The 57,671-nt window shown below is 67.1% G+C and carries 43 protein-coding genes, 3 rRNA genes and 2 pseudogenes (1 of these 48 running past the window's edge); 35 read left to right on the plus strand and 13 right to left on the minus strand.

The features are described from left to right. Positions 1-78: 78 nt before the first annotated feature. From BN1186_RS10500 to xerD, 14 genes are all read left to right on the plus strand, one after another. Positions 79-1,597 (plus strand): 16S ribosomal RNA (locus tag BN1186_RS10500). A 340-nt stretch (positions 1,598-1,937) separates the two neighbouring features. After that, a 23S ribosomal RNA gene (locus tag BN1186_RS10505) occupies positions 1,938-5,037 on the plus strand. A 105-nt stretch (positions 5,038-5,142) separates the two neighbouring features. Continuing rightward, a 5S ribosomal RNA gene (gene rrf, locus BN1186_RS10510) occupies positions 5,143-5,259 on the plus strand. The 16S, 23S and 5S rRNA genes sit together here, the layout of an rRNA operon. A gap of 488 nt (positions 5,260-5,747) precedes the next feature. Next, positions 5,748-6,383 (plus strand): hypothetical protein, encoded by a 636-nt coding sequence (locus BN1186_RS10515; RefSeq protein WP_139651051.1) that lies wholly within the window; start codon positions 5,748-5,750, stop codon positions 6,381-6,383. 29 nt (positions 6,384-6,412) lie between these two features. Further along, positions 6,413-7,204 carry a tetratricopeptide repeat protein gene (locus tag BN1186_RS10520; RefSeq protein ID WP_074437019.1) on the plus strand — a complete coding sequence of 264 codons (792 nt, stop codon included), beginning with the start codon at positions 6,413-6,415 and terminating at the stop codon, positions 7,202-7,204. Next, positions 7,201-8,190, plus strand: a complete 990-nt coding sequence (locus BN1186_RS10525; RefSeq protein ID WP_040284078.1) for an HAD-IIA family hydrolase — start codon at positions 7,201-7,203, stop codon at positions 8,188-8,190. Before BN1186_RS10520 ends, BN1186_RS10525 begins: the two co-directional genes overlap by 4 nt. A gap of 38 nt (positions 8,191-8,228) precedes the next feature. Next, positions 8,229-8,399 (plus strand): hypothetical protein, encoded by a 171-nt coding sequence (locus BN1186_RS15575; RefSeq protein WP_180349066.1) that lies wholly within the window; start codon positions 8,229-8,231, stop codon positions 8,397-8,399. Between the two features lie 17 nt (positions 8,400-8,416). Continuing rightward, entirely contained in the window at positions 8,417-9,112 is a 696-nt protein-coding gene (locus tag BN1186_RS10530) for a TlyA family RNA methyltransferase (RefSeq protein WP_246043300.1), read from the plus strand. A 1-nt stretch (position 9,113) separates the two neighbouring features. Continuing rightward, a complete protein-coding gene (locus BN1186_RS10535) occupies positions 9,114-10,022 on the plus strand; it encodes an NAD kinase (RefSeq protein ID WP_040284081.1) in 909 nt (302 codons plus the stop codon). Beyond that, the gene (gene recN, locus BN1186_RS10540) at positions 10,022-11,692 is read left to right on the plus strand and encodes a DNA repair protein RecN (RefSeq protein ID WP_040284082.1); all 1,671 of its coding nucleotides are present in this window, start codon (positions 10,022-10,024) and stop codon (positions 11,690-11,692) included. The genes BN1186_RS10535 and recN overlap by 1 nt, the downstream gene beginning before the upstream one ends. Before the next feature lie 34 nt (positions 11,693-11,726). Next, a complete protein-coding gene (locus BN1186_RS10545; protein ID WP_139651053.1) occupies positions 11,727-12,167 on the plus strand; it encodes a hypothetical protein in 441 nt (146 codons plus the stop codon). A gap of 36 nt (positions 12,168-12,203) precedes the next feature. Further along, the gene (locus BN1186_RS10550) at positions 12,204-13,841 is read left to right on the plus strand and encodes a CTP synthase (protein ID WP_040284084.1); all 1,638 of its coding nucleotides are present in this window, start codon (positions 12,204-12,206) and stop codon (positions 13,839-13,841) included. Positions 13,842-13,843: 2 nt separating this feature from the next. After that, positions 13,844-14,467 (plus strand): NUDIX domain-containing protein, encoded by a 624-nt coding sequence (locus tag BN1186_RS10555; protein ID WP_052460055.1) that lies wholly within the window; start codon positions 13,844-13,846, stop codon positions 14,465-14,467. After that, entirely contained in the window at positions 14,464-15,378 is a 915-nt protein-coding gene (gene xerD, locus BN1186_RS10560; RefSeq protein WP_040284761.1) for a site-specific tyrosine recombinase XerD, read from the plus strand. Before BN1186_RS10555 ends, xerD begins: the two co-directional genes overlap by 4 nt. 9 nt (positions 15,379-15,387) lie before the next feature. On the opposite strand, the gene BN1186_RS10565 is transcribed toward xerD, so the two are convergent. Further along, entirely contained in the window at positions 15,388-16,656 is a 1,269-nt protein-coding gene (locus BN1186_RS10565; protein WP_052460056.1) for a GNAT family N-acetyltransferase, read from the minus strand. 460 nt (positions 16,657-17,116) lie between these two features. Between BN1186_RS10565 and BN1186_RS10570 the strand changes: the two genes are divergently transcribed. The 10 genes from BN1186_RS10570 to BN1186_RS10615 are packed head-to-tail and all read left to right on the plus strand — an operon-like array spanning position 17,117 to position 27,495. Beyond that, on the plus strand, positions 17,117-18,037 hold the full coding sequence (locus BN1186_RS10570; RefSeq protein ID WP_425471493.1) for a ParA family protein: 921 nt from the start codon (positions 17,117-17,119) through the stop codon (positions 18,035-18,037). Further along, positions 18,034-18,402, plus strand: coding sequence for a hypothetical protein (locus BN1186_RS10575; protein WP_040284086.1), 369 nt, complete (start codon positions 18,034-18,036; stop codon positions 18,400-18,402). The genes BN1186_RS10570 and BN1186_RS10575 overlap by 4 nt, the downstream gene beginning before the upstream one ends. Beyond that, on the plus strand, positions 18,399-19,229 hold the full coding sequence (locus tag BN1186_RS10580) for a segregation and condensation protein A (protein WP_052460057.1): 831 nt from the start codon (positions 18,399-18,401) through the stop codon (positions 19,227-19,229). The genes BN1186_RS10575 and BN1186_RS10580 overlap by 4 nt, the downstream gene beginning before the upstream one ends. Beyond that, entirely contained in the window at positions 19,226-19,828 is a 603-nt protein-coding gene (scpB, locus tag BN1186_RS10585) for an SMC-Scp complex subunit ScpB (protein ID WP_040284087.1), read from the plus strand. Before BN1186_RS10580 ends, scpB begins: the two co-directional genes overlap by 4 nt. After that, positions 19,812-20,573 (plus strand): pseudouridine synthase, encoded by a 762-nt coding sequence (locus tag BN1186_RS10590; protein WP_052460058.1) that lies wholly within the window; start codon positions 19,812-19,814, stop codon positions 20,571-20,573. The genes scpB and BN1186_RS10590 overlap by 17 nt, the downstream gene beginning before the upstream one ends. Before the next feature lie 36 nt (positions 20,574-20,609). Then, entirely contained in the window at positions 20,610-21,527 is a 918-nt protein-coding gene (locus tag BN1186_RS10595) for a T3SS (YopN, CesT) and YbjN peptide-binding chaperone 1 (protein WP_040284090.1), read from the plus strand. Between the two features lie 19 nt (positions 21,528-21,546). Further along, positions 21,547-21,948, plus strand: coding sequence for a pyridoxamine 5'-phosphate oxidase family protein (locus tag BN1186_RS10600; RefSeq protein WP_052460059.1), 402 nt, complete (start codon positions 21,547-21,549; stop codon positions 21,946-21,948). 3 nt (positions 21,949-21,951) lie between these two features. Continuing rightward, a complete protein-coding gene (locus BN1186_RS10605) occupies positions 21,952-22,827 on the plus strand; it encodes a universal stress protein (protein ID WP_040284091.1) in 876 nt (291 codons plus the stop codon). Further along, positions 22,824-26,630 carry an ATP-dependent RNA helicase HrpA gene (gene hrpA / locus BN1186_RS10610; protein ID WP_040284092.1) on the plus strand — a complete coding sequence of 1,269 codons (3,807 nt, stop codon included), beginning with the start codon at positions 22,824-22,826 and terminating at the stop codon, positions 26,628-26,630. Before BN1186_RS10605 ends, hrpA begins: the two co-directional genes overlap by 4 nt. A gap of 16 nt (positions 26,631-26,646) precedes the next feature. Next, positions 26,647-27,495, plus strand: coding sequence for an acyl-CoA thioesterase (locus tag BN1186_RS10615; protein ID WP_040284093.1), 849 nt, complete (start codon positions 26,647-26,649; stop codon positions 27,493-27,495). Here BN1186_RS10615 and BN1186_RS10620 read toward each other — a convergent pair. Further along, positions 27,492-28,424, minus strand: coding sequence for a sigma-70 family RNA polymerase sigma factor (locus BN1186_RS10620; RefSeq protein WP_040284094.1), 933 nt, complete (start codon positions 28,422-28,424; stop codon positions 27,492-27,494). The two genes, BN1186_RS10615 and BN1186_RS10620, sit on opposite strands and share 4 nt — an antisense overlap. Positions 28,425-28,641: 217 nt before the next feature. Here BN1186_RS10620 and BN1186_RS10625 point away from each other — a divergent pair, with 217 nt between their 5' ends. Further along, on the plus strand, positions 28,642-30,168 hold the full coding sequence (locus tag BN1186_RS10625; protein ID WP_082031316.1) for an RNA polymerase sigma factor: 1,527 nt from the start codon (positions 28,642-28,644) through the stop codon (positions 30,166-30,168). Between the two features lie 61 nt (positions 30,169-30,229). On the opposite strand, the gene BN1186_RS10630 is transcribed toward BN1186_RS10625, so the two are convergent. The 3 genes from BN1186_RS10630 to BN1186_RS10640 all read right to left on the minus strand — a co-directional run bounded on the left by BN1186_RS10630 (position 30,230) and on the right by BN1186_RS10640 (position 33,256). Beyond that, a complete protein-coding gene (locus BN1186_RS10630) occupies positions 30,230-31,270 on the minus strand; it encodes a hypothetical protein (protein WP_052460060.1) in 1,041 nt (346 codons plus the stop codon). Positions 31,271-31,376: 106 nt separating this feature from the next. Continuing rightward, positions 31,377-32,117, minus strand: coding sequence for a glutamine amidotransferase (locus tag BN1186_RS10635; protein ID WP_040284096.1), 741 nt, complete (start codon positions 32,115-32,117; stop codon positions 31,377-31,379). After that, a complete protein-coding gene (locus BN1186_RS10640) occupies positions 32,114-33,256 on the minus strand; it encodes a carboxylate-amine ligase (protein ID WP_040284097.1) in 1,143 nt (380 codons plus the stop codon). The genes BN1186_RS10635 and BN1186_RS10640 overlap by 4 nt, the downstream gene beginning before the upstream one ends. A gap of 107 nt (positions 33,257-33,363) precedes the next feature. On the opposite strand from BN1186_RS10640, the gene BN1186_RS10645 reads away from it, so the two are divergent. Continuing rightward, positions 33,364-34,563 (plus strand): amino acid aminotransferase, encoded by a 1,200-nt coding sequence (locus BN1186_RS10645; RefSeq protein ID WP_040284098.1) that lies wholly within the window; start codon positions 33,364-33,366, stop codon positions 34,561-34,563. A gap of 2 nt (positions 34,564-34,565) precedes the next feature. On the opposite strand, the gene recD is transcribed toward BN1186_RS10645, so the two are convergent. Genes recD through BN1186_RS10660 form a run of 3 tightly spaced genes read right to left on the minus strand, consistent with a single transcriptional unit; the run spans position 34,566 to position 42,431 of the window. Continuing rightward, positions 34,566-36,302 carry an exodeoxyribonuclease V subunit alpha gene (gene recD, locus BN1186_RS10650; protein ID WP_052460061.1) on the minus strand — a complete coding sequence of 579 codons (1,737 nt, stop codon included), beginning with the start codon at positions 36,300-36,302 and terminating at the stop codon, positions 34,566-34,568. After that, on the minus strand, positions 36,295-39,429 hold the full coding sequence (locus BN1186_RS10655; protein WP_040284767.1) for a UvrD-helicase domain-containing protein: 3,135 nt from the start codon (positions 39,427-39,429) through the stop codon (positions 36,295-36,297). The genes recD and BN1186_RS10655 overlap by 8 nt, the downstream gene beginning before the upstream one ends. Further along, positions 39,426-42,431 carry an exodeoxyribonuclease V subunit gamma gene (locus BN1186_RS10660; RefSeq protein WP_040284099.1) on the minus strand — a complete coding sequence of 1,002 codons (3,006 nt, stop codon included), beginning with the start codon at positions 42,429-42,431 and terminating at the stop codon, positions 39,426-39,428. Before BN1186_RS10660 ends, BN1186_RS10655 begins: the two co-directional genes overlap by 4 nt. 67 nt (positions 42,432-42,498) lie before the next feature. Here BN1186_RS10660 and BN1186_RS10665 point away from each other — a divergent pair, with 67 nt between their 5' ends. Then, a complete protein-coding gene (locus BN1186_RS10665; protein ID WP_246043302.1) occupies positions 42,499-44,520 on the plus strand; it encodes an ATP-dependent DNA helicase UvrD2 in 2,022 nt (673 codons plus the stop codon). On the opposite strand, the gene BN1186_RS10670 is transcribed toward BN1186_RS10665, so the two are convergent. Both BN1186_RS10670 and BN1186_RS10675 read right to left on the minus strand, forming a co-directional pair. After that, complete coding sequence (locus BN1186_RS10670; RefSeq protein ID WP_139651057.1) at positions 44,498-45,046, minus strand: hypothetical protein; 549 nt, start codon at positions 45,044-45,046, stop codon at positions 44,498-44,500. The genes BN1186_RS10665 and BN1186_RS10670 overlap by 23 nt on opposite strands. 257 nt (positions 45,047-45,303) lie before the next feature. After that, positions 45,304-46,635 carry a zinc-dependent metalloprotease gene (locus BN1186_RS10675; protein ID WP_040284101.1) on the minus strand — a complete coding sequence of 444 codons (1,332 nt, stop codon included), beginning with the start codon at positions 46,633-46,635 and terminating at the stop codon, positions 45,304-45,306. 112 nt (positions 46,636-46,747) lie between these two features. Here BN1186_RS10675 and BN1186_RS10680 point away from each other — a divergent pair, with 112 nt between their 5' ends. Genes BN1186_RS10680 through BN1186_RS10690 form a run of 3 tightly spaced genes read left to right on the plus strand, consistent with a single transcriptional unit; the run spans position 46,748 to position 51,247 of the window. Further along, the gene (locus BN1186_RS10680; RefSeq protein ID WP_040284102.1) at positions 46,748-47,797 is read left to right on the plus strand and encodes a YlbL family protein; all 1,050 of its coding nucleotides are present in this window, start codon (positions 46,748-46,750) and stop codon (positions 47,795-47,797) included. Further along, positions 47,790-48,302 carry a PPA1309 family protein gene (locus BN1186_RS10685; protein ID WP_040284103.1) on the plus strand — a complete coding sequence of 171 codons (513 nt, stop codon included), beginning with the start codon at positions 47,790-47,792 and terminating at the stop codon, positions 48,300-48,302. Before BN1186_RS10680 ends, BN1186_RS10685 begins: the two co-directional genes overlap by 8 nt. After that, positions 48,299-51,247, plus strand: coding sequence for a UPF0182 family membrane protein (locus tag BN1186_RS10690; protein ID WP_040284104.1), 2,949 nt, complete (start codon positions 48,299-48,301; stop codon positions 51,245-51,247). The genes BN1186_RS10685 and BN1186_RS10690 overlap by 4 nt, the downstream gene beginning before the upstream one ends. Here BN1186_RS10690 and BN1186_RS10695 read toward each other — a convergent pair. Then, positions 51,225-52,547, minus strand: coding sequence for a M16 family metallopeptidase (locus BN1186_RS10695; protein ID WP_040284105.1), 1,323 nt, complete (start codon positions 52,545-52,547; stop codon positions 51,225-51,227). The two genes, BN1186_RS10690 and BN1186_RS10695, sit on opposite strands and share 23 nt — an antisense overlap. Beyond that, positions 52,544-53,815: a M16 family metallopeptidase gene (locus tag BN1186_RS10700; RefSeq protein ID WP_040284106.1), complete on the minus strand. Its 1,272-nt coding sequence runs from the start codon at positions 53,813-53,815 to the stop codon at positions 52,544-52,546. The genes BN1186_RS10695 and BN1186_RS10700 overlap by 4 nt, the downstream gene beginning before the upstream one ends. Before the next feature lie 53 nt (positions 53,816-53,868). Here BN1186_RS10700 and BN1186_RS10705 point away from each other — a divergent pair, with 53 nt between their 5' ends. From BN1186_RS10705 to BN1186_RS10720, 4 genes and pseudogenes are all read left to right on the plus strand, one after another. Beyond that, positions 53,869-54,870, plus strand: coding sequence for an aldo/keto reductase family protein (locus BN1186_RS10705; protein WP_040284107.1), 1,002 nt, complete (start codon positions 53,869-53,871; stop codon positions 54,868-54,870). A gap of 132 nt (positions 54,871-55,002) precedes the next feature. After that, positions 55,003-55,254, plus strand: a complete 252-nt coding sequence (locus BN1186_RS16520; RefSeq protein ID WP_139651150.1) for an AbgT family transporter — start codon at positions 55,003-55,005, stop codon at positions 55,252-55,254. Further along, a pseudogene (locus tag BN1186_RS16525) lies at positions 55,152-55,490 on the plus strand (M20/M25/M40 family metallo-hydrolase); the annotation flags it as partial. The gene BN1186_RS16520 and the pseudogene BN1186_RS16525, both read left to right, overlap by 103 nt. Positions 55,491-55,509: 19 nt before the next feature. Further along, a pseudogene (locus BN1186_RS10720) lies at positions 55,510-56,103 on the plus strand (M20/M25/M40 family metallo-hydrolase); the annotation flags it as partial. A gap of 545 nt (positions 56,104-56,648) precedes the next feature. Here the strand turns inward: BN1186_RS10720 and BN1186_RS10725 are convergent. Further along, complete coding sequence (locus tag BN1186_RS10725) at positions 56,649-57,581, minus strand: alpha/beta hydrolase (RefSeq protein ID WP_082031330.1); 933 nt, start codon at positions 57,579-57,581, stop codon at positions 56,649-56,651. 77 nt (positions 57,582-57,658) lie between these two features. On the opposite strand from BN1186_RS10725, the gene BN1186_RS10730 reads away from it, so the two are divergent. After that, positions 57,659-57,671, plus strand: the 5' portion of a protein-coding gene (locus tag BN1186_RS10730; RefSeq protein WP_040284108.1) for a hypothetical protein. It continues 227 nt past the right edge of the window; the window shows 13 of its 240 coding nt (coding positions 1-13); it begins with the start codon at positions 57,659-57,661; its stop codon lies beyond the right edge, outside the window.

Raw genomic sequence — 57,671 nt, forward strand, 5'->3', positions numbered from 1 at the left:
TTTTGGATTTTTGTGTCAGTGTTGAACTTGGTTGATGGTTTTCGGATCCTGCTTTGGTGGGGTTTGTGCCGATATTTTTCAACGGAGAGTTTGATCCTGGCTCAGGACGAACGCTGGCGGCGTGCTTAACACATGCAAGTCGAACGGTAAGGCCCTTTCGGGGGTACACGAGTGGCGAACGGGTGAGTAACACGTGAGTAACCTGCCCTTAACTCTGGGATAACTCCTGGAAACAGGTGCTAATACCGGATATCAGCTGTCATCGCATGGTGGTGGTTTGAAAGTTCTGGCGGTTAGGGATGGACTCGCGGCCTATCAGCTTGTTGGTGAGGTAATGGCTCACCAAGGCTTCGACGGGTAGCCGGCCTGAGAGGGCGACCGGCCACATTGGGACTGAGATACGGCCCAAACTCCTACGGGAGGCAGCAGTGGGGAATATTGCACAATGGACGGAAGTCTGATGCAGCAACGCCGCGTGCGGGATGACGGCCTTCGGGTTGTAAACCGCTTTCAGCAGGGACGAAGCGCAAGTGACGGTACCTGCAGAAGAAGCACCGGCTAACTACGTGCCAGCAGCCGCGGTGATACGTAGGGTGCGAGCGTTGTCCGGATTTATTGGGCGTAAAGAGCTTGTAGGCGGTTTGTCGCGTCGGGAGTGAAAACTCAGGGCTTAACCCTGAGCCTGCTTTTGATACGGGCAGACTTGAGGAAGGTAGGGGAGATTGGAATTCCTGGTGAAGCGGTGGAATGCGTAGATATCAGGAGGAACACCAGTGGCGAAGGCGGATCTCTGGACCTTTCCTGACGCTGAGAAGCGAAAGCGTGGGGAGCAAACAGGCTTAGATACCCTGGTAGTCCACGCCGTAAACGGTGGGTACTAGGTGTGGGGTCCATTCTACGGATTCCGTGCCGCAGCTAACGCATTAAGTACCCCGCCTGGGGAGTACGGCCGCAAGGCTAAAACTCAAAGGAATTGACGGGGCCCCGCACAAGCGGCGGAGCATGCGGATTAATTCGATGCAACGCGAAGAACCTTACCTGGGTTTGACATATGCCGGAAACATCTAGAGATAGGTGCCCCTTTATGGTCGGTTTACAGGTGGTGCATGGCTGTCGTCAGCTCGTGTCGTGAGATGTTGGGTTAAGTCCCGCAACGAGCGCAACCCTCGTCCTATGTTGCCAGCGGGTTATGCCGGGGACTCATAGGAGACCGCCGGGGTCAACTCGGAGGAAGGTGGGGATGACGTCAAGTCATCATGCCCCTTATGTCCAGGGCTTCACGCATGCTACAATGGCCGGTACAATGAGCTGCGAGCCTGTGAGGGTGAGCGAATCTCAAAAAGCCGGTCTCAGTTCGGATTGGGGTCTGCAACTCGACCCCATGAAGTCGGAGTCGCTAGTAATCGCAGATCAGCAACGCTGCGGTGAATACGTTCCCGGGGCTTGTACACACCGCCCGTCAAGTCATGAAAGTCGGTAACACCCGAAGCCGGTGGCCCAACCCTTGTGGAGGGAGCCGTCGAAGGTGGGACTGGTAATTAGGACTAAGTCGTAACAAGGTAGCCGTACCGGAAGGTGCGGCTGGATCACCTCCTTTCTAAGGAGTCTGTGGCAGGTGTCCCTGTGAGGGGATGTTTGTCCATTACCCGGTTCCGGAGCGTTGGTCTTCGGTCGGGTAGACGCCGGATTGTAGAACATTGACTGAGATTGATTGATGCTGTGTCTGTTGTGTGAGTACTGCCCTGTGGGGTGTGGAAAGTGTGGTGGAGCGGTGTTGGTTGGTTGTGTGCACGCTGTTGGGTTTTGAGGGGTCGGTTGCTTTGTGTGACGCCTTCTGTGCGAACCGTGGTCTGATGTCTGCCTGGTGGTGGGTGTTGGGTTGTGGTCTCGCCCGTATTTTGAGAACTTCACAGTGGACGCGAGCATCTTTGTAGATTTAACAAGCTACTAAGTGCGATCGGTGGATGCCTTGGCACCAAGAGCCGATGAAGGACGTTGTAACCTGCGATAAGCCATGGGGAGCTGGTAAACGAGCTTTGATCCGTGGATTTCCGAATAGGGAAACCTTGAAATACCGGAGTCATGTCCGGCAACCTCTGCCTGAATGTATAGGGCAGTTGGAGGGAACGTGGGGAAGTGAAACATCTCAGTACCCACAGGAAGAGAAAACAATAGTGATTCCGTTAGTAGTGGCGAGCGAACGCGGAAGAGGCCAAACCTCATGTGTGTGATAGCTGACAGGCGTTGCATGTGGGGTGTTGTGGGGCCGTTTGGATTGCGCTGTCGAGCAGTCACAGAGTTAGAAATGATCAGTGAAGTTGAAGTGTCTGAGAAAGTCACAGCAGAGAGGGTAATACTCCCGTAGATGTAAGTTGATCACTCTGAAGCGTTACCCCAAGTAGTGCGGAACCCCTGAAATTCCGCGTGAATCTGGCGGGACCATCCGCTAAGCCTAAATACTCCTTGGTGACCGATAGCGGACAAGTACCGTGAGGGAAAGGTGAAAAGTACCCCGGGAGGGGAGTGAAATAGTACCTGAAACCGATCGCATACAATCCGTCGGAGCCTCTCGTTTGGGGGGTGACGGCGTGCCTTTTGAAGAATGAGCCTGCGAGTTAGTGGTATGTGGCGAGGTTAACCCGTGTGGGGAAGCCGTAGCGAAAGCAAGTCCTAATAGGGCGTTTGAGTCGCATGCTCTAGACCCGAAGCGAAGTGATCTATCCATGGCCAGGTTGAAGCGACGGTAAGACGTCGTGGAGGACCGAACTCACTTGGGTTGAAAACCGAGGAGATGAGCTGTGGATAGGGGTGAAAGGCCAATCAAACTTCGTGATAGCTGGTTCTCCCCGAAATGCATTTAGGTGCAGCGTCGCATGTTTCTTACCGGAGGTAGAGCACTGAATGGTCTAGGGGGCCCACAAGCTTACCGAAATCAGTCAAACTCCGAATGCCGGTAAGTGAGAGTGCGGCAGTGAGACTGTGGGGGATAAGCTTCATAGTCGAGAGGGAAACAGCCCAGATCATCAGCTAAGGCCCCTAAGCGATAACTAAGTGGAAAAGGATGTGGAGTTGCGGAGACAACCAGGAGGTTGGCTTGGAAGCAGCCATCCTTGAAAGAGTGCGTAATAGCTCACTGGTCAAGTGATTCTGCGCCGACAATTTAGCGGGGCTCAAGTTATCCGCCGAAGCTATGGCATTCACACGTGTGGCCGTAAGGTTGTGTGGATGGGTAGGGGAGCGTCGTGTGCGCGGTGAAGCGGCGGGGTGACCCAGTCGTGGAGAGCACACGAGTGAGAATGCAGGCATGAGTAGCGAAAGACGGGTGAGAAACCCGTCCGCCGAATATCTAAGGGTTCCAGGGTCAAGCTAATCTGCCCTGGGTAAGTCGGGACCTAAGGCGAGGCCGACAGGCGTAGTCGATGGACAACGGGTTGATATTCCCGTACCGGCGAAGTATCGCCCCTGCTGAGGCGAGTGATGCTAAGCATGCGAGGTGCAGGTGATGTCTTCGGACGGATCTTGTGCTGAGTCTGTGACCCGATCTTGTAGTAGGCAAGCTGCGGAGGGACGCAGGAAGGTAGCTCTTCCCGGTTTTGGATATACCGGGTCAAGTGTGTAGGGCGAGACGTAGGCAAATCCGCGTTTCATATGGCCTGAGACATGATGTGTCGTTAACTTTTGTTGACGTAAGAGTGATCCTATGCTGCCTAGAAAAGCTTCGTGAGCGAGATATCAGCCGCCCGTACCCCAAACCGACACAGGTGGATAGGTAGAGAATACCAAGGCGATCGAGATAATCGTGGTGAAGGAACTCGGCAAAATACCCCCGTAACTTCGGAATAAGGGGGACCTGATGCGTAGTAGAATTTACTTCGAAAGCGCAGAGGGTCGCAGAGACCAGGCCCAAGCGACTGTTTACTAAAAACATAGGTCCGTGCCAAGTCGTAAGACGATGTATACGGACTGACTCCTGCCCGGTGCTGGAAGGTTAAGGGGAAGGGTTAGCCTTTGGGCGAAGCCTAGAACTTAAGCCCCAGTAAACGGCGGTGGTAACTATAACCATCCTAAGGTAGCGAAATTCCTTGTCGGGTAAGTTCCGACCTGCACGAATGGAGTAACGATTTGGGCGCTGTCTCCACCACGAACTCGGCGAAATTGCACTACGAGTAAAGATGCTCGTTACGCGCAGCAGGACGGAAAGACCCCGGGACCTTTACTATAGTTTGGTATTGGTGATCGGTGTGACTTGTGTAGGATAGGTGGGAGACTGTGAAGCTTGGACGCCAGTTCAGGTGGAGTCATCGTTGAAATACCACTCTGGTCACTCTGGTTATCTAACCTAGGTCCATTATCTGGATCAGGGACAGTGCCTGATGGGTAGTTTGACTGGGGCGGTCGCCTCCCAAAAGGTAACGGAGGCGCCCAAAGGTTCCCTCAGCCTGGTTGGTAATCAGGTTTTGAGTGTAAGTGCACAAGGGAGCTTGACTGCGAGAGAGACATCTCGAGCAGGGACGAAAGTCGGGACTAGTGATCTTCTGGTGGCATATGGAAGCGCCAGGACTCAACGGATAAAAGGTACCCCGGGGATAACAGGCTGATCTTGCCCGAGCGTCCATAGCGACGGCATGGTTTGGCACCTCGATGTCGGCTCGTCGCATCCTGGGGCTGGAGTCGGTCCCAAGGGTTGGGCTGTTCGCCCATTAAAGCGGCACGCGAGCTGGGTTTAGAACGTCGTGAGACAGTTCGGTCCCTATCCGCTGCGCGCGTAGGAGTCTTGAGAAAAGCTGACCTTAGTACGAGAGGACCGGGTCGGACTAACCTCTGGTGTGCCAGTTGTTTACCAAAAGCACGGCTGGTTGGCTACGTTGGGACGTGATAACCGCTGAAAGCATCTAAGCGGGAAGCACATTTCAAGATGAGGACTCCCACAGACATTGTCTGGTAAGGCCCCTTGTAGACCACAAGGTGATAGGTCGGATGTGGAAGTACAGTAATGTATGGAGCTGACCGATACTAATAGGCCGAGGGCTTGTTTCTACAAAGATGCTACGCGTCCACTGTGAGGTTCCCGAGATACGGTCGAGGGCACCAACAAAAATTCAATATGTTTGTTGTTGTGCTGAGATCACTCTCGTTGAGTGTTTCGGTGGCCATAGCGAGAGGGAAACACCCGGTCCCATCCCGAACCCGGAAGTTAAGCCTCTCTGCGCCGATGGTACTGCGATGGGGACATCGTGGGAGACTAGGACGCCGCCGGACTATTTTTATGATCGGACCCTCCGAGCCTTGTGTTCGGGGGTCCGTTCTTTTTCTGGACTCTTTTTCGTGTCGTGGCTGGGTTCCCCGGGCCTGGCTTGTGTTGAGGTCAACGTTCGTGTCGTGGCCGCCAAGGTTGGGTGTCTTGGTGCGTGGGTTGGTGTTTGTCGCTGGCGTCATGTCACAGGGGCCGGGAAACAGTTCTGGCTCGGTGACGTTGGGTCGGCGTCGTGTACCCCCGCTGCAAGCCCGCGTCCTGAGTTGGGGGATGTGGCCCCTGCCTGGGATGATGGTGGGTATGAGTGACAACTCCACACCGGACGAGGGCCAGGGGCACCGCGGGCGCGACATGAACGGCAACGATCGAGCGGGGCGTAACGACACGCCTCGTGGTGGCCGGCGACCGCGCCCCAACGATGACGAGCGCGGAGCGCGCCCCTACGGCGAACGCTCCGGTTGGCGCGGAAGGGACGAGCGGTCCTCCGGTCGCCGTGGCCCCCGTCGTGATGATGATCGTCGTGGTCCTCGCGCTGAGGGTGGTGAGCGTCGTAGCTGGGGTGATCGTGATGATCGCCGTGGCCCGCGCCGTGATGATGATCGTCGTGGTCCTCGCGCTGGGGGTGGTGAGCGTCGTAGCTGGGGTGATCGTGATGATCGCCGTGGCCCGCGCCGTGATGATGATCGTCGTGGTCCTCGTGCTGAGGGTGGTGAGCGTCGTAGCTGGGGTGATCGTGATGATCGCCGTGGCCCGCGCCGTGATGATGATCGTCGTGGTCCTCGTGCTGATGGTGGTGAGCGTCGTAGCTGGGGTGATCGTGATGATCGCCGTGGCCCGCGCCGTGATGATGATCGCCGCGGTCCCCGTCGTGATGATGATCGTGGTGAGCGTCGTTCCTGGGGCGATCGCGGTGACCGCCGTGGTCCGCGCCGTGACGATGACCGCCGTGGTCCGCGGCGTTACGATGACCGTCGTGGTCCGCGCCGTGATGACGACCGCCGCGGCCCCCGTTTTGACGATCGTGAGGAACGGGTGCATCGTCCGGGTACGGCGCCCCGAGCGGACGAGCCCGAGACCCCGACAGATTCTGATGAGTCAGCGCTGCACCCTGGCGTACGGGCTGAACTGAGGGGGCTGCCGAAGGATCTTTCGGACGCCGTGGCTGCTCACATCTGGGCAGCGGGACAGCTGATCGACACGGACCCTGCGCTTGCCTTCCGCCACGCCGAGGCTGCTCGTCGTCGCGCGGCACGCCTCCCGATCGTGCGTGAAGCCGCCGCTGAGACCGCGTATGTGGCCGGTGAGTATGCCGTTGCGCTGCGCGAGTTCCGTGCCATTCGCAGGATGGCAGGTGGGGACGAACTCATCCCACTGATCGCCGACTGCGAGCGTGCGCTCGGCAGGCATCGCGACGCGCTGGAGGTGCTCGAGGAGCTCAACCCGAAGAACCCGGACGTCAACCTGCACATCGAATGCCTGTTGGTCGAGGCGGGGATCCGTGACGACCTCGGGCAACGCGACGAGGCATTGCGCCTCCTGAAGGCGGCGATCTCGAGGAGGATCGGCCCGCCGCAGGCGCAGGCACGCCTCCACTATGCGCTGGCCAACCTCCTGGAGGAATCCGGCGACGCTGAAGGCGCCCGCACCTGGTTCAGCTCAGCGGCTGAGTCGGACCGCTACGGAGATCTCGACACCGCTGAGCGCCTCGCCGCCATCGACGGCATCACGTTGCCGGACTTCGCCGAGGACGACGAGGACGACGAGGACCTCGACGCTGCAGAGGCCGACGAGGCGGTAGATGCCGGGGAGGAAACGCCGGTCGAGGAGGACGAAGAGGCTGTCATGGCCGAGGCGGAAAGTGCTGGGGAAGCCCAAGCCGAACCCCAGGAAAGCTCCGAGATCCCGGCCGATAATCTGGAGGGCACCACCACGGAGGAGACCGAGCGATGAAGGCCCTTGCCTCTGACTACGACGCAACCCTGTTCGACCTCGACGGGGTGATCTACCTGGGGCCGTACGCGATCGAGGGCATCCCCGAGGCGCTCGACGAACTGCGTTCGCGCGGCAACCATGTGGGTTTCGTCACGAACAACGCCGCCCGCACGCCCGCAGCGGTGGCGACGCACCTCGAGGACCTCGGCATCCGCGCCAGCGAGGACGATGTGGTCAACTCGACCCAAGCCACGCTGCGCATGTTGGCCGACGACCTGCCCGCCGGTACGAAGGTGCTGGCCGTGGGCACGGCGGCCCTCGCTGAGCAGCTGACCGGCGCAGGGTACACCGTCGTGACACGGCTGGAGGACGAGCCGGTGGCCGTGGTGCAGGGGTACCACCCCACGATCGAGTGGCAGCGCCTGGAGGACGCCGCCCTGGCCATTCAGGCCGGAGCCGCCTGGTATGCCACTAACCCGGATCTGACCCGCCCCTCCGAGCGCGGCATCGTGCCGGGGCTCGGCTCCCAGCTAGGGGTGGTGCGCAACTGTGTGAGCGTCGACCCGATGATCGCCGGTAAGCCGTACCGCCCGCTCCTCGACGAGACGGTGCTGCGGATGCGTGCTGAGCGGCCCATCTTCGTGGGGGACCGGACCGACACCGACGTCCTGGGCGCCAACAACGTGGGGATGGACTCGCTCTTCGTCTTCACCGGAGCGCACGGCAAGGCAGATCTCGCTGAGGCCCCGCCTGACTTCCGGCCCACCTTCATCGGCTACGACGCGACTGCGCTGCTGGAGCCCAAGCGCGAGGCCGAGTTCCAGGAGAACCGATTCGTGTGCGGCTATCAAGAGGTGGACTTCGCCGATGGCATGGGATACCTCTCCACCAGGCCCGTGACGCGTGACGAGCAACTCGACGCGCTGTGGGCCGGCCTCCAAGCCAAGTGGCGCTTCGACGTGGACATCACGGCAGTGCTGAACTCGCTGGACACCTTGCGATGAACCAACAGCCCACTCCACGCAGCACGGTTCCCGCGGACGTGCGGCGCACTGAGTTGGTGGCCGAGGCGATGGTCGGGCTCGACTCGCTCGAAGAACTCCCGTTGGAGGAACAGACGGCCAAACTCACTGAGGCCCAGGCAGTCCTGCAGGCGGTGTTGAACAACGACCCCAGCATCACGCAGTTGGGGATCCCCGGCGTCGCGCGGTGAGGTTGGACGTTGCGCTCATGGAGCGTGGCCTCGCCCGTTCTCGCACGCATGCCGCCGCCCTGATCGCTGAAGGGCGGGTGACCGTCAACGGCCGGCCCGCGACCAAGGCAGCACATCGCGTGACGGTTGATGACGATCTCGGCGCAGACGCCGAGCGGTGGGTCTCGCGAGCTGCCCACAAACTGCTCGGCGCGCTGGCCTCCTCCGCCTTCACTGTGCAGGGACGGGTGCTGGATGCGGGGGCGTCCACGGGAGGCTTCACCCAGGTGTGCCTCGAGCGCGGCGCGACCCTGGTCCACGCCGTCGACGTGGGCCACGACCAACTCGTTGCCCAACTGCGCCGGGACCCGAAGGTGCGGGTGCACGAGGGCCTCAACCTGCGCGACCTGACCGTCGACCACCTCGACGGTGTGCCAGTTGACCGCATCGTGGGAGACGTGTCGTTCATCTCGCTGAGGCTGCTGCTGCCTGCGCTGCTCGGTGTGTTGAGCCCCGAAGGCGAGGCCCTACTGCTCGTGAAGCCGCAGTTCGAGGTGGGGCGGCAACTGCTGGGCTCAGGCGGAGTGGTGCGCGACGGGGCGCTGCGCCGGGCCAGCGTTGACGCGGTGGCGGCGGATGCGGCGAGCCTTGGTTGGCGGGAGCGCTGGCGCGGGGAGAGCGAGCTGCCCGGGGCCGCCGGCAACGTGGAGTACTTCGTCCACCTGACTCGGTAGGCTGGGGCCCGTGACTAAGCGAACCGTGGCCGTCCTCGTCCACCCGGACCGAGACGAAGCCCTCGACACAGCAGTGGAGTTCATGGTGGACCTCCACGCCAGGGGCTTCGAGTTCCGCGTCTTCGCGGAAGATCTCGAGAGGGTCGGGGCCAGGGTGGGCGGCGAGATCCGGTTCGCCGCACTAGGTGAGGATCTTCCCGAACTGGCCGTCGTCTTCGGCGGCGACGGCACCATCCTGCGCGCGGCCGAATGGGCGCTGCCGCTGGGCGTGCCGCTGTTGGGAGTCAACCTCGGCCACGTCGGTTTCCTGGCGGAACTTGAGCCTTCAGACGTCCATGATCTGGCCACGGTGGTGGTGGAGAAGCGCTATCAGGTGGAGGAGCGGCTGGCCCTCGAAGTGAGGGTGACGGACGCTGCCGGCAACCTCACGTGGACCTCGCCGGCAGTCAACGAGGTATCGCTGGAGAAGGTGGCGCGCGAGCGCATGCTCAACGTGCTGGTCAGCATCGACGAGCGGCCGTTGTCGCGCTGGGGCTGCGACGGCGTCCTCGTGTCCACTCCCACCGGTTCCACCGCCTATGGGTTCTCCGCCGGGGGGCCGGTGATCTGGCCCGATGTGCAGGCGATGCTGGTGGTACCGCTCGCGGCGCACGCCCTGTTCAACCGGCCCATGGTGCTGAGCCCCGCGTCGAAGGTCCGCCTCGACATCACACCGGATGTCCCTGCCCGCGGGATCCTGTGGTGCGACGGCCGGCGCAGCCACGAAGTCGCAGACGGCGAGGTCATCGAAGTGACCCAGTTCGACGTGAAGCTCCGCCTCGCCAGGCTGAGCGAGCAGCCGTTCACCACCCGCCTCGTGAAGAAGTTCGCCCTGCCCATCGACGGCTGGCGCAAACAGACGGAGAAGTGATGCTGACGGCGCTGCGGTTGACCGCGTTCGGCGTCGTCGACGCCGCCGAGCTGGAACTGGGGCCCGGCCTGACGGCCCTGACCGGCGAGACCGGAGCCGGCAAAACGATGCTCGTTTCGGGCCTCGGCCACCTCCTCGGCAGCCGCGGTGACGCCGGCATCGTGCGGCGCGGTGCAGACAAGGCCGTGGTGGAGGGCCGCTGGGAGGTGCCGGAGTCGCTGGCTGAGCGCGTCCGCGAACTCGGCGGTGACGTCGAGGACGGCGAACTGGTGACGCTGCGCCAGGTCACGGCCCAGGGCCGCTCCCGGGCCGTGCTGGGCGGGGCAGGGGTGCCCATCTCGGCGTTGGCCGATGTCATCGGCGAGATCGCCACCATCCACGGCCAGTCCGGCCAGATCCGCCTGTCGAGCCCGGACCGTCAGCGTGAATTGCTCGACGCCCACGCCAGGCCGCCTGAGCTTGAGCGCTACCGCGCCAATTTCGCCGAGCGGAAAGCCTCCGCCGCGGAGTTGGAGTCGCTGGAGCAGGAGTCGATGGCCCGCGCCCGAGAAGCGGACATGTTGCGCTTCGGCCTCGACGAGATCGCGGCGGTCGACCCCCAGCCGGGGGAGGACGACGCGTTGGCGGCGGAGCAGGCCAAACTCATGGACCTCGACGACCTTCGCAGCCTCGGAGCCCGCGCGCACGAGGCGCTGAGCGGATCCGAGGCAGACTTCGACGCGCCCAGTGCCGTCGGCCTGTCAGGCGAGGCGCGCAAGGCACTGGCTGAATTGGCCGAGCGGGATGAGGACGCCGCCACGCTCTCCGCGCGAGCCGTGGAACTGGCCATGCTCGCCGGAGAGCTCGCCGCGGACGTGGCCGGCTACGTCGACGACCTGGTGGCCGATCCGCTCCGGTTGGAGGCCGTGGGTGAACGGCGCGGCGCGCTGGCCGGGCTGACCCGCAAGTACGGCACCACCGTCGACGAGGTGCTCGCCTGGGCGGCAACCTCTGCGGCGCGTGTGGGGGAGCTCGTCGGTAGCGACGAGCGCATCGGGGAGTTGCGCGCCCGGATCGCTGAGCTGGACGAGCTGCTTGCGGCAGATGCCGCGGCCATCTCACAGGCACGGCACAGGGCGGCAGATGATCTGGCGGGTCTGGTCAAGGAGGAGCTGACGGCGTTGGCGATGCCGCACGCCGAGCTGCGCTTCGACGTGACCGACGCGGCCATCGGACCGCACGGGGCAGACCGGATCGAGCTGCTGTTCACCGCCAACCCGGGCTCCGAACCCGCCCCGCTGGGGAAGGTCGCCTCCGGCGGCGAGCTGTCGCGCGTGCGACTGGCGCTGGAGGTGGTGCTGGCTGATGCCGGGGCACAGCACACCTACGTCTTCGACGAGGTCGACGCCGGGGTGGGCGGCGCCGTCGGTCTCGAGATCGGGCGTCGGCTGCAGCGGCTGGCCAGCCACAGCCAGGTGATCGTCGTGACGCACCTCGCGCAGGTGGCCGCGTTCGCCGATGCACACTTCGTAGTGGCCAAGGAGTCAGACGGCCAAGTGACCACTTCGGGTGTGCGACTGCTCGGAGATGACCAACGCGCCGCGGAACTCGCCCGTATGATGGGCGGCGCCTCCTCATCGACGAAGGGGATCGAGCACGCACAAGAGCTGCTCGCCAAGGCGGCCCGCTAGGGGGAGAGACACCATGCCAGCAGAGCCTCTGGGAGTGCTGCACCGATTTCTGGACCGGATACTGGTGGTGCTCGGGGTGGTCCTGCTGTTCTGGGTCTCGCACCTGGCCTTCCTCGAATGGGGCGTCGACCGATACGTCCCCACATGGATGCACGACCGGATCCTCATCTTCGCTGCCGTGGCGCTCCTCCTGGCAGTCCTCGGACTGGTCCGGGCCGCACTGGCCACAGCGTTCGCCTACCCGGTGGTCACCATCGTGGGTGAGATGCTCGGCAACGCCGGCTGGGACCTGCAGGAGATGTTCCTCGGCGAGGAACACGATCCCCTCCACGTCGGCTGGTGGATTGCAGTGGCGCTGTTCGCCTGGGTCGCGGTGGGCGGCGCGTGGGGCGAGTGGCGATCGCGGCGTTGGGCGCGGATCGAGGCGGAGCACAAGGTGCAGCGGGCGGTCACCGAAGACGTGACGCAGCCGTAACGCGACGGAAACCTGGATTCCCTAGGGTGGAGTTCCGTGCAAGAGCGAAATACCACCCGTCATATCTTCGTCACCGGAGGCGTGGTCTCCTCCCTCGGGAAGGGCCTCACCGCAGCCAGCCTCGGCACGCTGCTCGTCGGCCGCGGACTGCGCGTGACCATGCAGAAGCTCGACCCGTACCTCAACGTTGACCCGGGAACCATGAACCCGTTCCAGCACGGCGAGGTCTTCATCACCGACGACGGTGCAGAGACCGATCTCGACATCGGGCACTACGAGCGCTTCCTTGACGTGCCGCTCACGCACGCGGCCAACGTCACCACCGGGCAGGTCTACTCCAACGTCATCGCCCGCGAACGGCGGGGGGAGTACCTGGGCCGGACGGTCCAGGTCGTGCCCCACATCACCGGCGAGATCCGCGACCGGATGCTGGCCCTGGCCGGCCCAGACATCGACGTGGTCATCCACGAGATCGGCGGCACCGTCGGCGATATCGAGTCGCTGCCCTTCCTCGAGGCCGCCCGTCAGGTCCGCCACGAGATCGGCCGCGACCGGGTGTTCTTCCTGCATGTCTCTCTGGTGCCCTACCTGAAGCCCGCGGCGGAACTGAAGACCAAGCCGACGCAGCACTCGGTGGCGGCGCTGCGCCAGGTGGGCATTCAGCCCGACGCCATCGTGTGCCGCTCCTCGCAGGAGGTGCCGGGGGCGATGAAGTCGAAGGTCGCCCTGATGTGTGATGTGGATGAGGAGGCGGTGATCAGCTGCGCCGACGCGGCCAGCATCTACGCCATTCCGCGGGTACTTCACGCCGATGGGCTCGACGCCTATGTGGTCCGGCGCCTCGGGCTCTCGTTCCGGGATGTGGACTGGACGGCCTGGGATGATCTGCTCGACCGCGTCCAGAGGCCGGAGGACAGCGTCACCGTTGCCCTGGTGGGCAAGTATGTGGACCTGCCGGACGCCTATCTTTCCGTCTCAGAGGCGCTGCGCGCGGGCGGCTTCGCCCACCGGGCCGCCGTCGAACTGCGCTGGGTTCCGTCGGACAACTGCGACACGCCAGAGGGCGCGGCGGAAGCGTTGGCCGGGGTGGATGCGGTGTGCGTCCCCGGGGGCTTCGGCATCCGTGGGGTGGAGGGCAAGCTCGGCGCCCTCACTCATGCGCGAGAGCACGACATCCCCACGCTGGGGCTCTGCCTGGGCATGCAGTGCATGGTGATCGAGGTGGCCCGCAACCTCGCCGGGTTGACCGACGCCTCGTCGAGCGAGTTCGACCCCGCCACACGCGAGCCGGTCATCGCGACCATGGCGCAGCAGAGCGCCATCGTCGACGGCGGGGGAGACCTCGGCGGCACCATGCGGCTCGGCTCCTACCCGGCGGACCTGGCGGACGGCACTGTCGCCCGCAGGGTCTATGGTGAAGCCAGGGTCGAGGAGCGCCACCGCCACCGCTACGAGGTCAACAACGCCTACCGCGCCCGCCTCGAGGAGGCGGGTCTGGTGATCTCGGGCACCTCGCCGGATTCGACGCTTGTCGAGTTCGTCGAACTGCCTGAGAGCGTGCACCCCTTCTACGTCGGCACCCAGGCGCACCCCGAGCTGAAGTCGCGCCCGACGAAGCCGCATCCGCTGTTCGCCGGGCTGATCGGAGCCGCTCTGGCGGCACGGAAGGGATAGGCATGCGCGTTGACGAGCCGATGAAGTGGCCGGTGTATTCCCGGGAGGTGCTGGGCACCGGGCGGGTGTCGTCCTTCGTGGAGGAGGAGATCGAGACGCCTTCGGGCGAGACCATCGCCCGGCAGTTCATCACACATCCCGGCGCGGTGGCGGTCGTTGCTTGGCGGGAGGAGACCGACGAGGTCGCCGTCCTGCGGCAGTACCGTCACCCCGTGGGCATGGAGCTCGTGGAGATTCCCGCAGGCCTGCTCGACGTCGACGGTGAGGACTGGCTGCTGGGGGCCCAACGAGAGTTGGCCGAGGAGGTGGAGCTGGCCGCTGATCGCTGGGACGTGCTGATCGACATCACCACTACGCCCGGCTCGTCGGAGGAGTCGTTGCGGATCTACCTGGCGCGCGACGTGCGGCCGGCCGCGCGTCCCGATGGCTTCGTCCTGGAGGGCGAGGAGGCCCACATGACGTGGGAGTGGGTGCCCCGTCAGGATCTCGTGGACGAGATCCTCGCTGGCCGGTGCCAGTCGCCCTCCCTCGTCTCCGGGGTGTTGGCCTTCGAAACCGCCCGGCTGTCCGGCCGGCTGGAGGAGCTCCGCCCGGCCGATGCCCAGTGGCCGATCCGGGCCCGATGATCAGCCTGGAGGATGCGCGCGACGACTACCTCAACCACGTCCGCGCCGAGCGCGGCCTGTCAGCCAACACCGTGGCGGCCTATCGTCGGGACCTGGCCCGGTACCTTGACTTCCTGGCGGAGCGCGGCATCTCGACGGTGCGGGATGTCACCCCCGTGGAGGTCACCGAATTTGTCCGGGAGTTGAGCGCCGCGCAGGCGCGGGCGTCGGTGGCGCGGGTGGTGGTGAGCGTGCGCACCTTTCACCAGTTCTGCGCCGAGGAGGGGCTCACCGACACGAATCCCGCCGCGGAGGTCTCCCCGCCCAAACTGGAGCAGCGGCTGCCGAAGGCGCTGTCGGTCGACGAGGTCGCACGCATCCTGGACGCTCCGGACCGCACGGAGGTCACGGGGCTCCGCGACGCGGCGCTGCTGGAACTGCTCTACGGCACGGGCGCCCGGGTCTCCGAGATCTGTGGGCTCGACGTCGACGAGGTGAGCGCAGCGCTCTCGGAGCCGGATGCAGGTATCCGGCTCCTGGGTAAGGGCGGCAAGGAACGCGTCGTGCCACTGGGCAGCTTCGCGGCCCGGGCCGTGTCCGACTACCTGGTGCGCGCGCGGCCAGCGCTGGCGCAGGCGGGAAAGAAGCACACGCCCGCGCTGTTGCTGAACCAGCGCGGTGCGCGGCTGAGCCGCCAATCGGCGTGGGCGGTCATCCAACGGGCCGCAGCGTCCGCGGGGATCACTGCCGACGTGTCGCCGCACTCGTTGAGGCATTCGTTCGCCACCCATCTCCTCGACGGCGGCGCGGACCTGCGAGTGGTGCAGGAACTGCTGGGCCATTCCTCGGTGGCCACCACCCAGATCTACACCCTGGTCACGATCGAGCATCTCCGCGAGGTGCACACCGCCGCCCACCCCCGCGCCAGGTGACCGGAGCCGTCAGAAGACGGCGAGGTTCATCGGCGGCTCATCCACCTGGAAGAGGCGCGACAGACGGCCGATGGCAGCGTCCTCTCCCTGGAGCAGACCGGAGAGGGCCAGCTCGGAGGCCGTGCGGTCACCGTGCCACATCGCGGCCAGCACATCGACGGGCAACTCGACCTCCGGCTGATCCTCCGTGCACTCGGCGGTGCCGACGCCGTCTGCCGCGGAGAGCCGCCATGTGCCGCCGCAGTAGTCCATCGGATCGACGAGGCGCACCGCGACGGAGCCCTCACCGTTGAAACCGCGCTGGGCCACCGCGGAGGGGAGGTCCAGGATCCGCAGCCACACCGGGTCGTCGCCCTCCTTGGGCTGGACGGCCCACGGGTCGACGAGGGAGGCGGCGAGGGGGTCGCCGGGAGGGGAGAGCGGGTAGGTGAGTCGCTCGACCATGTCCATGTCCGCCATCGCCTTCCACAGCGCCCGGTTGACGGCCTGATCCGAGGCGCAGACCTTACGCACCTCGGTGGTGATGGGGGTCTCGTGCCAACCCTTCGGAGTGAACAGGGCGAACCCGTCCACGTCGCCGCCCGGGGTGAAGTGCGCGACGCACCGCAGGGAACGGCTGGGGCCGCCCTCGCCGGAATCCCACTGGCCGGTGTCCATCAGGAAATGGCCGTGCAGGTGGCCCACCGCGCCGCGGTAGCGGGCCTGGTTCTCGCTGACGAGGCGCTGCCAGTGCTCCTCCAGGAATGACGGGTGCACGAACTCCACCGAGCCCTCCGCAACGGGCACGTCCGTCCGGAACGCCAGCCGGCGGGTGTCGACGTGGATCGGGTGTGTGTGCGTCGCGATGCCGAAGCCGAAGCGGCCGTAGATCGTGGCTTCAGAAGCCGTCAGCGTGGCCAGCGCCATGCCCTTGTCGCGGGCGGCATCAGGTTGCGCGCGCATCATGTGCTTCAGAAGGCCGCGGCGCCGGTGGCTGGGGCGCACCGCGACGGTGTTGATCACCAGCGCATCGACCAGTCCACGACCGCAGTTGATGGTGGTGGGGGCTGCCGCGAAGCCTGCGATGGCTTCACGGCCGTTGAGGCCGATGCCCTCGGCGGTGATCCTGCCGAGCCATGCCCTGTCCACGCGTCGGTGCTGACGGTAGGTGGCAACCCGTTCCTCGGTCGCCCGGGCGTCCAGGAAACTGAACCCGAAGATGTCGAGATATTCGGCCCATTGAGGGCTGTCATCCGGGGTCTCGAGGGGCATGAGGTCGAACTCGTAAGGTGCTTCCACCCGCTCCACTCTAATGGCGTTGGAACCCCGATGTCAGAGCCCGGACCACCTCATACGTGGTCCGGGCTCGCATCACTTTTACCGGCCGAAGGTGGATCGAAGGTTGCGACACGCCGCGGAAGCGGAGAATTTCCGATGAAATTTCCTGATTCTGCTGACAACCGGCGCGCAGGCGTGTAGAACTATCCATACGCACTTCCTCCCGAGGAAGAGCGGGAAGGGATTGTCCCACTTCCGATTGCCCCAGGATCCGTCCAGGTGGCACCCCATCCGGCGAGATGGGAGCGGAACACCAGGATGCCCTTCCAGGCAGGTGACCCGCCACCACCCGCCAACCCAGGTGGCCCGACCAACTCATACTTGGTCGGGCCACCGCCCTGTTCCGGGCCGGTGTGGGCAATGGGGCGCATCCCGGGTCCACTAGGCTGGGGGCACTTGCAAGGAAGTAGGAGGCACAACCGTGGCCGATGACGGGCTGTTCGAGAAGCCGGAGTTCCAGGTGCCGGACGCACCAGTGGAATCGACCCTCGTCGATACCGGTGTGATCGGTCCGACGGGGCGGCCGTTGCCAGAGTTCCCGGAGCCTGAGCCGCCAGCGCCGGGCCGCAAGCGCGCCGTCGTGATCTCGATGTGCAACCAGAAGGGCGGCGTGGGAAAGACCACCACCGCCATCAACCTGGGCGCAGCACTCGTCGAGACCGGCCGCAAGGTGCTGCTGGTCGATTTCGACCCCCAGGGGTCACTGTCGGTAGGGCTCGGCGTCAATCCGCACACCCTTGAGCGCTCCATCTACAACCTGCTGCTCAGCCGCGAGTACGAGCCCCAGGACGTGATCACCGAGTCCACCGTGCCGGGCCTCGACATCCTGCCCAGCAACATCGACCTGTCCGCCGCCGAGGTCCAGTTGGTCAGCGAGGTGGCCCGCGAACAGACCCTCCAGCGCGTGCTGAACAAGCTGCGCTCCAGCTATGACTACATCCTCATCGACTGCGCCCCGTCCCTGGGCCTGCTGACGATCAACGCGCTCACCGCCAGCGACTACGTGCTGATCCCGCTGGAGTGCGAGTTCTTCGCGCTGCGCGGCGTCGCCCTGCTGACCGACACCATCTCGAAGGTGCAGGACCGCCTCAACCCGGATCTTGAGGTCGTGGGCATCCTCGGCACCATGTACGACGCCCGCACGCTGCACAGCCGCGAGGTACTCGAGCGCGTGGTCCAGGCCTTCGGCGACGACGTTTTCCACACCGTGATCCGCCGCACCATCAAGTTCCCCGAGACGACGGTGGCCGGCGAGCCCATCACCACCTACGCGACGGCGTCACCGGGCGCAGATGCCTACCGCCAGCTGGCCCGCGAGGTGCTCCTCAGGAGCGCTGAGTGAGCAGGCGCGCCGAGCTGCCCGGGGCCTCCGAACTCTTCCGCCCCACCCGGCCGGCCCCAGAGCCGCCGCCGGCGCCCACGCCCGCGGCTGAACCGCGGCGACCCGCAGCGGAGCCTGCCGCTGATCCCGCCCTCGAGCAGGCTCCGGTGCCGACGGGGCGGGTCAAGCACGATCACAAGATCACGGTCTACTTCAGCGAGGATGAACTCCTGGCCCTGGAGGATGCCAACCTCGACCTGCGGCGCACGCACGGCATCCGCGTGGACCGGGGACGCATCGTGCGCGTGGCGGTCGCCCACGCCGTGGCGGATCTGATCGCACGCGGCGCCGACAGCGATCTCGTGGCCGAACTCAGAGACCAGTGAGCCGAGGCAAAGCTCAGGGCGAGCAGCGCGACGAGCTGCCGGGCTTCGAGCTGCGCCTCTCCAACTTCGAGGGCCCATTCGACCTGCTGCTCGACCTCATCTCACGTCGCGAGCTGGACATCACGGAGGTGGCGCTCAGCGCCGTGACCGACGAATTCATCGCCTACGTCAAGCTCGGCGGCGAGGTGTGGGACCTCGACAAGACCAGTTCCTTCCTCGTCGTGGCGGCCACCCTCCTCGACCTCAAGGCGGCCCGGCTTCTGCCAGGCGGGGAAGTCAGCGACCCCGAGGACATCGCCGCGCTGGAGGCTCGCGATCTGTTGTTCGCACGGCTGCTGCAGTACCGCGCCTTCAAGAGGCTGGCCGAATGGGTCTCCGAACACATGCTCGCCGCCGAATCCACGCATTGGCGCCCCGGCGGACTCGAGGAACAGTTCCGCGGCGTCCTGCCCGAAGTGGAACTCAACCTCACGCCCGACGACGTGGCCAGGCTCGCCGCCGGCGCCATGGTCCCCAAACCTCCACCGGTGGTCGAGCTGAGCCACCTCCACGGCAGCTCGGTCAGCGTGCCCGAGCAGGTCTCCCACGTGGCCGACCGGCTCCGCCGGGACGGCTCGGCCACCTTCCGCTCCCTGATCTCCGGCGCGGACCGGCTCACCGTGGTGGTGCGCTTCCTCGCCATCCTCGAACTGTTCCGGGCCCAGCAGGTGGCCTTGGAGCAGTTGGAGCCGCTCGGCGAGCTCACCATACGGTGGACCGCCGGAGACCAGGCCGCCGTCGAGGTCACCGACGACTACGGCCCCCAACCCGAACTGGAGGATGCATGAGCACCCAGGCCGCCCTCGAAGCCATCCTGCTGATGGCCACCGAACCCGTGCCCACCAATGAGTTGGCCGCCGCGCTGGAGCTGACCTCTGACGAGGCAGAGCGCGAACTGGAGGCCATCGCCTCCTTCTACGACGAGCACGAACGCGGGATCAGGCTGCGCCGGATCGCGGGCGGGTGGCGGTTCGCCACGGACACCGCCCTGGCCGACGTCCTCGAGGCATGGCTCGTCTCGGACCAGCGCTCGCGCCTCACCCAGGCTGCGCTGGAGACGCTGTCGGTCATCGCCTACCTCCAGCCCGTCACCCGTAGCCGGATCTCCGGGGTGCGGGGCGTGGGCGTCGACGGGGTGGTCAAGACCCTGTTGGTGCGTGGCCTGATCGCGGAGGCGGGGGAGGACCCCGTCACCGGGGCCATGACGTTCGGCACCACACCTCTGTTCCTGCAGAAACTGGGCCTCAACTCACTCAAAGAGCTGCCGGACTTGGCGCCACTGCTGCCAGACGCCGTAGCCTTGGAAGCTGAGCTGGGCCAGTTGGCCGCCGCGACGGCGCCCGAACCCCCAGCCGAAGAGGAGCAGGAAGATGAACAACCAGCCTGAGGCACAAGGACCGAAAACACAGGAAGGCGTGCGCCTGCAGAAGGTGCTGGCGGCCGCCGGCATCGCGTCGCGCCGAGCCAGCGAGATCCTGATCGATGAGGGCCGGGTGGAGGTCAACGGCAAGATCGTCACCGAGCAGGGCAGGCGCGTCAACCCGGAGACGGACCACATCCGTGTGGACGGCTCCCGCATCCCGCCGCCGCGCCACCACCTATACCTGGTGATGAACAAGCCCCGCGGCGTCGTGTCCACCATGGAGGATCCAGAGGGCCGCAAGACGCTGCTCGACTACCTGCCGCGGCTCAAGGAACGCATCTTCCACGTCGGCCGGCTCGACACCGACACCGAGGGGCTCATCCTGCTGACCAACGACGGCGAGTTCGCCCACCGGATGGCGCATCCCAGTTACGAGGTGCCCAAGACCTACCACGTGCAGGCCGCCGGCGTGATGGACAACCGCACGCTCAAGCGACTCGAGAAGGGCGTCACGCTCGACGACGGCCCCGTCAAGCCGGACAAGGTCAAGCTCATCTCCCGCGCCCAGAGCCGCACGCTGCTCGAGGTGTCGTTGCACTCGGGCCGCAACCGCATCGTGCGCAGGATGCTCGACACGGTCGGCCACCCCGTCGACAGGCTGGCCCGCACCGCCATCGGCCCCGTCCGGCTCGGCAACCTGCCCGTCGGTGAGATCCGTGAGCTGAGCCGGGAGGAGCTGGGCGCGCTGCTCGACCTCGTCGGCATGTGATCGACGTGCGCTAGGTTGAAAGCCAAGGAGGTGCCTGTGAGCGGGTACAAGGATTTCGACTTCGACTTCGATGCGACTCAGCAGAGCGCCTGGGAGCAGTTCACCGAACGCCTCGATGAGGTGCTGTCCGTCATGGACTCCACGGCGGACCTGACGATCTCCGTCGCGCCACCTCCGCACAAGGAGGGGCGCGACGATCAGAGTGAGCGCCCCGGAATTCTCTTCGCGGTGCATGAGCCGGGCACGATCTCGGCCTACGTCAAGGGCCCCGACGACGGTGAGCCGACGCCGGAGCAGGCCGAGGCGCTGCACCGCCTCGCCTGGGGGCAACCCACAGCCGAGGAGCCGCGGTTCCACACCGTGGCCGATCAGGAGGAGTCGGCGGCGCTGGCCCTGCTGGCCACGGAGACCCTCTCCGAGGTGTTCGGCGTGCTGCACCCGATCTTCCTGGAGCCTGACCAGTTGGCGGAGATCCTGCAGGGTCAGACCGACTGGGTGCCGCTGACGCCCAAGCCGCTGAGCAGGGAACAGGTCTCGGTGATGCCGGTCAACCGCACAGATCTGGACAACCTGGTCGACTACGAGTTGGCCAAGGCCTTCGGCCATCCGCCGCTGCGCAATCAGCAGGGCGACGTGGCGATCCGGGTGGGCTCCACGATGGTGTTCCTGCGATCCACGCCAGATGCCGCCGAGTTGGTGCTGTTCTCCGCGCTGGTGCACGACGTGGAGGGTCGTTCCCGCGCGTGCGAGGTGCTCAACGACCTCAACGTGGAGGCCCGCTACGGCCGCTTCGCGCTGCACCGCGACCGCGTTTTCGTGCAGATCTCGGTGGCGGCCAAGCCATTCGTGCCGGCACACCTGCACCAGGCGCTGACCCACCTGAGCCAGATCGCGGACGGCATCGACGACGCGCTGGCCACCAAGCTGGGTGGCCGCACCACGTTCTCCGGCTGACAGCGCTAGGGTTTGGTACATGACCGATCCGCAACAGGTGACCTACTTCAACACGCTCGACGCTGGAGAATGCTGGGCGCTCCTGGGTGAGACCGAGGTCGGCCGCATCGCCTGGCAGGGAGGCGACGGCATCGTCGTCGTGCCGGTCAACTACCGGGTGATCGACCGCAGCATCGTCTTTCACACCGCCGACGGATCCGGGCTGTCGAAGCTGGCAGACGGCAGACAGGTCTCCTTCCAGGCCGACGAGATCGACCGGGAATCCGCCATCGGCTGGTCTGTGCTCGTCCGCGGCACCGCCACGCCGGCGGACCCTGCGGTGGTCAACACGAGTTGGCTCGAGGGCGAACGCACCGTGGGCGTGGCCATCACCGCGACGTCGATCGACGGCCGCGTCGTCTCCGGCACCAAGAAGGGCTGAAACATGACAGACAAGACACTCCCGCTCGTGGTGGTCGGCGTCGACGGCAGCGACGACGGCCTGCGCGCCGTGCGCTTCGGGACCAACGTGGCGCTGCGCGTCGACGGTGAGATCCTGCTGGTCAACGCAGTCGACGACACGCTCATGGCCGGCGCGTGGGGCGTGGTGTATGACCCCGAGGTGCTGCAGTCCGCCGGCCTGACGGCCAATGAGCAGGCCCGAGACCTGGCACTGAGCCTCGGCCTGCCCGAGCACCGCATCAAGACCGAGGTCGTCATGGGGTCGCCCGGCGGTGTGATGGCCAGGCTGAGCGAGGTCGCCAGCCTCGTCGTCGTGGGCCGACGCGCCGCCTCCGGAGTGGAGCGCATGTTCGTGGGTTCCACCTCCGTGTCCGTCGTGGCCAACGCGTCGTGCCCCGTGGTGGTCATTTCCGCCGCCGCGCACCCCAACCCGGTGGGGCAGAAGGGCATCGTGGGAGTAGGTCTGCAGACCAGCCCCGGCTCCGAGCACACTCTCGCCGCAGGCTTCGAGCAGGCCCACCGCCTCGGCGCCCGGCTCGAGATCGTGCACGCCATCCAGCCTCCGGTCGGTCTCTTCGCCCGCAAGCTGTCGCCCGCCCAACTCGACGAACAGGTGCGCTTCGCGAAGGGTGGTATCGAGGCCATCGCCAACGAAGCCGCCCAGCGGTACCCCGAGGTGCAGTACCGCGTGGAGGTGGCCGTCGACAGCCCCATCAACGAGCTGGTCAGCCGCAGCGCCGGCTACGACCTACTGGTCGTCGGCGTTGGGGAATCGCCCATCCCGGGGCTGTCCCTGGGTGGCCTGATGCGGGGCCTGCTGGCCCACGCCGAGTGCCCGCTGTACGTCGCGCGCGGATGACAGAGGCTCCCGCCGCGCCCACCGTCGAGGTCGACCCGCAGCTGCCCATCGCGGCGGAAGCGGACCATATCGCCGACCTGATCCGCAACCACCAGGTGGTGGTCGTGGCGGGGGAGACCGGCTCGGGTAAGACCACCCAGCTGCCCAAGATCTGTCTCCTGGCCGGCCGCGAACACATCGCGCACACCCAGCCCAGGCGCATCGCGGCGCGCACGGTCGCGCAACGCATCGCCGACGAATGCGGTGTGGAGCTGGGCGACTTCGTGGGCTACCAGGTGCGCTTCACCCGTAAGGTCACCGGGGCCACCCGCATCAAGGTGATGACCGACGGCATCCTGCTGTCCGAACTGACCCATGACAGGTTGCTGCGACGCTACGACACGATCATCATCGACGAGGCGCACGAACGCAGCCTCAACATCGACTTCCTCCTGGGCTACCTGAAGCAACTGCTGCCCAAACGCCCGGAACTGCGGGTGATCGTCACGTCGGCCACCATCGACACCGCCCGCTTCTCCGCCCACTTCGGTGACGCCCCCGTGGTTGAGGTCTCCGGCCGCACCTATCCGGTGGAGACCCGCTACCGCCCGCTGGACGACACCGAAGACGAGATCGACGGCATCGTCGGGGCGGTGCAGGAGATCCTCACCGAGCCCGGCGGGGGCGACATCCTGGTGTTCCTCAGCGGCGAGCGGGAGATCCGTGACGCGGCGGAGGCCATCGAGGGGCTGAAGAGCGGGCTGGAGGTGCTGCCGTTGTTCGCGCGACTCTCCGCCGCTGATCAGCAGCGCGTGTTCTCCGGCCACAGAGGCAGGCGCATCGTGCTGGCCACCAACGTGGCGGAGACCTCCATCACGGTGCCGCGCATCCGCTACGTCATCGACACCGGCGTGGCCAGGATCTCGCGCTACTCGGCGCGCACGAAGGTGCAGCGGCTGCCCATCGAACCCGTGTCGCAGGCCTCCGCCAACCAGCGTGCCGGGCGCTGCGGCCGCATCGGCCCCGGCGTCGCCATCCGGTTGTACTCGCAGGAGGATTTCGAGTCGCGGCCCCTGTACTCGGAGCCCGAGATCCTGCGCACGAACCTGGCCACCGTGATCCTGCTCATGGCGCAGGCAGGGCTGGGCGACGTGGAGAGCTTCCCCTTCGTCGAAGCCCCCGTGCTCAGCCAGATCAACGACGGCGTGCGCGTCCTCAGCGAGCTCGGTGCCATCCACCCACGCAAGCGGCACGCGCAGGTGCGGCTGACCCGTACCGGCCGCATGCTCGCGCGCATGCCGGTGGACCCGCGACTGGGCCGGATGATCATCGAGGGCCACCGCCGCAAGACCTTGAGCACCGTGCTGGTGCTCGTCGCCGGGCTGACAGTGCCGGACGTGCGGGAACGGCCGGCGGAGTTCCAGCAGCAGGCCGACCAGCTGCACCGGCGGTTCTGGGGCGGCGACGCGGCCGCCCCGCCCGATGAGGCCGGCGGCGCCCCCAAGCGCCACACGGTGCATACCGGCACGCGCAAGGAGACAGCCGCCAAACCCTCGCTGGAGGGCGGGGACTTCGAGGTGCTGCTCAACATCTGGAACTACCTGCGACGGCGTCGCCGGGAACTGTCCGGCAACCAGTTCCGCCGGATGTGTCGAGCCGAGTACCTCAACTTCGTGCGCTTCCGCGAGTGGGAGGACCTCGTCTCCCAGTTGCGGCAGGCGGCCAGGGAACTCGACCTGGACACCCGCAGGCACGGCTCGACGGAGGCGGTGCTGACCAGCCTGCTGAGTGGGCTGCTGTCCAACGTCGGCCTCGCAGAGGAACAGCGTGCCAAGAAGGAACCCGGAAAGCGCCGCCCCCTCCAGGAGTACCAGGGCACCCGGGGGGCGAAGTTCGCGATTCAACCGGGCTCGGCGCTGGCTAAGTCGCCACCGCCGCTGGTGATGGCCTTCGAACTGGTGGAGACCTCCCGGCTGTGGGCACGGACCGTCACCCAGATCAAGCCGGAATGGGTGGAGGAGGTGGCCGGACCGCTGCTCACCCGCACGGTCTCGGAGCCGGTCTGGTCCCAGCGCACGGCCAGCGTGGTGGCCAGCGAACGGCTCACGCTGTTCGGGGTGCCGATCGTGGTGGGACGGCGCACCGATTACGCCAAGGACCATCCGGAGGAGGCGCGCGAGATCTTCCTACGCACCGCGCTGGTGGAGGGGGAGTGGGAGACCGGCAACCCCGTCGTCCGCGGCAACCGGGCGGTCATCGAGGAAGCGGAGAAGATGACCGACCGCATGCGGCGGCCCGATCTGCTGATCTCCGACGAGGCGCTCTACGCGTTCTACGAGGCGCGGGTGCCCAGCGACGTGGTCTCGGGCGCAACGCTTGACAAGTGGCTGCGCTCCATCCCACGCGAACAGTGGCCGCTGCTGATGATCGACGACGCCATCGTCGATGTCACGCAGCTGCGGCCCAGCGACTTCCCGGACCGCTGGACGTTCGGCGAGCACCGGCTACCGATCGACTACACCTTCGATCCCGGAGCTGGCAGCGACGGCGTCACCCTCAAGCTCCGGCTCGAGCTGCTCGGCCAGTTGAACGCTGACGAGTTCTCCTGGCAGGTTCCCGGGTTGCGCCGGGAACTGGCCACCGAGCTGATCCGCTCGCTCCCCAAATCTGTGCGCACCAACTTCGTGCCCGCCCCGGATTTCGCGGCGCGGGCCCTGGCGTGGCTGGAGGATCGCGGCGAGGTGGGGGAGGGAGCCTTCACCGATGCCCTGGCCCGCGCGCTGACCAACCTGACCGGGGTGATCGTCGAAGGAGATCAGTTCTCACCCGCGTCCGTCGGCAGGCACCTACGCCCCACCTATGTGATCCTCGACGACGGCCGCGAGGTGGCCCGCGGCGCCGACCTTGAAGAGCTCAGGCAGAAGCTGTCGCCCAAGGTCGCCGCCAAGCTCACCGCGTCGGCGGGGGACAAGGCCGTCTCGGGACAGACCTCGTGGACCTTCGGTGCCGTCCCGCCGGAGACCACGGTCAGCAAGGGCGTGGTGGGATACCCCGCCCTGGTCGACGAGGGTCGCAGCGTCGGGCTGCGGGTCTTCGACTCGGCCAGCAAGGCGCAGCGCTCGCACGGGCACGGCATCCGACGGTTGCTGACGCTCACCAATCCGGATCCCACCAAGTGGGTGGTGGCGCACATGGGGCGCACGGAGAAGCTCGCGCTGGCGGACTCGGCCTACCCGAAGGTGCCGGAACTGCTGGCCGACGCCTGGCTCAAGGCCGGCGAACAGTTGGCGCTCGAGGAGGGGCCACTCGACGAGGTGCGGACCGAGGCCGACTACCAGAAGGTGGCTCTGGCCGTGCGACAGGACTGCCCGGGGCGGACGCTGCAGGTGGTCAACACCGCAGCCCACGCCCTCACCGCCGTCACGCAGGCCCGCATCCTGCTCGCCGGGCTGCCGGCCGACGACCCGGTGCGGGTTGATGTGACCGCGCAGCTCGACAACCTGTTCTTCAACCGGTTCATCTCCGCCACCCCCGATCCGTGGTTCGGGCATCTGCCCCGCTACGCGCAGGCCGCAGTCGCCCGGCTGCAGGCCGCGGCGGTCAACCCGGCCAGGGACGACAAGGTCGCCGTCGAGCTCTACGCGGTGGAGGACGCCTACGCCGAGCTCACTGACGCTCAACCGCCCGGTCCGCTACGTCCGGAGGTGGAGGAGATCGCCTTCCTGCTGGAGGAGTTCCGCGTGAGCCTCTTCGCGCAACAGCTCAGGACGGCGGTCCCCATCTCCGCCAAGCGCATCAGGCAGGCCATCCGCCAGGCCCGTTGACGCGGTTCGTGGCACGATGGAGCCCGTGCCCAAGGATGTCAATGAACTCATCGCCCTGTTCGACCTCACCGAGACGGGGCCGACCAGCTTCCGAGGCCCACAGCCGCGGACCTATCTGCAACGGCTGTTCGGTGGCCAGGTGCTGGGCCAGACACTGGTGGCAGCGGCACGTACCGTCGCCCCCGAGCGGCACATCCATTCGCTCAACGCGTACTTCCTGCGTCCCGGAGCCAACGACACACCCCTGGATTTCGAGGTGGAGGTGGTCCGTGACGGCGGTGCGTTCAGCAACCGTCGCGTCGTGACCCGTCAGGGGGACCGGGAGATCTTCATGATGACCGCCTCCTTCCAGGAGGCGGAGGAGGGGCTGGACCATTCGGCCGCCGAGCCCACCGATGTGGCGGTGCCTGAGGCCAGCCCGTCGCTGCGTGAGGTGCTTGAGCGTCGCTTCGGCGCCAGCTTCACCCTCCTGGCGGAATGGGATGCGCTCGACGTGCGGCTTGCGGCGCGCCCGGACCGCACGGATTCGGGCGGCTCGATGAAGGCCTGGGTCCGCACCCGCCAGCCGATGCCGGACGATCCCATCCTGCACGCGGCGGTGCTGGCCTACCTCAGCGACATCACCTTGTTGAGCGTGACGACGGTGCCGCACGAGGTGGAGTTCCTGTCGCCCGCGATGCAGGCGGCGTCGATCGACCACGTCATGTGGTTCCACCGGCCGGTCCGCGTCGACGAGTGGCTGCTCTACGACATGGTCTCGCCTTCGGCCTCCCACGCGCGGGGCTTCGCCACCGGTCGCCTGTTCCAGGGTGGCCAGGCGGTGGCGAGCTGCGCGCAGGAGGGCCTGATCCGCGTGCTGCGTTAGGCGGCGACGCCCTGCGCCTCGCGCATGGTCGCGAGGGCGGCGCGCTCGATCTGGCGGACCCGCTCGGCGGTGATGCCCCAGTGGGTGCCGATGTCGGCGAGCTTGGCCTGGCGGCCGTCGAGCAGGCCGTAGCGACGGCGCACCACGTCCTGCGAGCGTTCGTCGAGGTCTGACAGCATGCCCTCGAGGCGGGCGCGCTCCTCCGCGTCGAGCACCATCTCGTCCGGCCCGGGGGCGGTTTCGCGGGCGATGAGGTCACCCAGCGCGGTGTCGCCGTCGGCCTCGACCGGGGCGTCCAGCGAGACGTGGTCACGCGAGTAGCGGATCAGGTCGACGATGCGGCTCTCCTCGAGGCCGAGTTCCGCCGCGATCTCATGGACCTCGGGCTCGCGGCCGAGTTCGCGCTCCAGGTTGCGGCGCGTGGCCGAGACCTGATTGACCTGCTCCGCGACATGCACGGGCAGCCGCACGATGCGGCTCTGCTGGGCGATGCCGCGGGAGATGGCCTGGCGCACCCACCACGTCGCGTAGGTGGAGAACTTGAAGCCCTTGGCGTAGTCGAACTTCTCCACGGCGCGGATGAGGCCGGTGTTGCCCTCCTGCACGAGGTCGAGCAGCGGCATCTGTGCCCGGCCGTAGCGGCGGGCCACGGAGACCACGAGCCGCAGGTTGGCCTGCACGAAGCGCTGGATGGTGCGCTCGCCGATAGCGGCCAGTTCACGCAGTTCATCTTCGGTGGCCTTGACGGACGTGGTCACTTCGCCGTCGAGGATCTTCTGCGCGTACAGCCCGGCCTCAATGGCGCGAGCCAACTCGACCTCTTCCAGTGCGGAGAGCAGGGGCGTCTTTGCAATGGCGTCGAGGTAAAGCCCCACGGAGTCCTTGCCCTCGATGCCTTCGGTGCTTCGCATGCGCGCAGTACGATTCATATTCTCCAGACCTTTCGCCAGTCGTCACTTGTATCAACGAAGGCCATCCCGGGAAGGTTCCCGGTCGCCGAGATTCCTGCTGATTTCATCCTTAGGGATGAGCCCGGCAGTGGAGGACTCAGGGTTGCGCCTGACGCGGGCGTTTGAAGGGGGATGATCCGCATGCAAGAATGGACGCTGCGTCACCCTTGACTAAGGCGGGGCGGCGCATGCGCACATTGCAGTTGAAGGCCTCGAGAGGACCACAGTGAGCGAAAACGCTGAAGGCACCGGCAAGACCACCCGTACCAGCCGGAGCACGTCGAGCGCTGCTGCGAAGGAGGCGCCGAAGCGCACCATCACCCGCAAGCCAGCGGGCACGAAGGCTGCCGCCACGAAGGCCGCTGCTGGGACGACGGCGGCGGCCAAGACCCCCGCTGCGAAGGCTCCTGCCGCGAAGGCTCCTGCCGCCAAGACCCCCGCTGCGAAGACACCTGCCGCGAAGGCTCCTGCCGCCAAGACCCCCGCTGCGAAGACACCTGCCGCGAAGGCTCCTGCCGCCAAGACCCCCGCCGCTCGGAAGCCTGCGGCCAGGAAGCCCGCAGCGAAGAAGGAACCCACCATCGCTGAGGCATCCACCGGAGAGGTGGAGGTGCAGTTCCAGCGCGACGGGGACGACGTCGTGCTCACCGTCGGTGGCAAGAAGCGGACGCTCGACGATGTCGACGAGTCGAACTTCAGCGTGGCAGAGGCCGCCAAGGAGGAGAAGGAACTCGTCGAGGAGGAACAGGGGTTCGCCCTGTCGGACTCCGACGACGGGGACGAACCCGAGCAGCAGGTGGTCTCCGCCGGAGCCACGGCGGATCCGGTCAAGGACTACCTCAAACAGATCGGTAAGGTCGCGCTGCTCAACGCCGTCGAGGAGGTTGAACTCGCCAAGCGGATCGAGGCCGGACTGTTCGCTGAGGAGCGGCTCACCTCCGAGAAGCCCCCGAAGAAGCGAGACGACATCGAAGACTTCGAGTGGATCGCCGAGGACGGCCGCCGCGCGAAGAACCACCTCCTCGAGGCGAACCTGCGCCTCGTGGTCTCCCTGGCCAAGCGGTACACCGGCCGCGGCATGCTGTTCCTGGACCTCATCCAGGAGGGCAACCTGGGCCTGATCCGAGCGGTGGAGAAGTTCGACTACACGAAGGGCTACAAGTTCTCCACCTACGCCACCTGGTGGATCAAGCAGGCCATCACCCGCGCCATGGCTGACCAGGCCCGCACCATCCGTATCCCCGTGCACATGGTGGAGGTCATCAACAAGCTCGCCCGCGTCCAGCGTCAGATGCTGCAGGATCTCGGCCGCGAACCAACCCCGGAGGAACTGGCCGTCGAGCTGGACATGACGCCGGAGAAGGTCGTCGAGGTGCAGAAGTACGGGCGCGAGCCCATCTCGCTGCACACGCCGCTGGGCGAGGACGGCGACTCCGAGTTCGGTGACCTCATCGAGGACTCCGAGGCCATCGTGCCCGCGGACGCCGTGAACTTCACGCTCCTGCAGGAGCAGCTCAACGACGTGCTGGACACGCTGAGCGAGCGCGAGGCGGGCGTCGTGCAGATGCGCTTCGGTCTGACGGACGGGCAGCCGAAGACCCTCGACGAGATCGGCAAGGTCTACGGGGTAACGCGTGAGCGCATCCGCCAGATCGAGTCGAAGACCATGTCGAAGCTGCGTCACCCGTCGCGGTCCCAGGTCCTGCGGGACTACCTGGACTGATCATCCCGGTACACAACGAAGAGGCCGCCTGCGCTGCAGGCGGCCTCTTCATTGTTGTCGGTCAGCTGAAGCGGACCATGTTGTTGAGGATCTCCTTGGTGACCCACTGGTACTTGCCGCCGCGGTATTCGATCACGCTGGCGGTGGCCCAGGTGCGGCAGCCGTTGCGGCCCGTGGTGGAGGAGTCGCACTCGGTGCGCCAGGTGCGGCCGGCGTCGGTCCAGGTGTGCTTGCCTCCGACGACGCCGTTGGCGGCCAGGGGGTTGCCCTTCCAGTTGCTGCGGGGGCTGGCCTTGTAGGTCAGGTTGTTGAACACCCAGCCGTTGGTCTGCACGAAGCGGCCGCGGTTATAGCTGACGGTGGTGGCCTGGATCTCGGTGCGGCAACGCTCGGTGGTGGAGTAGGGCTCGCACGTGGTGCGCCAGATGCGGCCGTTGACGTTGTGGGTGCCGGGCGTGATGTAGACGTCCACGTTGCTCGGGGGCGGGGTGGGCTGGCTGCCTCCGCCGCCACCGCCTCCGCCGGTGCCGGTCAGGCCTGCGCACTGGTCCTCGGCGCTACCGCGCACGACGTTGCCGCCGCCGGTGGGTGCGGGGTTGTTCTCCTTGCACTGCAGGTTGCCGTCGATGGTGTTGCGGTTGATGGTCTTGGTGCCGGCCGGGTTCTTGAAGACCTGGATGTCGCCGCCGACCTTGTTGTCGGCCAGCGCGATGGCGGAGCGGCTCTCGACGATCTGGATGTTGCCGTCGACGGTGGCGTTGGCGACACTCACCGTCCCGGTGGCGTACTTGACCTGGATGTCGCCGTCGACGCGGGTGCCCTTGACGATCACGTTGGCGGGGGACTGCTCCTCGGCCTGCACGTTACCGCTAATGAACCCGCCGTTGATCGTGACCGAGGAGCCCGAGCCGAGCTTCACGTCGCCGTCGAGGTTGATGCTGTTGAGGGTGCAGCTGCGGCCGGACGGCACGTAGATGGTGTCGTCGTGGCTGCCCGAGAGGGTGCCGGTACAGTTGATGTCGGCCGAGGCCATCTGGGGTGCGACCGCCAGGCCGGTGATCGCAAGGGCGGCCGAAGCGGCCACGCTCAGGATTGACTTCATGGTGGTTCCTTCCGTTCAGGCGGGGTGCCGTCACTGACAAGGATCACTCAATCGGGCGCAACTGAGGTGCAGATGGAAGCAGGATGAGAGATCTCTCACCGCTCGTTCACCCGGCGTTTGCCCAGCGGGCCAGAGCCACGAAGTTGGTCAGGATCCGGTGCACGCCCGGGGTGGGCGTGGTGCCCAGCGCGTACTCGACGAGTCTGTCCGTCTCATCGGGGGCGAAGTAGCCGGCATCGCGGTAGATGCGGATGCGCGCGGCCAGCCCCGCCGAGTCCAGCTCGGGGTGGAACTGCGTGGCGTAGATCCGGGTGCCCACGCGAAAGGCCTGGACGGGGCAGACCGTGCCGGTGGCCAGCAGCGTCGCGCCCGGTGGTAGCCGGCGGCAGGCCTCCTTGTGTCCCACGAAGGCTTCGAACTCGGTGGGCACGCCGTCGAACAGTGGATCCTTCAAGCCTTCTGATGTGACGGTGGCCCGCGTCGTGCCCACCGGCTCGCTGTACTTGCGGTCCACCACCCCACCCAGGCGGTCGGTCAGGGTACCCACGCCGTAACAGAGCCCGAGGAAGGGGAAGTCGCGGGCGACCACCTCGTCGATGACGCGGTTGAGATCCGCCTCGACCCGGTGCTGCAGAGGAGACTTCTCGGCATCGCTGGCGTTGAACGGGCCGCCACCGAGGAACACCCCTGAGTACTCGTCGAGGTTGACCTCGGGCAGGTCGTCGGCCTCCACCCGGAACTGGACGAGGTCGGCGTTGGTGAGGCCGGCCAGACGCACCACGGCCTCACGTTCGCCTTCGGCGGCATCGTCCTCCGGGCGGGTGCTGAGCAGCAGGAACGGTTTCACAGTGCCTCCTTGAACTGCGGGCGACCGGCGCGCAGCTCCTCGACGATGGAACGGGTGACCGCGCACATGTCGCCGTCAGTGGCAGCGGCGACGCGACGCTGGCGCAGGTAGCTGGGGCCCTTCCTGACCAGGTCGCGGACGTGTTCGAACTGCTCCTGGCAGCCGAGCTCGTCCGCGATGTAGCCGAGCTTGTCCAGCCAGTACCCGATGCCGTCTGGGGCGTGGATGATGTAGTCATCCTTGCGCACGCTGATGATGTCGGCGGCCAGCCCGTAGCGGGCGGCCCGCCACTTGTTCTCCCGCATGAACCAGAACGGGAGCCGGTCGAGTTGCTCGCCTTTGGCCAGCACCCGGGACATCCGCTCGACGAGGGTCTGGCTCAGCGCGGCGAGCGCCCCCACCTCCATGAGCGTCGGCACCGAATCCATGATCCGGTTCTCCACCGTGCCCCACTGCGAGGGCCGCACGTCCCACCGGATCTCCGAGGGGTTCTGGATCATCCCCACCCCCTCCAACTGGGAGGCGAACGCCTCCAGTTCCTTCCAATCCGACATGTGGTACGGCAGGCCGTTGGTGGGCAACTGCTGGAAGATCATGGTGCGCTGCGACGCGAAGCGGGTGTCCTCACCCATCCAGAACGGGGAGGAGGCCGACAGCGCGATGAAGTACGGGGTGAAGCGGGCCAGCCCGTAGACGATGGGTAGGGCCTTGGCCTTCTGGTCGATGCCCACGTGGATGTGGAGCCCGTTGATGGCCATCTGCTGGCCCCACCAGCCGTTGCGCTCGGTGACGCGACGATACTGCGGCTTCTCGTAGGGCTTCTGATCGCCCGGGTTGCCGAAGGGGTGCGCCCCGGCGCCAAGCAGGGTCAGGCCGTGGGGCTCGAGCACTGACAGCGCCCACTCCAACCGCTCGCGTAGCTCCGCGACCGCTGATGTCACGTCTGCATGGACGCCCGTGACGAGCTCCACCATGGACTGCAGGTACTCACCCCGGATGGGGCCGTCGACCGGGTCCTCGACCTTCTCCAGCAGGAACGGCGCGCCGGGAACCTGCTCGTACGTCGTGGAGTCGACGACGGCCAACTCCCACTCGATGCCGAGCGTGGACTGCTTGGACTGCCCGAACTGGATCTTCATCTGGCCTCCAGGTGATTGGCAAGCAGACTAGTGCACGGATCTGGATGCGGCCCAGCCGGTCCGGCCATCGGCGTTACGCTGGGCATGCGAGAAAGTGAGGACTCCCCATGTCGCTGTTCGATGCCGTCGAGCTTGCCCCCGCAGATCCGATCCTCGGCCTCACGGAGGCCTTCAACGCCGATACCAATCCCGCCAAGGTGAATCTGGGGGTGGGGGTATACCTCGACGAGGACGGCAAGCTGCCGCTGCTCGAGTGCGTCCGCATCGCGGAGCAGCGGCTCGCGGAGGACGCCAAGCCGAAGTCCTACCTTGCCATCGACGGGATGCCCGCCTACCGCGACGCGGTGCGCGAGCTCGTCTTCGGTTCGCATTCGGAGGCGTTGAAGGACAACCGGGTGGTCACCGTCGAATCCATCGGCGGCACGGGCGCCCTCAAGGTGGGAGCGGATCTCCTCAAGCAGATCAACTCGTCGGCCACGGTGCTGCTGTCGGATCCGAGCTGGGAGAACCACCGTGCGTTGTTCACCCGGGCGGGCTTCCGGGTCGACACCTACCGCTACTACGACGCGGAGGCCAAGGGGATCAACTTCGACGGGATGCTCGCGGATCTCCGGGTCGCCGACCCGGGCACCATCGTGGTGCTGCACGCCTGCTGCCACAACCCCACAGGTTATGACCTCAACGAGGACCAGTGGGATCAGGTCATCGCGGTGCTGCGTGAACGCTCGCTCGTCCCGTTCCTCGACATGGCATACCAGGGATTCGGTTTCGGGTTGGAGCGCGATGGCGCCGTGGTCCAGCGGTTCGTCGACGCAGGCCTCGAATTCTTCCTGTCCACGTCCTTCTCCAAGTCGCTGAGCCTCTACGGCGAGCGGATCGGCTCCCTGTCGATCGTCACGGGGGACGAGGATGCGGCCAAGCGCACGCTCTCGCAGCTCAAGATCTGCATCCGCACGAACTACTCCAACCCCGCCACCCACGGTGCCGCCATCGTCACCACGGTGCTGACCGATCCGGAACTGCGCGCCACCTGGGAGCAGGAACTGGGGGCGATGCGCGACCGGATCAAGAAGGTCCGGCAGGGCCTCGTCGACAGGCTCGACGCCAAGGGCATCGAGGACATGGGCTTCATCGCCGAGCAACTGGGCATGTTCAGTTACTCCGGGTTGACGAAGGCGCAGATGATCGAACTGCGCGACAGGCACGGCGTCTACGGCACGGACACGGGGCGGATGTGCGTGGCGGCACTCAACGACAAGAATCTCGACATCGTCGCCGATGCCATCGCGGCGGTGCGGGGAGGCTAGCCCTAGCGGGCCAGACCGCTGGCGCGTCGGGCCGGCGTGGCCACCGCCGTGGCCAGCGCGTCCCAGGATCCGTAGAGCGTGACACTGTCCTGCGCGCGGGTCACCGCCGTGTAGAGCAACTCCCTGGTGAGCAGCGGAGACCCGGGTGGGGGCAGCACCACCGAGACGGCCGCGAACTGGCTGCCCTGCGACTTGTGGATGGTCATGGCATGCAGATCAGCCGCGTCATCGAGGAGTGACGGGGCCACCTGCAACGGCCACCCCGGCAGATCCACCACGGCGGTGAGCCCTCCCTCCGCATCAGCAACGACGACGGCGGTGTCGCCGTTGCTGAACAGGTCTGTGTTGCGTTGGATCAGCAAGGGCTGGCCGGGGTAGGGCCGCGTGTCGAAGCCATAGTGGGGCAACTGGGTGCCCAGCCAGGTGCGCACCGAGCGCGCCCACTGACCCACACCGAATGGCCCCTCGCGGTGCGCGCAGAGGATCCGGTGCTGCTCCAGCGCACGGTTGGCCACGGTCCCGAGGCCTTTGAGGGCAGCGGCCTGTACCCGGGTTGCCGCGTCCAGGCAGTCTTGGCGTACCTCCGGCAACGTGGCAGGTTCCGAGGCACCGGTGAACTCGACGAACCGCAACGCCTCCGAAGACTTGATGATCTGCCTGGCGCCATCGGCATCGCCGGTGAGGATGGCCTCAGCGAGGTCGTTGATGGACTGCTTGGAGCGGTAGTTGTGCTGGAGCCTGACGATCGCACCGCCGGGGCCCTGCACCAGATCGTCGGCGCGTTCGATGTCTGCCAGGACGGCCCCGGCCTCGACGGAGCGCAACTGGTGCGGGTCTCCCAGCATGATCAGACGGGTTTCGGGTGAGATCGCCTCCAGTAGCGCCGTCATGAGCTCGAGCGAGACCATGGAGGTCTCGTCCACCACCACCACGTCGAAGGGCACCGGGTTCTGGGCGTGGTGCTCCAGCTCTGCCGAACGGGGGCGTGCCCCCAGAAGCTTGTGGATGGTGCCGCCCCAGACCTTGTTGAGCTGGCCCACGTCCGCCCGCACTGCTTGCTGTAGCCGGGCCGCGGCCTTGCCGGTGGGTGCCACCAGCGCCACCCGGGGCTGGTGCACCGCCAGCGCGTTCAGGATGCGTGCCACGATCGTGGTCTTGCCGGTGCCTGGGCCACCTGTGATGACGGTGGTGAGGTGGTTCAGGGCGGCGAGTACGGCCGCGTTCTGATGCTCATCCGCCTCCGGGACCGTGCCATCCTCACGTGGGGGTGCCGCCGGGGCCGCTGTGAGGTCGGACAGGGCCGGCAGCGTGCTCCGCTGGCGCAGGATGTGCGACAGCCTGCGCTCCTGACGCCAGTATCGGTCCAGGTAGAGCAGCGTCCCGTCGAGCCTGAAGGGGCGCCCCGCTGCGCTGTCTGCGGAAGCCGTGGCAGGCGAGGCCGCGACCGCCTTCACCCAGGCCTCCGGCTCGGGCCAGGGCGGCTCGACGGCCAGCTCCGCTGTGCTGTCCTCCTCATCCGATTCTGGGCGTAGCTCGGTGGCGGCCGTGGCCAGATCCACGCAGACCGAGCCCAGGCGCAGCTCCCGGGCGGCCAACGCGAACGCGAGCAGCACCTGGGGATCTGCCTCGCCACCCAGGCCGCCGAGGCGTCTTGCCAGGTGGAAGTCGATCAGGCCCAGCCAGCCTGCCTCGCAGAAGGAGCGCAGCAGGCCGGTGGCCGCTACCGGAATCTCACGCATCGGTGCCTCCCAGCAGATCCGAGACCGCCACCACCAGAGGTGCCGGTGGGAACCAGCCGAAGACACCGCAGGCAGTACCGTCGACGACGGGGGTCTCCGGGCCGGCCATTCCTCGCACGAACAGATAGCCGACCCCACCCAGGTGCCGTTCAGGCGAATAGTCCGGCAGGCGCTGACCAAGGTAACGGTGGAGAGCTGCGCAGTAGAGGATCGCCTGCAGGGGATAGTGGGCCTGCATCATGGCCTCTGCCATCGCCGGCTGGGTGTAGTGACCGAGGATCAGCTCGTCGTGTGCGGTGGGAGCGAGCCTGTTGGTCTTGTAGTCCACCACGACGAAGCGTTCCCCCAACTGGAGCACGCCGTCGATGGAGCCGGTGAGGAAGCCGTTGAGGACGGCCTCTGCGGCCTCAGACGAAGCCAACCGCTCGGGATACTCAGCCAGCGGGTCTGTGGCGGGAAGGTGCTCGGCCATGAGCTCGGCCAGTTGGCGCAGCGTGGCCGGGGCGCGACGGTCCGCCAGTGGGAGGTCGAAGTCAAGCTCCGGCAGGCGGTGGGAGGTGGGCACATCAGTGAGTGCCTCGGCGGCCAGAGGATGCAGCGGCGTACGGCACATCCGCACCAGCGCTTCGGCCAGCTGTGACGACGACCCCTGGTCGAGGTTGTGGGCGGGGCCCATCTCGGCGAGCAGTTGCGCGGCATGGGTCTCCAGCGTGCGGGGACCCCATTCGAGAACCTCCAGCGCCTCGTGGACCAGGGTGCCGAAGGCGGCACCCGCCGGGAGCCCTGACATGGGCGAGGGCGCGAGGAGTGCCGGATCCACCGGCTCCGGCGGCGCGACGTCGAGTTCGACGGATTCGTCTGAGACCACCCGCACCGCCGATTCGTGGAGCCCCTGCGTGAGGCCGGAGTAGGAGGTGCGGCGCCAGGTGTGGTCTATGGAACGGTGGAGCCCGGCCAACCGCAGGGTTGGACCGGTCCCGAGAGAGGGGAGTGCGGGTGGGGGCCCCGGATCTGAGCCGTCCAGTGTGGATTCGTGCACCAGGCCGGTGCCGATGGCAGGGCGCTTGGCCAGCAGCGCGCCGAGCGGGCTGTCAGTGCGGGCGCCCTTCGGTGGGGCGATGTGCCAGGCGATGGCCAGGTGCTCGGCCCGGGTGAACCCGACGTAGAGCAATCGCAATTCCTCTGCGAGATGCTGGGCGTTCAGGTCCTGTGTGATGGCGTCCCTCCAATCAGGGGTGGGACCGACGTACAGGTGGCGCCTGCCTCCCTCGACGATGGTGAACGGCTTGTACCGCTGCGCTTTGACGCCATCGGTCTGCGGGAGCAGCACGATGGGGAACTCCAGCCCCTTGGCTGCATGCATGGTCATCACGCGGATGGCGGGTTGATCGGTGGACACGCGCAGCGAATCTGCCTCTTCGTCTGAGGAGTTGCGTGCCTCGCCCAGCGTAATGAGGCCGTCGAGCGTGGTCTCTCCCGACGCGTCGAACAGCTCCGCCAGATGTTTGATGTCTGCCAGTTGACGGTCCCCGTCCGGCTCTGCCAGCACCCGGGCGTCGAGGGAGGTGCGGGTGCGCAGCAGCGTCAGGACGGCGGAGACCCCGCCAGAGTGCCAACGCTGGGACAGTTCGCGCACGAGGGTGCTGACCCGGGCCGCCTCCATCGGATCAGCGGAGAACAGTTGCGCCAGCGGCGACCCGATCAGCGGTGTCATGGCCGCAAGGCGGATGTGGGTCTGGGTGGGATCCGCCATAGCGCGCAGCACGGAGACCCAATGCTGGCTGGATGGCTGTGTCCAGACGGATTGGCTGCCGGTCAGCACCGCGGGATGACCCGCCTCCGTGAGGGCGGTGCGGATGCTGCGGCCCCGTGCCGCGGTGCGGACCAGCACCGCGATGTCCGACGGCGAGAAGGTCTCGCCGGGCTTGTCGGAGGGGCAGGCCAGAATCTGGCGCACCTGTCGGATGAGGTCGTGCTCAACGGCTGTGTCCGGGGAGACATCGCCCAACTGATCCGAAATGGCGGTGCGCAGCCAGAGCCGGGAGGCAGCGGGCAGCCCCGTGCGGGGTCCGTGATGTGAGGACACCGGGGTGACGGTGACCGTCTCCTCGCCCAGCGCGGTCTGCCCGAAGAGCTCCACCACGCCGTCGACGAGCGGCTTGTCGGTGCGGAAGTTGGTGCCCAGGCTCGCGGTCTGTGCGTGCTTCCTGGCGGCGAGGTAGCTGCCCAGATCCGCACCACGGAACCCGTAGATGGACTGCTTGGGGTCGCCGATAAGGATCGTGGGGCGGGCCCGACCGACGAAGGCGGCACGGAGGATGGCCCACTGGTCGGGATCCGTGTCCTGGAACTCGTCGACGAGCACCACACTGAATCTGCGCCGCAACTCCTGTGCGACTGCTTCGCCCGTGGTGGCGTCGGTGAGTAGTTCGCGCAGCCGGGTGGTCACGTCGTCGAAGGTGCACACGCCCTGCACCGCCTTGCGGTGCGCGTACAGTTCGCGCACGGCGGAGGCATAGTCTGCGTGGGGGCCCTCCTGCGGGAGCAGCGGCAGGGATGTGGTGCAGGCGGCTTCGCCGATGCGCAGCGCATCACGCGGCGTGATGTCCGGGGTCTCCGCCGTACGGAAGAGCCTCAGATAGACGTCGGTGGCGCACTCCCTGGCCAACTCGATGGGATCTGAACCCACCGTCTCAGCCGGATCCCAGTCTCCGAGAATGCCCAGCTCGTACAACATGGCTTGGCAGAAGGCGTGCGTGGTGAGGATGGTGGCCTCGCTGAACCGGGCCACCGCCTCGGCTAGCCTGGCGCGGTGGAGGGGGGCGTCCCCTTCGGCGAGGAGCCTGGCGACGGGGTCTTCCACCCGTCCCTCAGGTATGGGGAGGCCCTGCGCGATGCGGTCCATCTCATCGATGATGGCCTGCAGCCTGGTGAACACCCTGGTGCGCATTTCGCCGGCGGCGTGGTTGCCGAAGGTGATGAGCAGCAGGTGCGATACGTCCAGCCCCTGCTCGGCCAGATAGCGGGCGGTGAGCGCCGCGATGGTGTAGGTCTTGCCGGTGCCGGCGCTGGCCTCCAGCAGGACGGTGTCTGTGGGCAGCGGGGCTGTCAGGTCGAAGATGGTCACGAGGCACCTCCGGCCAGCGGACGGTAGAGTTCCCAGGCCCACGCCTGAAAGGCGCTCGGCTGGCCATTGGCAGGGTCAGCGGGGCGCGGCGGATCCTCAAAGAGTTCGCCTACATCAGCGGAGTAGAAGAGCCGCCATGCCGGGCCTGCCCCGCTCCACCTGCCACGGAAGTCCCCGATCGGCCCGGTCCACTGGGCCGGGGTGAATCTGTCCGCCGCATGCTCTAGGGCGTAGGTGAGGGCGGGAGCTGCAGGCACGGGCAGCAGACGGTGCTGCGCCTGAGCGTAGGCCGCGATGATCGTGGTCAGGTGCTCGAGAGCCTCGGCTTGGGGCAGTGGCGCCACCTCCCACTGCTCAGTCCCGATCGCGAAATTGGTGTTGCGGTTCTTCACGAAGTGGTGGAGCTTGGCGGGCACCTGCATGCCCTGGGCCCCCAGGGCCAGGCTCTCGAGCCAGGGCCGCAGGATTCCGGTTCTGTTCCGGCTGGGGTTGGCGGCCAGCGCGAGCCCAGACCGGGTGCGCACCTCATCGACCAGCCGGACATGCTGCGCTGCGTCCAGGCTGACCGTGAGCTCGATGACCTGGGTATCGACTGCGCCGGACCATTCCCCCCATGCGCTCTTCCAGAGTTGGGTGGCCTCGTGCTTGGCCGCACGGAAGGCCGCGTCGCCGATGGCTTGTGGCGGCAGGTCCTCACGCTGACGGAAGTAGTCCTCCACGGACTCCAGGCTGGTGCCGGTCTTCCAGGAATCAACCAGCGCGTTGACGAGGCGCCAGTTCTCCAGGCCACCCACCTCAAGGGGCAGTTCATCGGTGACCTGCGGCTCGTCGTACAGGGCGATGCCTCCCGCAGCGCGCAGGAATGTCTTGGCCGGATCCGTCAGAAACCGTTCCAGCTGGGTGAGCGTGACCTGCGTCGGGGCAGGGCCCAGTGGCCGGGCGGTGGCCTCTCTTCTGCGTCTGGCCGCGAGGGGGGCTCCGGACAGGGATGAGGAGCGGCGTGCCTGCGCGCCCGCAAAGGCAGGGGCGTCGAAGCTGGGATGAGCTCCGAAGTTGCCGGGCGAGGTTGCCGTCGGCGGATGCCCGATGGGCTGCTCCGCGACGCCGAGTTGCTCGAGGAGCCAACTCACGGCCACCGGCACGGACGCGCGGTCATTGGTTCGCTGTGAGCGTGCCTGCCGCACGATCACAAGCTTGTCCGCGCAGCGGGCATGGGTGAGCAGTTGCTGGAGGCGACGCCCGGGCAGGTCTGGGGCCCTGCTGCCAAGGTCTACCGAATCAGGGAGGTGACCTGCGCGGCCCGGCACCACGTCATCGGTGACGCCCAGCATGGCGACGAGCTTGAACTCCACGTGCTGCAGCTCACCCAGTGGGATCAGCTGCATCGTGCCGTTGCCGGCGGCGACGCGCGCCCGGGGCGGGGATGCGGCCTCCTCCAGTAGAAGCGCGAACTCGTGCGGGGTGAGGTTGGTGGGGTGCCCCTGGTGGTCCGCCTCGAAGCGGGCCAACACCGCGAGGGCGTGGAGCTCCTGCCACTGGTCCGCGTGGGGGAGTGCGATCAGCGCCTCCATCGCCCGCCGGGCACGTTGGACCCAGCCCGACACTGTGGTGGGCGCCTGGGTGGTGGCAACCACGCGGCGCAGCCGGGCGAGGACCTCGCACAGGGACCCCACGAGCGTGAGATCCGAGGCGGTGACCGCCTCCGTGCCTGAGAGCCCCAACCCGGCGTCGGTGCCGGGGGCGACGGCCAAGCCGATGAGCAGCCTGTCGATGCCGCGCGTCCAGGTGTTCTGATCCACTCCTGCCAGGTTGAAGGCGGCACGGTGGCCGGCATCCAGTCCCCACCTGATGCCCGCCCCGGAGACCAGCTCCACCACCGCCCGGCGGTCCGTGAGGTTCCAGCGGTGCGCGATGGGCGGGCTCAGCAGAAGCTCGACGGTGTCGCTCGCGGTGGCGCGGGACGACCCCAGCCGGATGAGGCGCACGAGGAGGTGGAGGACGGGATTGGTCTCGAAGGCGCCGGGCGGTTGCAGCCGCAGCGTGCGGCCCGGGTGAGCCTCGTCATCTGCGGGGGCGAACGCGGCCTCCAGGAGGCCCGCGTAGCGCTCGGCCTGGGGGCACACGATCACGACGTCCCGGGGCTGGAGCGTGTCATCCTCGGCGAAGGCGCGGGTTAGCTCATCGCGCAGTACCTCCACCTGCCTGGCTTCTCCGTGCGAATCGTGCAGGGACACCGCAGGCGCGGGCGCCGCCTCCCCCGGCAGGTCCAGCGACTCTGAGGCCAGTGCCTGGGCCCAGGCCTCGCCCGGTGACCCGGACGGCTGCAGAATGGTCAGACCGTGGCCCTCTGCCAGCGCCTGGATGATGGAGGCCTGGGGAGCGGTCAGGTGATCCACGGCCAGCACGAAGGTGGGCATGGTGTCCTGAGCCGCCGCGTCGAGCATGTCGTCGAGGATGGCGAGCGGATCGAGTTCAAGGGCGGAGGCGACGCGGCGGAACAGCTCTGGCTGCCAGGCGAGCTCGTCCGGGAGAGGCTTCGCATCCAGGCCCGCGTCTGAGCCCTCGAGCCACTGGGCAAGGAGCTCGGGCGCCTGGTCCAGGTAGCTGCGCAACAACCTGGCGACACGCATGGCCGTGGCCCGACGACGGCCGGGGCGTGCGTCATCCGCGGCCAGTGCGCGCCTCACCAGGGGGTGGGACACCGACGTCAGGGCGTCCGCGACGGCGATGTCCAGTGGGGTGCCCCGCCAGCGAGAGCGATCTCTTCCGACGCCGGCCCGCTCCGCGATGTGGCGCATCAGATCGGTGGGGGACAGGTACTCGATGCCGGCCGAGATCCCCAACCGGGCTGCCACCTCCTGCCCGACGACGCGGCCGGTGGCGCGCGTCGAGACCACTACCCGCAGCCTGCGGAACGGATCTGTGGCGGCACCGGTGAGAAGCTCCGCGAGATGGTCGATCAGGGCGGCCCATCGGGCCCCTCTCACCAGTCTCACGGTCATGGCAGCCACCCTACTGGTGGTCACCGACAATTCTGTTTTGTCCGTGCGGGGCGGTATGAATGGGGCCGTGAGCAACCACATCCTCGATGCCCTTGACCCCGAGCAGCGCAACGTCGCCACGCTGCTGGACGCCCCCGTCGTGGTGCTCGCAGGGGCGGGGACGGGCAAGACGCGCGCGATCACCCATCGCATCGCGCACGCCGTCAGCGAGGGGAGATACTCGCCCACGGCCACCCTCGCCGTCACCTTCACCACGCGGGCGGCCGGTGAGATGCGCGCCCGGTTGGCTGGGCTCGGGGTACGTGGCGCGCAGGCGCGCACCATCCACTCCGCTGCGCTGCGCCAATGCCAGTTCTTCTGGCCCAAGGCCTACGGGGTCGCCTTTCCAGCCGTGGCGGAGAACACCTTCGGGCTGGTCGCGCGCGCCACGCACCAGGTGCTGGGCAGCTCAGACACCGCCCTTGTGCGTGATCTCGACGCGGAGATCTCCTGGGCCAAGACGAGCAACGTCACGCCCGCGCAGTACGTGGAGATGGCGGAGGGGCGCTCGGTGAACGGGGCGAGCGCTGCCCAGGTGGCCAACGTGATGACGCTCTACGAGAAGGCCAAGCTCACCGAGGGGACGGTCGATTTCAACGACATCCTGCTGTGCAATGCCGTGCTGCTCAGCGAACACGAGGAGATGGCCGCCACGATCCGGGGCGCCTACCGGCATTTCGTGGTGGATGAGTACCAGGACGTCTCCGCGCTTCAGCACCGGCTCATCAAGTTGTGGGTCGACGGCCGTCCGGATGTGTGCGTGGTGGGGGACCCCAACCAGGCCATCCACTCTTTTGCGGGCGCGGACGCCGGCTACCTCCTACGGTTCGCCGATGAGTACGACGATGCACGCACGGTCCGGTTGATGCGCAACTACCGCTCCTCGCCGGAGGTGATCGCTGCCGCAAACAAGATCCTGCGGGTCCGCAGCGGCGCACCCGGGGCGCTGCAGGCGACCCAACCTGCCGGGCCTGCCCCTTCATTCCACGGTGCGCCTGATGAGACGGCCGAATCCGCGGACGTGGCCGAGTGGTTGCGAGCGCAGCACGCAGCGGGCACCAGATGGTCCGAGCTGGCTGTCCTCTACCGCATCAATGCACAGTCGCCGTCCTTGGAGGCTGCGCTCACCGAGCGTGGCATCCCGTACACGGTGCGGGGCACGGAGCGGTTCTACGACAGGGCCGAGGTCCGCCAGGCCATCGTGGAGTTCGGGAGGTTCACCCAGCGCGACGACAGCGCCCCGCCCACCGATGTGCTCGGTGCCGTGCTCACCGGTCTCGGCTGGAAGCCGGAGGCGCCCTCGGGGCAGGGCAGGCAGCGGGAGCGGTGGGAGTCCCTCGCGGCGCTGCGCACCATGCTCGCCGAGGAGGCCGAGAAGCGTGAAGAGTGGACCGCGCATGAGGCCATGACGTGGCTGCAGGAGCGCGCCACCTGGCAGGCGGCGCCCGTCGCGGAGGCCGTCACCCTCTCCACGTTGCACGCCGCCAAGGGCCTCGAATGGGATGACGTGGCCATCGTCGGTGTCAGGGAGGGCATGATCCCCTTCGTGTTGGCGCAGGAGGAACCGGCGCTCTCGGAGGAGCGCCGGCTTCTCTACGTGGGGTTCACCCGCGCACGGCGGGCGCTGCGCGTCAGTTGGGCGGCCTCACGCGGCAAGGCCACCCGTTCCCGGTTCATCGCGGATCAGGTGTCAGGCCCCATCACGGTGGGCAAACCCCGGCAGACCACCTCGGTGCGTTCACGTACCTGCCGGGTCTGTGGCAACCCGCTGCACAGCGCAGCAGAGCGCAAGCTGAGCAGGCACGAGGACTGCGAGGTGGCCTACGACGAGGAACTGTTCGAGGCGCTGCGGGACTGGCGAAAGCGGGTGGCCGAGGAGACGAAGATGCCTGCCTTCGTGGTGTTCACTGATGCCACGCTGCAGGCCATCGCCGAGGCCGTGCCCACCACGCCGAGCGAACTGTTGAAGCTGCCGGGGATCGGCCAGTCGAAGCTGACCAGGTACGGCGACGGCGCGCTGGAGGTGATCAGGGCCCATCAGGCGAACTGAGCCCATCGTCGCGGCAGCCGCGCGTCCTGCAGCCGCTGCGCCATGGCCAGGTCAACAGGCTGAGGCCCGGATCGTCGACGTGCCACGTCCAACTGGAGCCCATGAGATCCGTGGTGCCCTGTTGCACCACGGCCAATGCCTGGAGCGCCGCCCAACTGGCTGCCCAGGCCGTGAGGTGCAGCGCGCCGCCGCGGTGGGGAGGCCGCCGGTCTGCCGAGGCGAGGCATCCCGGGCAAGGCCCGAAGCCCGGGCTCACGAAGGGGCCCACGGAGGCGCCCTTGGAGTGCCACCACACATGCAGGGCGCCGGTTTCCGCGCCGTAGATCTCAGATTCGAGGATGGGGTTGGCTCCCGGTGGCCAGGCCAGGATGGCCAGCGCCGCCCCGGACGTGCTGCCAGGGGACTGCAGCGCGGCGCGTGGCGTGGTCGTCTTGGCGACGAGGCCTGCCCGCTGGATGCCCGCTGCAATGGGGGCGGTGCGGGTGGGGGCGCCGAGGATCATCAGGATGGGAGTGGCCGACATCATGGTCACACTGTGATCGCCAGAGGTGATCACGCGCCGGAATCGGTCGCCGACGGACAACACCTCACCGCAAACGGACAACACTTCCAGTCGCTGGGACAACACCCTGTGGCGCGAGACGGGCGGTAGCCGCAGGGGAGCGCTGACAATGCCCAGAAAAGCGGAGTCCCGGCTGCCTGATCCGCCTTCCCCTGCGAATCGACATCCGGGACTCTCGGGACTGAGTTAACCGTGCAACAGCGTCCGCGTCAAGCAGTTGCTCAGCCCTCGTCGCCGAGCAGTTTGCGCAACTCGGCGTCCATCTCATCCTCCTGCGGGTCAGCGTCATCGTGGCTCCGGGTGAAGGACAGCGGATCCTCCAGGTGCGCCTTGGTGGGAAGCAGATCCGGGTGGCCCCAGACCGCGTCGCGTCCTTCGAGGCCCCGCTCATGCTCCACTGCGGCCCAGAGGTTCTTAGCGTCGCGCACGAGCCGCGGGCTGAGATCCAGCCCGAGCAGTTCCTTGAACACCCCGGTCACCGGCGTGGCAGAGGCGCGGCGACGGTGGAGGACCTCCTCCAACTGGGGGGCGTTCGGCATCCAGGCGGCGCTGGCCCTACCCGCCACGTGGTCGACCCACCCCTCGACCAGAGCCAGGAGCACCTCCAGCCGCTCCAGAATCTCCATCTGGGTCTGGGTGCTGGCGGGCTGGAAGAAGGAACCGCGGACCTGCTCGCCCACGGCCACCATGTCCTCCATGGTGAGCTGCTCCAGGTTGTCCGGGCGTAGTGACTCAGCGATCGCGTCGAAATCGATGGTGATCTCTCGCGCGAAGTGCGCCAGGAGCGCGCTCAACTGGGGCGAGAGCCATCCGACGGCGTGGAACAGCCGTTGGCGGGCGGCCTCGCGGAGCAGAAGATACAAGGTCACGTCGGTGTCGCTGGCATCCAGATCCCGGGTGAACTGGGCCACGTTCGCGGGCACCATCACGACGTCGGAGGAGCCGAGCAGGTTGAACCCGAGCTCGGTCCCGGTCAGGATGTCGCCCGCGACCCGGGAGAGCTCGCGCTTGAGCCGGTCACGATAGATCAACGAGGCCGACTGCTTCATCATGGGCCCCATCATCTGGGCCAACGGCTGCAACTCGTCGCCCTGTTCGGCGACGCTGCCGCGCTGGAGTGCATCAGCCAGGCCGTCGATGATCGGTTCGATGACGGACCGCCAGCCATCGCCGGTCTCGTCCAGCCACGTGCCCCTGGTGATCGCACGAGCGGGACGGCCGGTCTCTGAGAACGTGGTGGCGGGTGTGAGCCAGGTTTGTGCCAACCTTTCAGCGTCGACGATGGCTGCACGTTCCTCAGGGCGGAGCGCGGGGTCTCCGCCGGCCTCGGCAGCTTGGTGCTTCGCGGCGGTCAGAGTGGTGCGCCATGCAGCGTCCGGGTCGCGATCCGCCGGGGTCATGCCGAACATGAACCCACCCCCGGCCGACTGCATCTTCTGGACCTGCGCGACGAGGTCCTCGAAGTTGAGGTTCTCGGCGTCTCCCAGCCCGAGTTGTTCGAGCATCTTGCGCAACTGTTCGAAGTCGAAGGGACCGAACGACGGGTTGGACATCAATTTCCTCCTGTGCACCGTTACAGGCCATTGTTCCGCATGGGGCAAGCGCCGCGCGACGGCTTGTCGCCGCTTGGTAATGTGACCACAGCCTCAGGAGAAGGGAGAAGGTATGTCGCGCAACGCTGTGGCGATCGTGAGTTCCCTTCTCTTCGCCGCGTTGGCGGCGGCTCTGGTGATCACTCCCGTGCCCTATGTCGCGTGGCGTCCCGGGCAGACGGTCGACGTGATGGGCACCACGGATTCGGGTCCCATCATCGCCGTGGCAGGCGGGTTGCCCAGCTATCCATCAGAGGGCCAGCTGCTGATGACGACGGTCTCCGCCACCCGGGTGGAATCGACGATCAGCCTCCCCGAGGCACTGGTCGTCTACCTGGGTGCCGGATCGGATGCCATCCCGCGGGAGGTCTACTACCCACCGGGCAAGACCATCGAGCAGGTCCGTGCGGAGGCCACTTTGCAGATGGACAACTCCCGCACGCTCGCCACTGTCGCGGCGCTCCGGGCGGAGGGCGGCGTCACCGTGACCGAGGTCCCCAGCGTGGGAGCTGTGTCACTCACCGGGCCCGCCGCAGACAAGTTGTTGCCGGGCGACATCATCGAATCGGTCAACAACCAGCCGGTCGAGACGGTCGACGACGTGGCGCAGGCGGTTGCCCGGCACTCGCCGGGTGACACGATCACCTTCACGTTCCAGCGCGACGGACGCCAGCGCAGCGAGGCTGTCACCGCTGCTCCCAGCGGCAGCAACCCCCGCGGCGTGGAGGTCGGCGTGCGCTGGGACGTCGGATACCAGTACTCACCCCAGGTCACCTTCGGTATCGATCCCGCGGTCACCGGCCCGAGCGCCGGCCTGGTTTTCGCACTCGGCATCTACGACCGCATCACAGAGGGTGACCTCCTCGGCGGGCGGGTGGTGGCCGGGACGGGCTCGATCGATGCGAGCGGCCGGGTGGGACACATCGGCGGCATCCGCGAGAAGATCACCGGGGCCGAACGCGACGGTGCCACCATCTTCCTTGTCCCCGAACGCAACTGTCTCGACATCGGTGATCTCGACACCGACCTGACGCTCATCCGGGTGGCCACGTTCAAGGATGCGGTGGCCGCCCTGCAACTCATCAACGAAGGAAACTACGCGGAGGTGCCCACCTGTGGCTGACCGACTGATCGCCTGCCTCATGGACGTGGAACGTCACGTGTCCACCTCGGGATGGGACCAACCAGCCCGGCTCTTCGCGCTGGTCACGACGGGCACTTTGCTCGACGTCGAACCCCAGCTGCGGGGGCGCGTCCCCGAGACCGCACCCGATGCGCTCACCGCCATCGAACAGGACGAGTTCCACGCCACCGATGACCTCTTCGAGCGGTTGGAGACCATCTACTGGCCGGACACCGTCGAGGGCTGCGCGCTGGCCCTCGAGCGCGCCTTCCTGCCACCGGAGTATGAGAAGGACATCCCGGACGACCCGGATGACGCCGCCCAGTTTGTGATGAAGCACCCTGCCAAGACCGATGTGCGCGTTGTGGTGGGGGTGCTGCGCGAGGGCCCCAAGCACGGTTTGGCGCGCCTTCAGAGCAACCCGGACGATCTGTTGGGCGGTGAGGACCTCGTGCCCGGGCTGGCAGAGGCACTGCTCAACACCTTCAGGAGTGATGACGCGTGAGTACTGAGACCTTGGCCGACGTGCCGACCGAACCCCGCCGCGGGCCGCTGCTGTGGACTGTGCTGATCATCGGCGTGTTGATCTTCCTCGCGGTGATCGGTTCCAGGCTGGCCACGGACTACCTGTGGTTCCGCAGCCTCGACTTCGAGACGGTGTTCACCACGCAACTGGCCGCCCGCTTCGGCCTGATGCTCCTGTTCGGTCTGCTGCTGTTCGCGGCCGTGTTCTTCAGCATGCTCATCGCCTACCGGCTGCGGCCCAAGGTGCGGCGGGCGAACCTGGATTCAGAGTTCCTCGTCCAGATGCGCGACGCCCTCGACAGGCGCTCCAAGGTACTCATGGCCGTGCCCGCCGCGGTCCTCGGCGTGCTGGGTGGGCTCACTGCGGCCGGCATGACGCCGGTGTTCCTGGCGTGGTGGCACCGCACTGATTTCGGCACGACAGATCCCTACTTCGGGTTGGACGCCAGCTTCTTCGTGTTCACGCTGCCCTGGCTGCAGTTCGTCACGGGGTTCCTGCTGTTCGCGCTCATCGCCGGCGGGATCGCGGCGGCGGCGGTGCATTTCATGACCGGGTCGATGAACACCGCCGCCATCCGCGGGCGGGGCAACAGCCCGGCCTCCGTGGGAGCGCAGCGACAGCTGTCCATCATGCTGGGCCTCGTGTTGCTGATGATCGCGGTCAACACCCTGCTCGACCGCTACGGGCTCAGCGTCACGGAGTCGACGCTCTTCACGGGCATCGGCTACACCGATGCGAGCACCCGAATGCCGGTGGGCATCATCATGGCCGCGATCGCCGCGATCTCGGCCATCGCGTGCTTCGTCAACGCGTGGAAGGTGCGCTGGAGCGTGCCCGGTGCCTCGGTGGCGCTGCTCGTGGTCTCCGGGCTGCTGCTGTCCATGGCCTACCCGTGGGCGATCCAGACCTTCGAGGTGGATCCCAGCCCGCAGGAGAAGGAAGCTCCCTACATCGCCAACAACATCGCCGCCACGCGGCACGCCTACGGCATCGACGAGGTGGAGATCGAGGACTACGAAGCCACCACGTCGGCCAACGCCGGCCAGCTCCGGCAGGATGCCGAGGCGCTGCCCGCCATCCGGCTCATCGACCCCATGGTGGTGCCACCCACCTTCGAGCAGCTGCAGCAGGTGCGTGGCTACTACTCGTTCCCCCGCACGTTGGACGTGGACCGCTACGTCATCGACGGCAAGCCCACGGATTCCGTGGTGGCGGTCCGTGAACTCAACCTGGAATCGATCGAGGGAGGCGACACCTGGAACAACCGCCGCACCGTCTACACGCACGGCTACGGCATGGTGGCCGCCTACGGCAACCAGCGTGAAGCCAACGGCGAACCTGTGTTCTTCTCGGGTGGCATCCCCACCATGGGCGAGTTGGACGCCCACGAGCCGCGAATCTACTTCGGTGAGCGTACGGACTACTACGTCGTGGTGGGCGCTCCCGAGGGCACCGAACCCGTCGAGCTCGACACCCCGTCGGGCGGTGAGGGGCGGTCCGAGTCCCTCTACACCTACACGGGCTCGGGCGGCGTGCCCATCGGTAACTGGTTCACCAAGGCCGCGTTCGCGATCCGCTTCGGCGACATCAACCTGATGCTCTCGGATCGTGTCAACGAGGAGTCGCGCGTCCTCCACGACCGGCTCCCCGTGCAGCGGGTCCAGGAGGCGGCTCCGTGGCTGACGATCGATTCGGATCCCTTCCCCAGCATGGTCGACGGCCGCATCGTGTGGATCATCGACGGCTACACCACCACGGATTCCTACCCCAACTCCACGCGCCTCGACTGGACGCAGGCCATCTCTGACTCGCGCACGGCCGCAGACCGGCTCCTGCTCGGCCAGCAGGTCAACTACGTGCGCAACTCGGTCAAGGCCACCGTCGACGCCTACGACGGCACGGTGAAGCTGTACCAGTGGGATGAGGAGGACCCCATCCTCGAGACGTGGGACAAGGTGTTCCCTGGCGTCATCACGCCGAAGGACGAGATCTCGCCTGACCTGTTGGCACACCTGCGCTATCCGCAGGACCTGTTCAAGGCCCAGCGCGAGATCCTCGGCCGCTACCACACCACCAACCCCGGCACGTGGTACCAGCAGTCCGACGTGTGGCAGGTGCCGACCGATCCCATCCGGGGGACCGAGGCCCGCCAGAAGCAGCCGCCATACTTCCTGACCATCCGCTGGCCGGGGGACGAGACCCCCGTCTACTCCAACACTGCGGTGTTCGTGCCGAAGGACCGTGAAAACCTCTCGGTCTACCTCGCCGTCAACGCAGATGCGACGACGGACAACTATGGCCGGATGCGGGTGCTCAAGCTCTCCGATGAGGAGCAGATCGCCGGCCCTGGTCAGACGTTCAACTTCATCTCCACCAACCCGGTGGTGGCCGAGCGGCTACTGCCGTTCAACAGGCAGGGAGCCTCGGCGACGGCGATCTACGGCAACCTGCTGACGCTGCCGCTGGGCGGTGGCCTGCTCTACGTGCAGCCCATCTACACCCAGGCGGTCACCTCCGGCTCGTACCCGGCGCTGCGGTTCATCGTGGTGCGCTTCGGCGAGCAGATCGGCATCGGGGACACTCTGCAGGCGGCGCTCGACCAGGTGTTCCAGGGCGACGCCGGTGCGGAGACCGGTGAGGGCGGCGCCGACGGCGTGCCCCCGGCCACTGATCCGGACGGCGAGACACCCGATCCCGGTGCTGTGGAGCCCACCGAGCCGGGCACAGATCCCACCACTCACCCGGGCTCTGTGCCGGCCCTCGGCGGCGAGGCGCGCGCACGCCAGTTGCTGGACGAGGCCCAGGACCTCTACGAGAGCGCAGACGTCTCCCTGAAGGAAGGCAACCTCGGCGAGTATCAGGCCAAGGTCAGCAGCGCCGAGGAGAAGGTGGCCGAGGCCATCAAGGCGCTGGACGAAGGCTGACGGCCAGGCCGAGCTGCTCCAACGCAGGGACCAGCTCGGCCGCCTCGCCGGTCACGGCGATGGTCAGGGCGCCGGGGTCGATCACCTCGCGGAACGCCGCCGTCGCCTCTTCTGCCGTGACTGCAGCCAACTGCGCAAAGTGCGCGTTGAGGTACTCCGGGCCGAGCCCGGACGCGGCCAGCGTGCAGGCCTGGTTGACGATGTCGGCGGAGGTCTCGTTGGCCAGCGGCGCGATCCCGATCAGGAACTGCCGGGCGTCCTCGGCCTCCTTCCCGGTGAAGGGTTCCGCCGCGCCGAGGGCGTCAAGGACGCGTGCGACGGCGTCGCCGGCGACCTCGGTGCGCACGCTGGTGCCCACCGTGAACTGCCCCTCATCGACGCCGGGCGCGAACCCGCCGCCGATGCCGTAGGTGTAGCCGAGGCGCTCGCGGAGTTCCAGGTTGAGCCTGGAAGCGAACGCTCCGGCCATGGCGTGCCCGGCCACGCGGAGGGCCGGCCAGCGCGGATCCTGCCTGGTGACGGTCCGGGTGGCCATGGCGATTGTGGCCTGCACAGCGCCGGGGTGGTCGAGGACCACGACCCGGGGTTGCTGTAGCGGTGACGTGGGGCGCAGCCCGTCGCGGACCGGCGGGGGAGCCTGCCAGGAGGAGACTCCGTCGAGGACCTCATCGAGCCCCGTCGCGCCGGCGACGACCAGGGTGGCGCCAGCGGGGGAGAAGTGGTTGCGGTGCCACTGGGCGGCGACCTCGGCAGTGATGTGCTCCAAGGTCTCCGGGGTGCCGCTGGCGGGGCGGGCGTCGCGGTGCCCGGCGTCGTACAGGGCGGCGCGCAGAGCCAGCCGGTTGGCGGACCCTGGCGACGCGAGCCGCGACTCGTAGCCCGCGATCTGGGCCTCCACGTGGTGGGCCACGTCGCGCTCAGCGTAGGCAGGCTGTGTCAGCACCTCGCGGAACAGCGGCAGCACGTCGGTGAGCCGGCGGGACGGGGCCTGCCCGCCGAAGGTGGTGTACCGGTGCCGCGTCGTGCCGTGCAGCGTGGCGCCCTGCGCTTCGAGCAGTTCGCCGATCTCGCCGTCGGGGTGGGAGAGGGTCCCCTCGTCGATGGCGTGCAGCGCGACATTGGCGACCCCTTCGAGACCACGCGGCTCGTGCGTGAGGGGGGCCGGGAGCACCACGTCGAAGGTGGCCACGTGCTGGCCGGGGAGGTCGAAGTGCCAGAGGGTGAGCCCGCTGTCGAGGTGTACGACGGTGGGGGTGGGGAAGTGCCAAGCCGTGGCGAGGCGGACGTCGGGGCGCATCATGAGTGGTTCTCCGCACGGTAGAGGAGTCGGTTGGCCGCGTCGGGTTGCAGCCAGCAGGCTGCGGCGGCGCGCACGTCGTCGGGGGTGAGGGCCAGGATCTCGGCCAGGTAGGTGTTGACGCGCCCGGGGTCGCCGTGGACCAGCCAGGCCTCGTTGATGGCGTCTGCGCGACCGCTGGTGGTGGCGACATCCCACAGGTAGTCGCGTTCGAACTGCGCCACCGCCCGTGCCAGTTCCTCCTCCGTGGGGCCTTCGTCGAGGAATAGGGCCAGTTCCGCGGTGACGGCGTCGGAGACCTGTTCGAGTGAGATGTCCGTCGCGGGGCGGGAGGTGAGCGTGGTGATGGAATCGGTGGAGCGGTTGCTGAGCAGGCCGCCGTGGACCTCGTAGGCGACATCGGCGCGCTTGACCAGCGCGCGGTGCAGGCGGCTCGCGTGCCCGTCCGCCAGCACGGACAGTGCCATCTCGAGTGCGGCGCCGTCGGGGTGCGCCGCCGGTGGGGTGGCCCAGGAGAGGTAGCTCAGCGAGTGCGGCACCGGCCGCGACACCGACGTGTGCGACGGCGCCCGCTCGCCGTCAGCGATCGGTGCGCGCTCTGGCCTGGGCACGGTGGGGAGGTGACCGAAGTGCCGCTCGGCAAGCGCGAACCCCTCGTCGGCGCTGATCGGGCCGCAGAGCACCAGCCGAAGGTTGCTGGCCGGGTACCAGGCGTGGAAGAAGCCGGCCACGTCCTCGAGCGAGGCTGCGTCGAGATCCGCCATGGAGCCGATCGGGAGGTGGCCGTACGGGTGCGCCGGCTCGAAGTGCTGCGCCACCAGGAGTTCGAGCAGGTCGCCGTAGGGCTGGTTGTCGTAGCGCTGGCGCTTCTCCTCCTTGACGACCTGGCGTTGGGCTTCGAAGTTCTCCGGCGTGATGGCCAGAGACGCGAAGCGGTCCGCCTCCATCCAGAGGGCCCGTTCCAGCGCGCCGCGCGGCACCGTCTCGAAGTAGTTGGTCCGGTCTGAGGAGGTGGTGGCGTTGACGGTCCCGCCCAGGGCCTCGACGGTGGCCATGTGCTCGCCGCTGGCGACGTGGGCGGAGCCCTGGAACATGAGGTGCTCGAACAGGTGGGCGAACCCCGTGCGCCCGGGCGCCTCGTCGGCAGAGCCCACCGCCACCCAGATGTTGACGGCCACGCCGGGTGCCGCGTCGTCCGGCGAGACCACCACCTGCAGCCCGTTGTCGAGGCGGTGCTGGCTCAGCTCGTAGTGCAGATCGGCCTGGGTCATGGGGGCGAGCCTAGCGCGACCGGGGCGCTCCGCCAGGGAGTAGCGTGGGGGCCATGAAGTATCGCTATCTCGGCAACTCGGGCCTCAAGGTGACCGAGCTCATCTACGGCAACTGGCTGACCCACGGCTCCCAGGTGGTCAACGACGCGGCGACGGCGTGTGTGCGCGCAGCGCTCGACCATGGCATCACCTCCTTCGACACGGCGGATGTCTACGCCAACACGGTGGCGGAGGAGGTGCTGGGCGAGGCCCTCAAGGGCGAACGGCGCGAGTCGTTGGAGATCCTCACCAAGGTCTACTGGCCCACCGGCCCCAAGGGCGCCAACGATTCCGGCCTGTCCCGCAAGCACATCATGGAGTCGATCGACGGTTCCCTGCGCCGGCTGCAGACCGATTACGTCGACGTGTACCAGGCCCACCGCTTCGATGTGGAGACCCCGCTGGAGGAGACGATGGTGGCCTTCGCCGACATCGTGCGCCAGGGCAAGGCCCTCTACATCGGTGTCAGCGAATGGCGGGCCGAGCACATCCGTGAAGCCGCCCGCTACGCCAAGGAACTACGCATCCCGTTCGTCTCGAACCAGCCGCAGTACAACATGCTGTGGCGCGTCATCGAGGAGGAAGTGGTCCCCGCGTCGCGCGAGGTGGGCATCTCGCAGATCGTGTTCTCGCCCATCGCGCAGGGCGTGCTGACCGGCAAGTACCTGCCGGGGCAGGCTGCTCCGGAAGGCTCGCGGGCGACTGACGCCAAGGGCGGCCAGCAGATGATCAGCCGCTTCATGCACGACGACCTGCTCGCCGCCGTCCAGAACCTCAAGCCCATCGCCGAGGAACTCGACCTGACGATGGCGCAACTGGGCCTGGCCTGGGTGCTGCACAACGACAACGTGGCCGCCGCCATCATCGGCGCCTCGCGCCCCGAGCAGATCACCGAGAACGTCAAGGCCAGCGAGGCGGAGCTTTCCGACGACGTGCTCAAGCGGATCGACGAGGTGCTCGACGGCTTCATCGAGCGCGATCCGGCCAAGACGCAGCCCCCGGCACAGCGCCCCTGATGTGAGACCCGATGGCGCAGGGCGCCGTCATGTCGTTACTGTGCTGAGGTAACAGTCACGCGAAGGAGACTGACGCGGCCCTCGGAATGCGATGTGAGCACCACTGACACCGCGGCCCCGAAGCGGGGATTCATGCAGCGGTTCCTCGACCTCGTGGAGAGGGGAGGCAACAAGCTACCGGATCCCATCGTGCTGTTCGCTTCGCTCTGCGCGATCATCACTCTGGCCTCCTGGGTCACCGCGCTGGCCGGCCCGGCCCGAAGCTGGGGCTGCGCGCCGACATCGACGCGCTGGGGCTGCAGGAGGACCGCCCGGATCTCGAGTTCGCCTCCAAGGTGCCCGGGAAGATGCACGGCTGCGGGCACGATGCCCACACGGCGGTGATGATGTCGGCCGCCGCATGGGTCGACGACCACTTCGACGAGCTGACCGGCGAGGTGCACGTCATCTTCCAGCACGCCGAGGAGACCCCACCCGGCGGCGCGAGGGAGATGGTGGATACCGGCTACTTCGAGGGCTTCGACTTCATGTACGGCCTCCACTTCTGGGCCACGCTGCCCACGGGCCAGATCGACATCAAGGACGGGCCGGCGTCGGCCAACTTCTACCTCTTCGAGATCGCCCGCCGGACGTGGCGGTCACGCCTCAACCCGGGACGTGGCGATCGACCCGGTCACGGCCGCCGCCGGGCTCGTGAGCCAGATCCAGACCATCGTGGCGCGCCGCGTGGTGCCCCGTTCGCCGGCGGTGGTGTCCACCACCTATCTGGAGGCCGGCAAGCAGGTGGCGCTCAACGTCATCCCCGCCACCTCCCGCCTGGGCGGCAGCATCCGCGCCACCGACGACGAGACGCGCGCCGTGGTGCGAAGCAGCCTGGAGAACTTCGTCGCAGGACTGGAGTCGGCCAACCCGGGGCTGACGGCCGAGCTCGACTACCTCGTCGGTTACGACGCAGTGCTCAACGATCCAGCCTGCACCGCTGTCGTGCGCGAACTCGCTGCCCCGATCTGGGGTGAGGACGCCATCCTCGAGGAACCCGCCATGCTGGGCGGGGAGGACTTCGCGGCGTTCTCCCGCGTGGCCCCCGCCTGCTACGTGTTCATCGGGGCCGGCAACGAGCAGTTCGACAGCTCGCACCACAGCCCCACCTTCGGGCTGGACGAGGCCGCGTTCCCGCAGGCGTTCGCCCTGGCGGTGGCGGTCGTGCAGAACGGGCCACGCTTCGTAGCTTGAGGGTGCAAGGGCGCTCCCGCCCGGCATAGGCTCGACGGGGGCCGGCCCTACCCTGCCGCGGCCAGCACCAGGACGACGCCACCGGCGATCGCTGGAACAGCGAGCATGGATGCCGGCTGAGCCCGGCCACAATGAGGTGTGCGGCGGCCTGCCCGAGCCCGGCCCAGCCGCGCCACGACGGGGGATCGAGGAGCCAGGCGAGTGACCCCCAAACCAGTACGGCCACGAGCATCGTGCCCAACCCGTACCAGTCCCGGCCCGAGGCGCGTGGCGCCAGCAGCCATGCCGCATAGCTGGCGGCCAGCAGCAGCCCCAGTACAGCCAGCAGCAGCCCCTGCCTGGATGGGGAGAGAAGTAGGCCCAGGAGGAGCAAGGGTGGCGCCGGCTGCGGCCAGCATTCGCACCAGGGCGGCGAACGGCCAATGGTGGCCGAGTTAGGAGAGCCACCCCAGCACCATCACCACGACGAGGAAGACGGAGGTCCACAGGGAGTTCTGCGCCACGACGGGTGCGAGGATGGCCGCGCCGCCTCAGTCGTGGCCCCATCATTCCCTGGCCGCGGGGCCACGGGCAGCCGACCCTGCAGAACCCCCAGAACGCAGCCAGCGTTGCAGGAAGTCGTCGACCAATGCGATGTAGCCCGGACGGTCGGCGAAGTAGCCGCCGCAGTGGTAGACACCCTCGAAGGTGACCAGCTCGACGGCGTCCTGACCGCCAGCGGCCTCCTGCAGGTCAAGCGCGTGCTGGTAGGGGATGATCTGATCCTCGGTGCCATGCAGCAGCAGGATGGGCCGGGGCGGGAGATCCGCGATGGCATCGATGGGGCGCACCTCATGGAAGCGGTAGCCGTGCAGGAGACGGTTGGCCAGTGCCACGATGGGCACGAACGGCGCGGCCGGCACCCGGCGCCCCCGGAACGCCTGGGCCACCACGTCGGTGAGCGTGGCGAAGGGGGAGTCCAGGACGAGCGCCTCGACGCGCGGTTCCTTGGCGGCGGTGAGGATCGCCGTCGATGCACCCCCGGAGAAGCCGACCACCGCGATCCGCGCGTCCGGGCGTCGGACGGCCACGAAGTCGACGGCCGCTGCCAGGTCCAACTGTTCATGGAAGGCCAGGGAGAGAGGCCCATCCTCGGAGTCGCTGGAGCCGCGGAAGTCGAACAGCAGCACGCTGTGGCCGCGCTTGAACAGCCCGGGCCCGATGCCCAGCATGTCCGCCTTCGTTCCCCGGTGCCCGTGCGCGACGACGAGGACACTCTCGGAACCAGGCTCGTCGAACCACCAACCGGCGATGCGCACCCCATCCTCCGTGCGGAAGGTCACGTCCTCGGCCTCGAGGCCCACCTCGAAGGGCGTGAACCCGTAGGGCGGCCAGACGCGACGAGGTCCGTTCAACGAGCGTGCACCGATCGCCCCCACCGCAGTTCCGGCCAGGCCCATACCAGTCGCCGTCCATCCCAGCGCACGCCACCACTTCATGGCTTCTTTCCTACCACTCCCACCAAGCTGCGCATCACTGATGCGTAGCTATAGCTTCAGAGGTGCAGCATTGGTCCATGCGGACCACGA

It is taken from the genome of Tessaracoccus massiliensis, from assembly GCF_000826065.2.
GTDB classification, from domain to species: Bacteria; Actinomycetota; Actinomycetes; order Propionibacteriales; family Propionibacteriaceae; genus Arachnia; species Arachnia massiliensis_A.

Excerpts from the sequence above, each read along its gene's own strand:
- BN1186_RS10525 (WP_040284078.1), top strand. The coding sequence starts at position 7,201 with ATGAAGGCCCTTGCCTCTGACTACGACGCAACCCTGTTCGACCTCGAC.
- BN1186_RS10530 (WP_246043300.1), top strand. The coding sequence starts at position 8,417 with ATGGAGCGTGGCCTCGCCCGTTCTCGCACGCATGCCGCCGCCCTGATC.
- recN (WP_040284082.1), top strand. The coding sequence starts at position 10,022 with ATGCTGACGGCGCTGCGGTTGACCGCGTTCGGCGTCGTCGACGCCGCC.
- BN1186_RS10555 (WP_052460055.1), top strand. The coding sequence starts at position 13,844 with ATGCGCGTTGACGAGCCGATGAAGTGGCCGGTGTATTCCCGGGAGGTG.
- xerD (WP_040284761.1), top strand. The coding sequence starts at position 14,464 with ATGATCAGCCTGGAGGATGCGCGCGACGACTACCTCAACCACGTCCGC.
- scpB (WP_040284087.1), top strand. The coding sequence starts at position 19,226 with ATGAGCACCCAGGCCGCCCTCGAAGCCATCCTGCTGATGGCCACCGAA.
- BN1186_RS10590 (WP_052460058.1), top strand. The coding sequence starts at position 19,812 with ATGAACAACCAGCCTGAGGCACAAGGACCGAAAACACAGGAAGGCGTG.
- BN1186_RS10600 (WP_052460059.1), top strand. The coding sequence starts at position 21,547 with ATGACCGATCCGCAACAGGTGACCTACTTCAACACGCTCGACGCTGGA.
- BN1186_RS10605 (WP_040284091.1), top strand. The coding sequence starts at position 21,952 with ATGACAGACAAGACACTCCCGCTCGTGGTGGTCGGCGTCGACGGCAGC.
- hrpA (WP_040284092.1), top strand. The coding sequence starts at position 22,824 with ATGACAGAGGCTCCCGCCGCGCCCACCGTCGAGGTCGACCCGCAGCTG.
- BN1186_RS10615 (WP_040284093.1), top strand. The coding sequence starts at position 26,647 with ATGGAGCCCGTGCCCAAGGATGTCAATGAACTCATCGCCCTGTTCGAC.
- BN1186_RS10620 (WP_040284094.1), bottom strand. The coding sequence starts at position 28,424 with ATGAATCGTACTGCGCGCATGCGAAGCACCGAAGGCATCGAGGGCAAG.
- BN1186_RS10630 (WP_052460060.1), bottom strand. The coding sequence starts at position 31,270 with ATGAAGTCAATCCTGAGCGTGGCCGCTTCGGCCGCCCTTGCGATCACC.
- BN1186_RS10640 (WP_040284097.1), bottom strand. The coding sequence starts at position 33,256 with ATGAAGATCCAGTTCGGGCAGTCCAAGCAGTCCACGCTCGGCATCGAG.
- BN1186_RS10645 (WP_040284098.1), top strand. The coding sequence starts at position 33,364 with ATGTCGCTGTTCGATGCCGTCGAGCTTGCCCCCGCAGATCCGATCCTC.
- recD (WP_052460061.1), bottom strand. The coding sequence starts at position 36,302 with ATGCGTGAGATTCCGGTAGCGGCCACCGGCCTGCTGCGCTCCTTCTGC.
- BN1186_RS10660 (WP_040284099.1), bottom strand. The coding sequence starts at position 42,431 with ATGACCGTGAGACTGGTGAGAGGGGCCCGATGGGCCGCCCTGATCGAC.
- BN1186_RS10670 (WP_139651057.1), bottom strand. The coding sequence starts at position 45,046 with ATGATGTCGGCCACTCCCATCCTGATGATCCTCGGCGCCCCCACCCGC.
- BN1186_RS10675 (WP_040284101.1), bottom strand. The coding sequence starts at position 46,635 with ATGTCCAACCCGTCGTTCGGTCCCTTCGACTTCGAACAGTTGCGCAAG.
- BN1186_RS10680 (WP_040284102.1), top strand. The coding sequence starts at position 46,748 with ATGTCGCGCAACGCTGTGGCGATCGTGAGTTCCCTTCTCTTCGCCGCG.
- BN1186_RS10695 (WP_040284105.1), bottom strand. The coding sequence starts at position 52,547 with ATGATGCGCCCCGACGTCCGCCTCGCCACGGCTTGGCACTTCCCCACC.
- BN1186_RS10700 (WP_040284106.1), bottom strand. The coding sequence starts at position 53,815 with ATGACCCAGGCCGATCTGCACTACGAGCTGAGCCAGCACCGCCTCGAC.
- BN1186_RS10705 (WP_040284107.1), top strand. The coding sequence starts at position 53,869 with ATGAAGTATCGCTATCTCGGCAACTCGGGCCTCAAGGTGACCGAGCTC.
- BN1186_RS16520 (WP_139651150.1), top strand. The coding sequence starts at position 55,003 with ATGCAGCGGTTCCTCGACCTCGTGGAGAGGGGAGGCAACAAGCTACCG.
- BN1186_RS10725 (WP_082031330.1), bottom strand. The coding sequence starts at position 57,581 with ATGAAGTGGTGGCGTGCGCTGGGATGGACGGCGACTGGTATGGGCCTG.